Annotated in this window: 52 protein-coding genes (2 of these 52 running past the window's edge); 22 read left to right on the forward strand and 30 right to left on the reverse strand. The window is 61.3% G+C overall.

Going from position 1 to position 56881, the window contains the following annotated elements; genetic code table 11:
• From R6G97_RS01835 to R6G97_RS01845, 3 genes are all read right to left on the reverse strand, one after another.
• Positions 1-879, reverse strand: the 5' end (the start) of a protein-coding gene (locus tag R6G97_RS01835) for an ABC transporter permease subunit (protein ID WP_070572176.1). Its footprint begins 1410 nt before the window's first position; 879 of the gene's 2289 nt are visible here — the first part of the coding sequence; it begins with the start codon at positions 877-879; the stop codon falls past the left edge of the window.
• A 139-nt stretch (positions 880-1018) separates the two neighbouring features.
• A complete protein-coding gene (locus R6G97_RS01840) occupies positions 1019-2017 on the reverse strand; it encodes a phosphate ABC transporter substrate-binding protein PstS (protein ID WP_317847732.1) in 999 nt (332 codons plus the stop codon).
• Between the two features lie 198 nt (positions 2018-2215).
• Positions 2216-3505, reverse strand: coding sequence for an MFS transporter (locus tag R6G97_RS01845; protein WP_090344181.1), 1290 nt, complete (start codon positions 3503-3505; stop codon positions 2216-2218).
• 360 nt (positions 3506-3865) lie between these two features.
• Between R6G97_RS01845 and R6G97_RS01850 the strand changes: the two genes are divergently transcribed.
• The gene (locus tag R6G97_RS01850; RefSeq protein WP_003253317.1) at positions 3866-4264 is read left to right on the forward strand and encodes an acyl-CoA thioesterase; all 399 of its coding nucleotides are present in this window, start codon (positions 3866-3868) and stop codon (positions 4262-4264) included.
• A gap of 72 nt (positions 4265-4336) precedes the next feature.
• On the forward strand, positions 4337-5233 hold the full coding sequence (locus tag R6G97_RS01855) for a D-hexose-6-phosphate mutarotase (RefSeq protein ID WP_102081156.1): 897 nt from the start codon (positions 4337-4339) through the stop codon (positions 5231-5233).
• Between the two features lie 60 nt (positions 5234-5293).
• Here R6G97_RS01855 and R6G97_RS01860 read toward each other — a convergent pair whose 3' ends face one another.
• The 5 genes from R6G97_RS01860 to R6G97_RS01880 all read right to left on the reverse strand — a co-directional run bounded on the left by R6G97_RS01860 (position 5294) and on the right by R6G97_RS01880 (position 8915).
• Positions 5294-5827, reverse strand: coding sequence for a DUF3299 domain-containing protein (locus R6G97_RS01860; RefSeq protein WP_167358079.1), 534 nt, complete (start codon positions 5825-5827; stop codon positions 5294-5296).
• 45 nt (positions 5828-5872) lie between these two features.
• On the reverse strand, positions 5873-6121 hold the full coding sequence (locus R6G97_RS01865) for a GlsB/YeaQ/YmgE family stress response membrane protein (RefSeq protein WP_043209941.1): 249 nt from the start codon (positions 6119-6121) through the stop codon (positions 5873-5875).
• 96 nt (positions 6122-6217) lie between these two features.
• Positions 6218-7300, reverse strand: a complete 1083-nt coding sequence (locus R6G97_RS01870) for a 5-(carboxyamino)imidazole ribonucleotide synthase (protein WP_070572184.1) — start codon at positions 7298-7300, stop codon at positions 6218-6220.
• A 10-nt stretch (positions 7301-7310) separates the two neighbouring features.
• Entirely contained in the window at positions 7311-7802 is a 492-nt protein-coding gene (gene purE, locus R6G97_RS01875) for a 5-(carboxyamino)imidazole ribonucleotide mutase (RefSeq protein WP_043209945.1), read from the reverse strand.
• Between the two features lie 171 nt (positions 7803-7973).
• Positions 7974-8915: a LysR substrate-binding domain-containing protein gene (locus R6G97_RS01880; protein ID WP_090344176.1), complete on the reverse strand. Its 942-nt coding sequence runs from the start codon at positions 8913-8915 to the stop codon at positions 7974-7976.
• A 180-nt stretch (positions 8916-9095) separates the two neighbouring features.
• Between R6G97_RS01880 and aspA the strand changes: the two genes are divergently transcribed.
• The 4 genes from aspA to R6G97_RS01900 all read left to right on the forward strand — a co-directional run bounded on the left by aspA (position 9096) and on the right by R6G97_RS01900 (position 14073).
• Entirely contained in the window at positions 9096-10520 is a 1425-nt protein-coding gene (aspA, locus tag R6G97_RS01885; protein WP_043209948.1) for an aspartate ammonia-lyase, read from the forward strand.
• Between the two features lie 196 nt (positions 10521-10716).
• Positions 10717-11709: an AraC family transcriptional regulator gene (locus R6G97_RS01890; protein WP_102081157.1), complete on the forward strand. Its 993-nt coding sequence runs from the start codon at positions 10717-10719 to the stop codon at positions 11707-11709.
• 217 nt (positions 11710-11926) lie between these two features.
• Complete coding sequence (locus tag R6G97_RS01895) at positions 11927-12970, forward strand: histone deacetylase family protein (RefSeq protein ID WP_090344171.1); 1044 nt, start codon at positions 11927-11929, stop codon at positions 12968-12970.
• Positions 12970-14073: a polyamine ABC transporter substrate-binding protein gene (locus R6G97_RS01900; RefSeq protein ID WP_182816785.1), complete on the forward strand. Its 1104-nt coding sequence runs from the start codon at positions 12970-12972 to the stop codon at positions 14071-14073. The genes R6G97_RS01895 and R6G97_RS01900 overlap by 1 nt, the downstream gene beginning before the upstream one ends.
• Positions 14074-14153: 80 nt before the next feature.
• On the opposite strand, the gene pdxR is transcribed toward R6G97_RS01900, so the two are convergent.
• Positions 14154-15692 (reverse strand): MocR-like pyridoxine biosynthesis transcription factor PdxR, encoded by a 1539-nt coding sequence (gene pdxR, locus R6G97_RS01905; RefSeq protein WP_317847733.1) that lies wholly within the window; start codon positions 15690-15692, stop codon positions 14154-14156.
• 89 nt (positions 15693-15781) lie between these two features.
• Here pdxR and R6G97_RS01910 point away from each other — a divergent pair, with 89 nt between their 5' ends.
• The 3 genes from R6G97_RS01910 to R6G97_RS01920 are packed head-to-tail and all read left to right on the forward strand — an operon-like array spanning position 15782 to position 17545.
• Positions 15782-16411: an FMN-binding negative transcriptional regulator gene (locus R6G97_RS01910; RefSeq protein ID WP_090344165.1), complete on the forward strand. Its 630-nt coding sequence runs from the start codon at positions 15782-15784 to the stop codon at positions 16409-16411.
• Between the two features lie 11 nt (positions 16412-16422).
• Entirely contained in the window at positions 16423-16869 is a 447-nt protein-coding gene (locus tag R6G97_RS01915) for a GNAT family N-acetyltransferase (RefSeq protein WP_182816792.1), read from the forward strand.
• Positions 16870-16873: 4 nt separating this feature from the next.
• Complete coding sequence (locus R6G97_RS01920; protein ID WP_043209965.1) at positions 16874-17545, forward strand: GNAT family N-acetyltransferase; 672 nt, start codon at positions 16874-16876, stop codon at positions 17543-17545.
• A 147-nt stretch (positions 17546-17692) separates the two neighbouring features.
• Here the strand turns inward: R6G97_RS01920 and oadA are convergent, their stop codons facing one another.
• Positions 17693-19501: a sodium-extruding oxaloacetate decarboxylase subunit alpha gene (gene oadA / locus R6G97_RS01925; protein WP_043209967.1), complete on the reverse strand. Its 1809-nt coding sequence runs from the start codon at positions 19499-19501 to the stop codon at positions 17693-17695.
• An 11-nt stretch (positions 19502-19512) separates the two neighbouring features.
• Entirely contained in the window at positions 19513-20928 is a 1416-nt protein-coding gene (locus R6G97_RS01930) for an acetyl-CoA carboxylase biotin carboxylase subunit (RefSeq protein ID WP_070093419.1), read from the reverse strand.
• A 189-nt stretch (positions 20929-21117) separates the two neighbouring features.
• Here R6G97_RS01930 and R6G97_RS01935 point away from each other — a divergent pair, with 189 nt between their 5' ends.
• A complete protein-coding gene (locus R6G97_RS01935) occupies positions 21118-22080 on the forward strand; it encodes a LysR family transcriptional regulator (protein WP_043209969.1) in 963 nt (320 codons plus the stop codon).
• On the opposite strand, the gene R6G97_RS01940 is transcribed toward R6G97_RS01935, so the two are convergent.
• Both R6G97_RS01940 and hexR read right to left on the reverse strand, forming a co-directional pair.
• Positions 22022-22240: a PA3496 family putative envelope integrity protein gene (locus tag R6G97_RS01940; protein ID WP_080642090.1), complete on the reverse strand. Its 219-nt coding sequence runs from the start codon at positions 22238-22240 to the stop codon at positions 22022-22024. The genes R6G97_RS01935 and R6G97_RS01940 overlap by 59 nt on opposite strands.
• A gap of 127 nt (positions 22241-22367) precedes the next feature.
• On the reverse strand, positions 22368-23234 hold the full coding sequence (hexR, locus tag R6G97_RS01945) for a transcriptional regulator HexR (RefSeq protein WP_043209971.1): 867 nt from the start codon (positions 23232-23234) through the stop codon (positions 22368-22370).
• A gap of 104 nt (positions 23235-23338) precedes the next feature.
• Between hexR and zwf the strand changes: the two genes are divergently transcribed.
• Complete coding sequence (gene zwf / locus R6G97_RS01950; protein WP_043209973.1) at positions 23339-24781, forward strand: glucose-6-phosphate dehydrogenase; 1443 nt, start codon at positions 23339-23341, stop codon at positions 24779-24781.
• Between the two features lie 6 nt (positions 24782-24787).
• Here the strand turns inward: zwf and R6G97_RS01955 are convergent, their stop codons facing one another.
• Positions 24788-27664, reverse strand: coding sequence for a putative bifunctional diguanylate cyclase/phosphodiesterase (locus R6G97_RS01955; RefSeq protein WP_317847734.1), 2877 nt, complete (start codon positions 27662-27664; stop codon positions 24788-24790).
• Between the two features lie 239 nt (positions 27665-27903).
• Here R6G97_RS01955 and uvrD point away from each other — a divergent pair, with 239 nt between their 5' ends.
• The 3 genes from uvrD to R6G97_RS01970 all read left to right on the forward strand — a co-directional run bounded on the left by uvrD (position 27904) and on the right by R6G97_RS01970 (position 31684).
• Positions 27904-30087, forward strand: coding sequence for a DNA helicase II (gene uvrD / locus R6G97_RS01960; RefSeq protein ID WP_043209978.1), 2184 nt, complete (start codon positions 27904-27906; stop codon positions 30085-30087).
• Between the two features lie 228 nt (positions 30088-30315).
• Complete coding sequence (locus R6G97_RS01965; RefSeq protein ID WP_090344154.1) at positions 30316-31164, forward strand: Tim44 domain-containing protein; 849 nt, start codon at positions 30316-30318, stop codon at positions 31162-31164.
• 112 nt (positions 31165-31276) lie between these two features.
• Positions 31277-31684, forward strand: a complete 408-nt coding sequence (locus R6G97_RS01970; protein WP_043209983.1) for an SMI1/KNR4 family protein — start codon at positions 31277-31279, stop codon at positions 31682-31684.
• 172 nt (positions 31685-31856) lie between these two features.
• Here the strand turns inward: R6G97_RS01970 and R6G97_RS01975 are convergent, their stop codons facing one another.
• Positions 31857-33617 carry a cation:proton antiporter gene (locus tag R6G97_RS01975; protein WP_043209985.1) on the reverse strand — a complete coding sequence of 587 codons (1761 nt, stop codon included), beginning with the start codon at positions 33615-33617 and terminating at the stop codon, positions 31857-31859.
• Between the two features lie 324 nt (positions 33618-33941).
• On the opposite strand from R6G97_RS01975, the gene R6G97_RS01980 reads away from it, so the two are divergent.
• Positions 33942-34427: an acyl-CoA thioesterase gene (locus R6G97_RS01980; protein WP_317847735.1), complete on the forward strand. Its 486-nt coding sequence runs from the start codon at positions 33942-33944 to the stop codon at positions 34425-34427.
• Positions 34428-34471: 44 nt separating this feature from the next.
• Here the strand turns inward: R6G97_RS01980 and pdxY are convergent, their stop codons facing one another.
• Positions 34472-35344, reverse strand: a complete 873-nt coding sequence (pdxY, locus tag R6G97_RS01985; RefSeq protein WP_070572228.1) for a pyridoxal kinase PdxY — start codon at positions 35342-35344, stop codon at positions 34472-34474.
• A gap of 119 nt (positions 35345-35463) precedes the next feature.
• On the opposite strand from pdxY, the gene R6G97_RS01990 reads away from it, so the two are divergent.
• Entirely contained in the window at positions 35464-35856 is a 393-nt protein-coding gene (locus R6G97_RS01990) for a DUF3301 domain-containing protein (protein WP_043209992.1), read from the forward strand.
• Here R6G97_RS01990 and R6G97_RS01995 read toward each other — a convergent pair whose 3' ends face one another.
• On the reverse strand, positions 35857-36831 hold the full coding sequence (locus R6G97_RS01995; RefSeq protein ID WP_182942035.1) for a CobW family GTP-binding protein: 975 nt from the start codon (positions 36829-36831) through the stop codon (positions 35857-35859).
• A 77-nt stretch (positions 36832-36908) separates the two neighbouring features.
• Complete coding sequence (gene zigA / locus R6G97_RS02000; RefSeq protein WP_043209996.1) at positions 36909-38114, reverse strand: zinc metallochaperone GTPase ZigA; 1206 nt, start codon at positions 38112-38114, stop codon at positions 36909-36911.
• A 112-nt stretch (positions 38115-38226) separates the two neighbouring features.
• Between zigA and folE2 the strand changes: the two genes are divergently transcribed.
• Positions 38227-39114, forward strand: coding sequence for a GTP cyclohydrolase FolE2 (gene folE2, locus R6G97_RS02005; RefSeq protein ID WP_317848184.1), 888 nt, complete (start codon positions 38227-38229; stop codon positions 39112-39114).
• A 4-nt stretch (positions 39115-39118) separates the two neighbouring features.
• Here folE2 and R6G97_RS02010 read toward each other — a convergent pair whose 3' ends face one another.
• On the reverse strand, positions 39119-39646 hold the full coding sequence (locus R6G97_RS02010) for a DUF3617 domain-containing protein (RefSeq protein WP_043209997.1): 528 nt from the start codon (positions 39644-39646) through the stop codon (positions 39119-39121).
• A gap of 126 nt (positions 39647-39772) precedes the next feature.
• Between R6G97_RS02010 and cls the strand changes: the two genes are divergently transcribed.
• Positions 39773-41212 (forward strand): cardiolipin synthase, encoded by a 1440-nt coding sequence (gene cls, locus R6G97_RS02015; RefSeq protein ID WP_317847736.1) that lies wholly within the window; start codon positions 39773-39775, stop codon positions 41210-41212.
• A gap of 1 nt (position 41213) precedes the next feature.
• Here the strand turns inward: cls and cfaB are convergent, their stop codons facing one another.
• The gene (gene cfaB, locus R6G97_RS02020; RefSeq protein ID WP_043210002.1) at positions 41214-42398 is read right to left on the reverse strand and encodes a C17 cyclopropane fatty acid synthase CfaB; all 1185 of its coding nucleotides are present in this window, start codon (positions 42396-42398) and stop codon (positions 41214-41216) included.
• Positions 42399-42608: 210 nt separating this feature from the next.
• Here cfaB and lpdA point away from each other — a divergent pair, with 210 nt between their 5' ends.
• A complete protein-coding gene (gene lpdA, locus R6G97_RS02025; RefSeq protein ID WP_043210005.1) occupies positions 42609-44009 on the forward strand; it encodes a dihydrolipoyl dehydrogenase in 1401 nt (466 codons plus the stop codon).
• A 73-nt stretch (positions 44010-44082) separates the two neighbouring features.
• On the opposite strand, the gene R6G97_RS02030 is transcribed toward lpdA, so the two are convergent.
• From R6G97_RS02030 to R6G97_RS02040, 3 genes are all read right to left on the reverse strand, one after another.
• Positions 44083-45306, reverse strand: a complete 1224-nt coding sequence (locus R6G97_RS02030) for an amidohydrolase family protein (protein ID WP_182816802.1) — start codon at positions 45304-45306, stop codon at positions 44083-44085.
• Between the two features lie 66 nt (positions 45307-45372).
• Positions 45373-45843, reverse strand: a complete 471-nt coding sequence (cynS, locus tag R6G97_RS02035; protein ID WP_043210009.1) for a cyanase — start codon at positions 45841-45843, stop codon at positions 45373-45375.
• 32 nt (positions 45844-45875) lie between these two features.
• Positions 45876-46535 (reverse strand): carbonic anhydrase, encoded by a 660-nt coding sequence (locus R6G97_RS02040; RefSeq protein ID WP_043210011.1) that lies wholly within the window; start codon positions 46533-46535, stop codon positions 45876-45878.
• 111 nt (positions 46536-46646) lie between these two features.
• Here R6G97_RS02040 and cynR point away from each other — a divergent pair, with 111 nt between their 5' ends.
• The 3 genes from cynR to R6G97_RS02055 all read left to right on the forward strand — a co-directional run bounded on the left by cynR (position 46647) and on the right by R6G97_RS02055 (position 49480).
• Positions 46647-47543 (forward strand): transcriptional regulator CynR, encoded by an 897-nt coding sequence (gene cynR / locus R6G97_RS02045; protein WP_043210014.1) that lies wholly within the window; start codon positions 46647-46649, stop codon positions 47541-47543.
• A gap of 240 nt (positions 47544-47783) precedes the next feature.
• Complete coding sequence (locus R6G97_RS02050; RefSeq protein ID WP_102081168.1) at positions 47784-48671, forward strand: LysR substrate-binding domain-containing protein; 888 nt, start codon at positions 47784-47786, stop codon at positions 48669-48671.
• 104 nt (positions 48672-48775) lie between these two features.
• Positions 48776-49480 (forward strand): SDR family oxidoreductase, encoded by a 705-nt coding sequence (locus R6G97_RS02055; RefSeq protein WP_317847737.1) that lies wholly within the window; start codon positions 48776-48778, stop codon positions 49478-49480.
• Between the two features lie 217 nt (positions 49481-49697).
• On the opposite strand, the gene glmS is transcribed toward R6G97_RS02055, so the two are convergent.
• The 7 genes from glmS to atpA form a co-directional block, all read right to left on the reverse strand.
• The gene (gene glmS / locus R6G97_RS02060) at positions 49698-51533 is read right to left on the reverse strand and encodes a glutamine--fructose-6-phosphate transaminase (isomerizing) (protein WP_317847738.1); all 1836 of its coding nucleotides are present in this window, start codon (positions 51531-51533) and stop codon (positions 49698-49700) included.
• A 2-nt stretch (positions 51534-51535) separates the two neighbouring features.
• On the reverse strand, positions 51536-52312 hold the full coding sequence (locus R6G97_RS02065) for a DeoR/GlpR family DNA-binding transcription regulator (protein ID WP_317847739.1): 777 nt from the start codon (positions 52310-52312) through the stop codon (positions 51536-51538).
• Between the two features lie 207 nt (positions 52313-52519).
• Positions 52520-53887 (reverse strand): bifunctional UDP-N-acetylglucosamine diphosphorylase/glucosamine-1-phosphate N-acetyltransferase GlmU, encoded by a 1368-nt coding sequence (gene glmU / locus R6G97_RS02070; RefSeq protein WP_317847740.1) that lies wholly within the window; start codon positions 53885-53887, stop codon positions 52520-52522.
• Positions 53888-53999: 112 nt separating this feature from the next.
• Entirely contained in the window at positions 54000-54425 is a 426-nt protein-coding gene (locus R6G97_RS02075; RefSeq protein ID WP_043214185.1) for a F0F1 ATP synthase subunit epsilon, read from the reverse strand.
• Between the two features lie 44 nt (positions 54426-54469).
• Positions 54470-55846 (reverse strand): F0F1 ATP synthase subunit beta, encoded by a 1377-nt coding sequence (gene atpD / locus R6G97_RS02080; RefSeq protein WP_023383132.1) that lies wholly within the window; start codon positions 55844-55846, stop codon positions 54470-54472.
• 27 nt (positions 55847-55873) lie between these two features.
• Positions 55874-56734, reverse strand: a complete 861-nt coding sequence (atpG, locus tag R6G97_RS02085) for a F0F1 ATP synthase subunit gamma (protein WP_023383133.1) — start codon at positions 56732-56734, stop codon at positions 55874-55876.
• Between the two features lie 48 nt (positions 56735-56782).
• Positions 56783-56881 carry the 3' portion of a F0F1 ATP synthase subunit alpha gene (atpA, locus tag R6G97_RS02090; RefSeq protein WP_043214188.1) on the reverse strand. It continues 1446 nt past the right edge of the window, so the window shows 99 of its 1545 coding nt (coding positions 1447-1545); its start codon lies off the right edge, out of view; its stop codon occupies positions 56783-56785.

A 56881-nucleotide genomic window follows, 5' to 3' on the forward strand; every position in this document is an offset into this window, starting at 1 on the left:
ATCCTCAGACAGTTTGTAGCGACCATTGAGGCTCTTGTCGCGCAGGCTGAAGACGTCGGCGATGGCACGACCGTTGACCACGTACAACCATTGCTGACGCGGATCGACGAAGATGGCCTTCACCGGCTCGGTCATCTGCGGCAGCTCGATGCGGTTCTGCTCGGTGGTGACTTCGCCGGTCATCATGTTTTCCTGACGGGTCAGCTCGGTCACGTGCAGTTGCGAACCGGTAGAGCCAGCCAGCAGCAGGGTATCGCCGTTGACGTTGACACTCACGTGCTCCAGCGCGCGGCCCTGTGGGTCGAGCACGAACGGCGCCTGACCATAGGGGTAGTCGATACCCGCATCGATGGTCTTCTTGTTGTCCGGATAGGTGATCTTGTAGGTGTGGTGGAACACCAGCGCCTGGCCGTTGGACAGACCAAGCACCACCAGCGGGCTGCCCGGCTGGTCGGCGCTGATGGACGTCACTTGAGTGCCTGCCGGCAACGGCAGGTCGACATGCTCGACTTCGCTGCCGGTCTTGGTATCGAAGAACAGCGCCTGGCCCTTATCGGAAACGCGCATGCCCACGAGGTTCTGCTCCTCGAGGGCGATCATCAGCGGCTTGCCGGCATCCTGTTGCAGCCACGTCGGCTCCAGCGCTTTCTTGCTGGTCAGCTCGGCGCCCTGGAACAGCGGCAGGACCACGTAGGCCAGGTAGAAGAAGATCAGGGTGATGGCTGCCAGCACGGCAAGCCCGCCAACCAGTACATACCAGCGGGTCAGGCGATCCTTCAGCGCACGCAGGCGGCGCTTGCGTTGCAGCTCGGGCGTATTGAAGTCAATCCGCACGGGGGGAGAATTTTGGGTCATGGTGGAGTTGGCCAGATCATTCATGCGCACACCCTAGCGGTCCCGTATGACAAAAACATGACAATGCAGTGACGCAAAAAAGCCCGCCGCTCAGGAATCCTGGCTTCGGACGAGGAATTCGTGGAGGAGGCCGGCGTTCGGCGCCGGCCCCTTCCTCAGTTACTTACTTCTTTGCAACGTTACCGGCGTGGGACAAACCCAGGTCAGCCAGGGTCTTGTCGACCACTTTGGCCGGCAGCGGGATGTAGCCGTCCTTCACCACGACCTGCTGGCCCGCCTGGGACAGGACCAGTTTCACGAACTCAGCTTCCAACGGGGCCAGAGGCTTGTTCGGGGCCTTGTTGACGTAGACGTACAGGAAGCGCGACAGCGGGTAGGTACCGTTCAGGGCGTTGGCTTCGTTGTCCTCGACGAAGGCGCCGCCTTCTTTCTTGGCCAGAGGCACGGTCTTGACGCTGGCGGTCTTGTAGCCGATGCCCGAGTAGCCGATGCCGTTCAGCGAGCTGCTGATCGACTGCACGACCGAAGCCGAGCCTGGCTGCTCGTTGACGTTAGGCTTGAAGTCGCCTTTGCACAGCGCTTTTTCCTTGAAGTAGCCGTAGGTGCCGGATACCGAGTTGCGGCCGAACAGCTGGATCGGCTTGTTGGCCAGATCGCCGGTCACGCCCACATCACCCCACGTCTTGACGTCGGCTTTGCCGCCACACAGACGGGTCGAGGAGAAGATGGCATCGACCTGAGCCATGGTCAGGCCCTTGATCGGGTTGTCCTTGTGGACGAAGACTGCCAGGGCGTCGACGGCGACCGGAATGGCGGTCGGCTTGTAGCCGTACTTCTGCTCGAAGGCCTGCAGCTCGACGTCCTTCATCTTGCGGCTCATCGGGCCGAGGTTGGCGGTGCCTTCAGTCAGCGCGGGTGGCGCAGTGGAGGAGCCGGCAGCCTGGATCTGGATGTTTACGTTCGGGTATTCCTTCTTGTAGGCCTCGGCCCACAGAGTCATGAGGTTCGCCAGGGTATCGGAACCGACGCTGGAGAGGTTGCCCGATACGCCAGTGGTCTTGGTGTAGGTCGGGATTGCAGGATCGACGGCGGCAACCGCATTGGCGGTAGCGACGCCAGCGGCGGCGAACGTGAGGGCCGCCATCAAACGCTTCAGTTTCATGCCTAACTCCTAGCAGGAATATTTGGGGTGTGAGATGGATCGGGCCCAAGTATCTGCAGGCCGCATGAACACTCTATGACTTGAATGTGACAATTGGATGAAAGGCCATCACGGTCGCCCGGGATGGCCTTTACAGGATGTTGCGGCACTGCAGGATAAACATCGCCATGCCGTCTTCGCGGATACGACCGCCCTCGGTCAGCGCTTGGTCGCGAGCAGGTAGACACCCACCAGCAGACCCACGGCGCACAGGCAAGACACGTAATAGGCAGGTGCCATGGGGCTGAACTTGAGCAGCGCGGTGACCACCATTGGCGTCAGGCCGCCGAAGATGGCGTAGGCCAGGTTGTAGGAGAACGAGAGCCCACTGAAACGCACCACCGGCGGGAAGGCCTTGACCATCACATAAGGCACCGCACCGACGATGCCGACGAACAGACCGGTCAACGCGTACAGCGGGAACAGTAGGTCCGGTCGCGTCGGCAGGCTGTGGTAGAAGGCCCAGGACGATGCCAGCAGCGCCAGGCTGCCGACGATGAACACACGCCCGGCGCCGAAACGATCGGCCAGGCTGCCGGCACCCACACAGCCAATGCTGAGCAGGACGATAGCCAGACTGTTGGCCTTCAGCGAGTCGGTGGGGCTGATGTGATAGAGGCTTTGCAGCAGCGCCGGGGTCATGAGGATCACCACCACAATGCCCGCCGACAACAGCCAGGTCAGCAGCATCGACAAAATGATCGCACCACGATGATCACGCAGCACCGCACGCAGCGGCAGCTCTTCGGCCAGGGCCTTTCGCTGCTGCATCTCGGCAAATACCGGCGTCTCGTGCAGCCAGCGGCGTAGGTACACCGCGAACAGGCCGAACACGCCCCCGAGCAGGAACGGAATGCGCCAGGCGTAGTCCGCCACTTCGTCGGCGCTGTAGACCGTATTGATCAAGGTTGCCACGAGCGAGCCGAGCAGAATGCCTGACGTCAGGCCCGCCGTGAGCGTGCCGCAGGCATAACCGGTATTGCGCGCCGGCACATGCTCGGAGACGAACACCCAGGCGCCCGGAACCTCGCCACCGATGGCCGCACCTTGCACGACACGCATCAAGAGCAGCAGGACCGGGGCCCACAGGCCGATCTGCGCGTAGGTTGGCAGCAGGCCCATGACCAGGGTCGGCAAGGCCATCATGAAGATGCTCAGCGTGAACATCTTCTTGCGACCGAGCAGGTCGCCGAAGTGGGCCATGATGATGCCGCCCAAAGGCCGCGCCAGGTAGCCGGCCGCGAAGATGCCGAAGGTCTGCATCAGACGCAGCCACTCGGGCATGTCGGCGGGGAAGAACAACTTGCCGACTACCGTGGCAAAGAACACGAAGATGATGAAGTCGTAGAATTCCAGTGCTCCACCAAGGGCGGACAGTGAAAGGGTCTTGTAGTCACTGCGGGTCAGCGGCCGCGAGGGCTGCTCGATACTGCTCGGCACGGAGGTCATGGGTTGTTCTCTTATTGGTCTGCAGGCCGTTTGTCATGCGGCTTCTGGGTCAGTGACCCGCGAAGATAACAAATTGCCGCACCCGCCTCATAGCGGTACAAAATCCATACAGATATTCACGAATGCGCGGTCGTCGCTGGCTGTGCAGGTCTATATACTGACCGCTCGTAGGAAAAGGTTGAGCAACACGTGGGATGCTGTGCGAAAACGCCGGTCAATGTTGCAGGCGGTTTCGCAGAGTCTCCCTTTGGCCGCCCATCGAAGCGAAATCAGCGTAGTATGTTTCAAGCTGAATCGTTTTCCCGGCGACCGTCATTTGCGCCAACCAACGAAAGCGTCACGGGTCCGAGGCCCCACCGCATGATTGAGCTCGAACAAGAAGATCCTATCCCACAGGGCGATCTTGCCCTTCAGATCACTGCCCTACCCCGTGAAACCAACGGTTTCGGCGATATCTTCGGCGGCTGGCTGGTCGCCCAGATGGACCTGGCCGGCACCGCCATGGCCAGCCGCGTCGCCGGTGGCCGCGTTGCCACCGTGGCGATCGACCGCATGGCTTTCCTGGTCCCGGTGGCCGTGGGCGCGCAGCTTTCCTTTTACACCCAGACCCTGGAAATCGGCCGTAGCTCCATCCAGATGATGGTGGAAGTGTGGAGCGACGACCCGCTTTCCAGCGAATGGCGCAAGGTCACCGAAGCTGTGTTCGTTTTCGTCGCCATCGACGGCAGTGGCCGTACCCGTTCCGTCCCTCGTCGCTGAGCCAGGGGCGCGGTAAACTCGTTGCAAGGCATGAGGTCCAAGGCCTGATATGCATCACGACGAGACGAGCGCATGGCTACTTTCCAGGTCGAAACGGAACAACACGGCGAACTCAACTGCTGGCGCATCACCAGCAATCATGCCGAACTGCTGATCGCCCAACAGGGCGCCCAGGTCTTGAGCTACCAACGACTGGGTGAGCCCCCATTGCTGTGGTTGAGCGACCAAGCCATCTTCCGCCAGGGCAAGTCCGTGCGCGCCGGAGTGCCGGTGTGCTGGCCCTGGTTCGGCAATCTGCAGCGCAACCCCCAGGCCGTGCAGGCCATGTACCAAGGCGAACAGGCACCTGCCCATGGGTTGGCGCGCACCCGTGACTGGCAGCTGCTGGGCATCGAGGAGGCCGCAGAAGGCCTTCGCATCGAGTTCAGCCTACCGGAAGCGCTGGGCGACCTGCCAGGCTGGCCTCATGAGGTCGAGCTCAAGCTGCTGATCGAAATGGGCACGCAATTGAAGCTGACCTTGAGCAGCTTCAACCAGGGTAATGACAACGTCACCATCAGCCAGGCCCTGCACAGCTACTTTGCGGTCAGCGATGTACGACAGGCTCGGGTCGAGGGCGTGGAGAACCTTGGTTACATCGAAACCCTGGCCGACTGGGAACTGCGCCAGCAGCACAGCGCCCTGGGCTTTGCCGGCGAGACCGACCGCATCTACCTGCAGACACCTGATCTGCTGAAGATCGTCGACCCGCAATGGAACCGCCGCATCACTTTGCACGCTACGGGCTCACGCTCGGCGGTGATCTGGAACCCATGGACCGATCGCGCCCGGGAGCTGGCGGACATGGCCGATGATGGCTGGCAGCGAATGCTGTGCATCGAAACAGCGAATGTGTGGGACGATGTGGTAAACCTGGCCCCAGGGGCGAGTCATTCGCTGAGCGTTACGATCACCAGCGAAGCACTCTGACCAGACCCGCTCCCATTGGGTTCTCACATAACCTGTGGGAGCGGCTCGGAAAAGATCGAATCAGAGGTCGGCGTCCTCTACCACCCTCACCTTCCCTGCCTCCAGCGCATAGGCCGCATCGGCCAGGTCGTTGCTGACCTTCTCCACCTTCAAGGTGCCACTGACCCACAGCGGCGTGTAGATGTCGTCGATTTTCATGCCTTTGGGATAACGCACCAGCACCAGCTGGTTGGGTGGCGGCGGCGGCACGTGGATACAGGCGCCGGGATACGGCACGAGGAAGAACAAGGTGCTGTTGCCCTTGGCGTCGCTTTCCAGCGGTACCGGATAACCGCCCAGGCGGATCTGTTTGCCATTCATGGCGGCCACCGTCTTGGTGGAGTACATCACCGCCGGCAGACCCTTGGCCTGCTTGAGCCCACCCTTTTCGGTGAAGGTGCCCATGGCTTCAGGAGAGTCGTGGTCGATTTCAGGCATCTGCTCGAGCGCCTTCTGGTCCGACTTTGGCATCAGCTCCAGCCAGTCGGTTTCGGGCAGCTCGGCATGGGCCAGTGCACTGGCCAGCAGTAGGGGAACAAGGAAAAACGCACGCATGAAAATGCTCGGCAACTCAGTCAATTGCCGAGCATTCTAAACCAGTCACCCGCGTTTCTTGATGAATCCGTAGATCACCAGAAGGATGATGGCACCCACCAGGGCGCCAAAGAAACCTGCGGCCTGCCCCGCCTGGTAGATACCCAGCGCCTGCCCGCCATAAGTCGCGGCCAGGGACCCGGCGATACCGAGAAGAATGGTCATGATCCAGCCCATGCTGTCGTCCCCTGGTTTCAGAAAACGGGCCAGCAGGCCGACGATCAGGCCGATGAAAATGGTTCCAATGATACCCATGGCAATCCCTCTGCTTTGAAGATGGAACAAGCCAAAGCCTAGACAGCACTTTGGCTTGTTGCCATTTCAGAGGGCCTGCGCAGGGCAGAGGTTCAATCAGCCGGCAATCAACGCTTCGACTTCGGCGATCTTGGCCTTGAGAGTGGCCATGTCGGCGCAGCGCAGGGTGGCGTGACCAACCTTGCGGCCGGCCTTGAAGGCTTTGCCGTAGTGGTGCAGGTGGCAGTCGTCGATGGCCACGACCTTATCCACAGCCGGCACTTCACCGATGAAGTTGAGCATGGCGCTCTCGCCGACCTTGGCGGTCGAGCCCAGCGGCAGGCCGGCCACGGCGCGCAGATGGTTCTCGAACTGGCTGCACTCGGCCCCTTCGATGGTCCAGTGCCCGGAGTTGTGGACCCGCGGGGCGATTTCGTTGGCCTTCAGGCCACCGTCGACCTCGAAGAACTCGAAAGCCATCACACCCACGTAGTCCAGCTTCTGCAGCACGCGACCCACGTAGTCTTCGGCCAGCGCCTGCAGCGGATGCGCATCGCTTGCGACCGACAGGCGCAGGATGCCGCTCTCATGGGTGTTATGCACCAGCGGGTAGAAGCGGGTTTCGCCATCGCGGCCACGCACGGCCACCAGCGACACCTCACCGGTGAACGGCACGAAGCCTTCGAGCAGGCATGGGACGCTGCCCAGCTCGGCGAAGGTGCCGACCACATCCTCGGCACTGCGCAGGACCTTCTGGCCCTTGCCGTCATAGCCCAGGGTCCGGGTCTTGAGGACTGCCGGCAGGCCGATGCTGGCCACCGCCGCGTCCAGGTCTTCCTGGGACAGGATGTCGGCGAACGCCGGCGTCGGGATGCCCAGATCGCGGAACATGCTCTTTTCGAACAGACGGTCACGGGCGATGCGCAGGGCTTCGGCACTTGGATAGACCGGAACGAACTGCGAGAGGAAGGCCACGGTTTCGGCCGGAACGCTTTCGAACTCGAACGTCACCAGGTCGACTTCGTCAGCCAGCTGACGCAGGTGATCCTGATCGCCGTAGTCGGCGCGCAGGTGCTCACCCAAGGCAGCCGCGCAGGCGTCCGGGGCCGGGTCGAGGAAAGCGAAGTTCATGCCCAGCGGAGTACCCGCCAGGGCCAGCATGCGGCCGAGCTGGCCACCACCGATTACACCGATCTTCATGTTGATAGCCTCAGGCCTGGCGCGGGTCCGGATTGTCCAGGACGGTTTCGGTCTGCTCCGTGCGGAACTGCTTGAGTGCCGCGTGATACTGCGGGTACTTGGCACCCAGGATGCTCGCCGAGAGCAGCGCCGCGTTGATGGCACCGGCCTTGCCGATGGCCAGGGTGGCGACAGGTACGCCTGCGGGCATCTGCACGATCGACAGCAGCGAGTCGACACCCGAGAGCATCGAGGACTGCACCGGCACGCCCAGCACCGGCAGGTGGGTCTTGGCGGCGCACATGCCCGGCAGGTGGGCAGCACCGCCAGCACCGGCGATGATCACCTCGATGCCGCGGCCTTCGGCCTCTTCGGCATACTGGAACAGCAGATCCGGCGTACGGTGGGCGGAAACCACCTTCACCTCGTAGGGAATGCCGAGTTTTTCCAGCATATCGGCGGTGTGGCTAAGGGTGGACCAATCGGACTTGGAGCCCATGATCACGCCAACCAGTGCACTCATCGTCGAGCCTCTTCGCTTGTGCGCCCTTGGGCGCGTCAAAAAACAACAAGCCACGCGGGACGACCGGCGTGGCTTGTTTGCTGATCATGGCCGGATCGTTCCGGCCTGGGGGCCGCGAAGTATAACGTAACGCGAGGCCATCCAGGCACCCCCGGCGACCAACTGTCGGCCTTATTTTTCGGGGCTTTGGCTGACTTTCGGGTCAACAGATGCGGTCGTCGTGCCACCCTCCAGCTTGCGCCAGAGCAGACGCACGTTGGCCTTGCGGACCAAGGCGCAGCGATAGAGGCGAATTTCCAACGGCACGTGCCATTGGCTGCCTCCACAGATCGCCAGTTCGCCACGCTCCAGCTCGCCGCGCATCGACAGCCGCGGCACCCAGGCGATACCCATACCCTCAAGGGCCATGCTCTTGAGACTGTCGGCCATGGCGGTTTCATAGACAGTGGTATAGCGCAGGTTGCGCTGACGCAGCAGCAAGTTGACCGATCGACCGAGGAAAGCCCCAGCGCTGTAAGCCAGCAGAGGCACGCTGCTCTCGCCTTCAAGGTCGAACAACGGCTTGCCGTCGGCGCCCACGGCGCATACCGGCAGCATCTCGGTAGTGCCCATGTGCAGCGAGGGGAAGATTTCGGCATCCATCTGCAAGGCCGCATCCGGGTCATAGAACGCCAGCATCAGGTCGCAACCACCTTCACGCAACGCATGCACGGCATCGCCCACGTTGGTGGCCACCAGACGGGTGGCGATGTTCAGGCCGTCGTTGCGCAACTGGGCCACCCAGCGTGGGAAGAAGCCCGATGCCAGCGAGTGTGCGGCAGCCACTTGGACCACTTCACCCTGGCCGCCTTCGAGATGATGCAAATGGCGCAGAACTTCGCTCAATTGGTCGACAACCGTGCGCGCCGTGACGAGAAACAACTGCCCGGCCTCGGTCAGCTCGATCGGTGTGCGGGAACGATTCACCAAGGTCAGCCCCAGCGCCGCTTCCAGGCTGCGGATACGCCGACTGAAGGCCGGCTGGGTGACGAAACGACGCTCCGCCGCCTGGGAAAAACTACGGGTGGCGGCCAGGGCGCTGAAGTCTTCCAGCCACTTGCTTTCGAGGTTCATGAAGCGGTCTCCCAGCGCGCACCAAAATGGAACACGCTCGTTTGTCAATTGGCGTCACATGAATCGGTATGCCGTTTGTGCATAGGTTAGCGTGCAACAGCATTGGCCGCAAAATCCGGGCAGGCCTAGGATTGGCGGCATTCCGGCAGGTGCCGGGTTTAAATCGAGATGATATCCGTCATGTCCTCCGCTGCATCGTTCCGCGTCGAAAAAGACCTGCTTGGTACCCTTGAAGTCCCTGCCGATGCCTACTACGGCATCCAGACTCTGCGCGCTGCCAACAACTTCCACCTCTCCGGTGTTCCGCTGTCGCACTACCCGAAGCTGGTCGTGGCCCTGGCCATGGTCAAGCAGGCCGCTGCCGACGCCAACCGTGAGCTGGGCCACCTGAGCGATGCCAAGCACGCTGCCATCAGCGAGGCCTGCGCCCGTCTGATCCGCGGCGAGTTCCACGACCAGTTCGTTGTGGACATGATCCAAGGTGGTGCAGGTACCTCCACCAACATGAACGCCAACGAAGTCATCGCCAACGTCGCGCTGGAGGTCATGGGCCACCAGAAGGGTGAGTACCAGTACCTGCACCCGAACAACGACGTGAACATGGCGCAGTCGACCAACGACGCCTACCCGACCGCGATCCGCCTGGGTCTGCTGCTGGGTCATGACGCCCTGCTGGCCAGCCTCGACAGCCTGATCCAGGCGTTCGCGGCCAAAGGCAAGGAATTCGACCACGTACTGAAGATGGGCCGTACCCAGCTGCAGGACGCCGTGCCGATGACCCTTGGCCAGGAATTCCGCGCCTTCGCCACCACCATGACCGAAGACCTGCAGCGCCTGCGCTCGCTGGCTCCGGAGCTGCTGACCGAAATCAACCTGGGCGGTACCGCCATCGGCACCGGCATCAACGCCGACCCTGGCTACCAGGCCCTGGCCGTGCAGCGCCTGGCGACCATCAGCGGCCAGCCGCTGGTCCCGGCTGCCGACCTGATCGAAGCCACCTCCGACATGGGCGCCTTCGTGCTGTTCTCCGGCATGCTCAAGCGCACCGCGGTCAAGCTGTCGAAAATCTGTAACGACCTGCGCCTGCTGTCCAGCGGCCCGCGCACCGGCATCAACGAGATCAACCTGCCGGCACGCCAGCCAGGCAGCTCGATCATGCCAGGCAAGGTCAACCCGGTTATTCCGGAAGCCGTCAACCAGGTGGCCTTCGCCATCATGGGCAACGACCTGGCCCTGACCGTCGCCGCCGAAGGTGGCCAGCTGCAGCTGAACGTCATGGAACCGCTGATCGCCTACAAGATCTTCGACTCCATCCGCCTGCTCCAGCGCGCCATGGACATGCTGCGCGAGCACTGCATCGTCGGCATCACCGCCAACGAACAGCGCTGCCGTGAACTGGTCGAGCACTCGATCGGCCTGGTCACTGCCCTGAACCCGTACATCGGCTACGAAAACGCCACCCGTATCGCCCGCGTCGCCCTGGAAACCGGCCGCGGTGTTCTGGAACTGGTGCGCGAAGAGAAGCTGCTGGACGACGCGATGCTCGACGACATCCTGCGTCCGGAAAACATGATCGCTCCACGTCTGGTTCCGCTGAAGGCGTAACCAGACCGCTGTAAAACGTCTCACCAGGTCGAGGGACTAGACACCTCTCAACCTTTCAAGGGCCCGAGCGCACGCTACGGGCCCTTTTTTTATGCGCGCGGCCACCAAGGCCGTAGTGGACTGCAAAGCAGCGCCACATGGCCGTCCGGCACACAACTTGCTCCATAATGCTTCCCAGCCCCACGGGATACCGAGCATGCTGCACAGCCACCTGACCACCCTCAACGCAGTTTCGCTGATTCTCAAGGTCTTCCAGGAAGAAGGCTGCGATGCCGAGCGCCTGCTTTGCGGCAGCGGCATTGGCGCGGCGGATCTGGGCCATGCCGATGCCCGCATCACCACCCAGCAAGAACTGCAGGTATGCGCCAATGCCGTAGCCCTGCGCGAGGAGATCGGCCTGGAGCTGGGGCGGCGCATGCACGTGTCATGCTACGGGATGCTCGGTTACGCCCTGCTCTCCAGTGCCACTTTGGGTGACGCCCTGCGCTTGGCGCTGCGCTATCCCGCACTGCTGGGCACAGCCTTTCACTTGCGCCTGGAGGACGACGGCCAGCGGATCTGGTTCAGCGCCAGCGATTACCAAGACAGCCCTGCCCTGGCGGCCTTCAATGCCGAATTCTGCCTGGTGTCGCTGAAAGTCATCTGTGACGACCTGCTGGGGCGCCCACTGCCGCTGCTCGCGGCGCGCTTCGAGCATCCACGGCCGGGTTACCACGCGCTCTATGCCGATGCATTCCCGTGCCCCCTGGGCTTCGAGGCCAACGACAATGCCTTTGCCTTCGAACGCCGCTGGCTGGACATGCCCCTGCCCCTGGCCGACCCCATCACCCACAAGGCCATGGCCGAGCGTTGCCGCCAGCTGAACCTTGAGTTCACCGGGCGCCAGGCGTGGCTGGGGCGCATCCGCCAGCTGCTGATCAAGCAACTCGATGCCGCCCCCGGACTCGAAGGTCTGGCGCGCCAGATGAACTGCTCCTCGCGCACCTTGCGCCGGCACCTGCAAGCCCTGGGCTGCAGCTATCAGCAATTGCTCGACGAGCTGCGCTTCGAGCGGGCCAAGCAGTTGCTGGCCGAGGACCAGATGCCAATCTACCGCATCGCCGAGACGCTCGGCTTCAGCGAGACCGCGAGCTTTCGCCATGCCTTCCAGCGCTGGAGCGGCGTTGCACCGAGTCATTTTCGCGGCTGATCGGTGCCGGGCTTTTCGCGGGTAAACCCGCTCCTAAGGTATTTGTGCTGAATTCAAAATCAGCGGGAGGCCTGCGGGAGCGGATTTACCCGCGAACATTCCCCCACACCGGACACTGTCTTTGGCCACATCGATCCCCTTTTGGCCGTTTGCAACGTTCTCCCGCCACTCGCCGACTCACACAATGAGGCCACGCCAGTAAACCCGGAGAATAAAAATGCTGACGATCTATTCTGATGATCACCGCCTGCACCACGGCCGCTGCGAGCTGATCGACGGCAAGCTGATGCCCTGCTTCGAGATGCCTTCGCGCGCTGACCACGTCCTGGAGCAAGTCAAGAAGCGCAACCTGGGTCCGGTCGAAGGGCCACGTGATTTCGGCCGCGCGCCCTTGCTGCGGGTGCATGGCGCCGACTACCTGGACTTCTTCGAAGGGGCCTGGGCGCGCTGGTCACAGCTGGGCCAGGAAGGAGACCTGCTGCCCTTCACCTGGCCAGCCCGCACCCTGCGTAAGGTCAAACCGACTGGCCTGCATGGTGAGCTTGGCTACTACAGCTTCGATGCCGGCGCGCCGATCACCGCCGGTACCTGGCAAGCCGCCTACAGTGCAGCCCAGGTTGCCCTCACTGCCCAGGCCGCGATCCAGCAAGGCGCCCATTCGGCATTCGCCCTGTGCCGTCCACCAGGGCACCATGCCGCGGCCGAAGTGATGGGGGGCTACTGCTACCTCAACAACGCCGCCATCGCAGCCCAGGCCTTCCTTGACCAAGGCCACCGCAAGGTCGCCATCCTCGATGTCGACTACCACCACGGCAATGGCACCCAGGACATCTTCTACCAGCGCGGCGATGTGTTCTTCGCCTCGATCCACGGCGACCCGCAGGACGAGTTTCCGTTCTTCCTCGGCTATGCCGACGAAACCGGCGAAGGTGCAGGCGAAGGCTGCAATATCAATTACCCGCTGCCCGCCGGCAGTGACTGGGCCGCCTGGAGCGCTGCCCTGGAGGACGCCTGCCAGCGTATCGCCGCCTACGCGCCGGACGTGGTGGTGGTGTCCCTGGGCGTGGATACCTTCAAGGACGATCCGATCTCGCAGTTCAAGCTGGACAGCCCAGACTACCTGGAGATGGGCAAGCGTATCGGCCAGCTCGGCAAGCCGACCTTGTTCGTGATGGAAGGTGGCTACGCTGTGGAAGAAATCGGTATCAACGCAGTCAACGTGCTGGAAGGCTTCCAGCATGCCCAGCCAGGAGCCCGGTAATGGTCCGACTCAAGCGTCTGCTCGCCCCGTTCATCGCTGCCACCCTGTTCACCGGAGCCCTTCAGGCCCAGGCCGAACAGCGCACCCTGCGCGTGTACAACTGGTTCGACTACATCACGCCGCAGACCTTGACGGACTTCCAGAAGGACAGCGGCGTCAAGCTGATCTACGACATCTTCGACACCAACGAAGCCCTGGAAGCCAAGCTGCTCACCGGCAACTCCGGCTACGACGTGGTGGTGCCGTCCAACGTGTTCCTCGCCAAGCAGATCGAAGCCGGTGTGTTCCAGCCTCTGGACCGATCCAAGCTCCCCAACTGGCAGCACCTGGATCCGGCGCTGATGAAGCTGATCGAGGCCAACGATCCGGGCAACAAGTTCGCCGTGCCGTACATGTATGGCACCGTGCTGATCGGCTTCAACCCGGACAAGGTCAAGGCGGTGCTCGGCGACAAGGCGCCCGTGGACAGTTGGGATCTGATCTTCAAGGAAGAGAACATCGCCAAGCTCAAGCAGTGCGGCGTCGCCCTGCTCGATTCACCGTCGGAGATCCTGCCCTTGGCGCTGCAATACCTGGGGCTGCCACCGAACAGCGAGAAGCCGGCCGACTACAAGAAAGCCGAAGAGCTGATGCTGAAGATCCGCCCGCACATCACCTACTTCCATTCCTCGAAGTACATGGCTGACATCGCCAACGGCGATATCTGCGTGGCGGTGGGGTATTCGGGTAGCTTCTCCCAGGCCGCCAACCGCGCGCGCGACGCCAAGAATGGCGTGGTGGTGGACATGCGCCTGCCCAAGGAAGGTGCACCGATCTGGTTCGACATGCTGGCGATTCCCAAGAATGCCGCCAATCCTGAGGATGCACACAGGTTCATCAACTACCTGTTGCGCCCAGAAGTGATCGCGCCGATCAGTGACTTCGTTGGCTACCCCAACCCCAACAAGGACGCCACCGACAAAGTCAGCCCGGCGATCCGCAACAACCCCAACCTGTACCCGACCGCCGAAGCGATGGCCAAGCTGTATACCCTCAAGCCACTGCCACGCGAGGCCGAACGGGCGCGCACCCGGGCCTGGACACGCATCAAGTCCGGGACTTGAGTTTGATGCTTCGCGGTTGAACCCGCTCCCACAGACACAGCGCTGCCTGTAAGTACAGCGCTGTGTCTGTGAGAACGGGTTCACCCGCGAACAGGTCGCCACGCCCTGCGCAATCGCATCACTGCATCCGCAATCTGCGCTTCAGGCACCGCCGCGAACCCCAGCACCAATCCGGCGCGCTTATCCACAGGGACATTGCCGTCCTCAAGCCAGTAACTGCTCAGCGGGTTGACTTCCACCCCCACCGCCTCTGCCAGGGCCACTAATGTTTGCTCACGGGCAAGGTTATCCACAGCCACCTTCACATGCAGCCCAGCCGCCACTTCCGGCATGGCACCCAGCCCTGGCACATCTTCCGGCCACCCGGCTTTCAGCACGTTTCTACGCGCCAGCGCTGCCTTGCGCATGCGCCGGATATGCCGTTGAAAGTGCCCCTGGGCCATGAATTGCGCCATTACGCACTGGGTGCCGACCTCCGAATGGCGCACCGCCAACGCCCGCCCCTGACTGAATGCCTCCACCAACGGTCGAGGCAGCACCAGATAGCCCAGGCGCAGGGCCGGGAAGGCGATCTTGCCGAACGTGCCTACGTACAGCACCCGTCCCTGCCGGTCCAAGGAGGCCAAGGGCGCCAGTGGCGCACCGCTGTAGCGATACTCCCCGTCGTAGTCGTCCTCGATGATCCAGCCATCCTGACGCTGGGCCCAATCCAGCAATGACAGGCGCCGGGCCAGGCTCATGGTGACGCCAGTGGGGTACTGGTGCGCCGGGGTCACATAGGCCATCCGGCAATCGGGAAGTTGCGCCAGCTGCGCGCAATCCAGCCCTTCATCGTCCACTGGCACACCCCTGACTTTCGCCCCCGCCAACGCAAAAGTGTGGCCGGCCGCCCGGTACCCTGGGTTTTCCACAGCCACTCCATCGCCCGGCTGCAACAGCAACTGTGCACAAAGGCTGATGGCCTGCTGGGCACCGCTGGTGATCACAATTTGTTCAGCGCCACACGACAACCCACGTGAGCGTCGCAGGTAGGCGGCGATGAGTTCGCGCAGTTGCGGTTCACCCGCCGGATCGCCATAGCCGAGCGATGAAGGATCGGGATTTCGCCAGAAACCCGCTTGCAGCCTGGCCCAGACCTCAAAGGGAAACAAATCGAACGCCGGCACACCGACGCGAAAAGCCCTCGGCGCACCAGCCTTGGGTGGTGGAAGATGGTTGTTTTTAAGCCGCTGCAAAGGCTCGCTGGAGCGCCCTGAACTGGATAAATCTTCAGTATCAGAAGGCAACAATGTGGATAACTCTGTTGATAACCCCTGGGATAACCCTGTGGATAGCTGTGTGGATAGTTTGGGCAGCTGACTCACATAAGTCCCATCGCCAACCCGACTTTCAATGTAACCCTCGGCATAAAGCTGGTCGTAGGCCCGCACCACGCTGTTGCGCGAGAGCGATAACATCGCCGCTAGGTCGCGGGTGGCGGGCAAACGCGTGCCACTGCCCAGGCGTCCATCCAGCACCCGCGCCCGCAATGCCTGGTACAGCTGCTGACTGAGCCCGCGCCGGCGGTCAAGCACGATACCCGTGGGGTCGAAGGGCAGCGCGAGAGGACATTCGTTCATGGCATTGGACCTATGAAAACAGGCTGTATTGGCTCTTACAGAGTACCAATAGCCTGCCTAGGATGAAGCCATTGGACAAGGAATCTCGCATGTACAACGCCAAGCCCCACCAAGAACATGACCTCGCGCGCCTGCACCAGCAAATGTGCGACACCCGCCTCGCCGTTCTGGTCAGCCACGGCGAAAACGGCTTGCTCGCGACCCATCTACCCGTGCTGCTCGATACAGCTCAAGGCGAGTACGGCACTGTCTATGCTCACCTGGCCCGGGCCAACCCTCAATGGCGGGACTTGGAGCAAGGCGGCGAAGCGTTGCTGGTTTTCCCAGGCGCAGATGCCTATGTCAGCCCGAGCTACTACCCGAGCAAGACCGAAAACCCCAGGGTCGTGCCCACCTGGAATTACCTGGCCGTGCACGCCTATGGCGCGGTGCAGGTAATTCACGACGCCCCTCGCCTGCTGGCGATCGTCAGCCGCCTGAGCGATCGGCACGAACAAGACCGCGCCAAACCCTGGAAGGTGAGCGACGCACCCAGCGATTACATCGATGGCATGCTGCGCGCCATCGTCGGCCTGCGCATGCCCATTGCCCGTCTGCAAGGCGCGCGCAAGCTCAGCCAGAACCGCTCGGCGCAAGACATCGCCGGCGTACGTGACGGTCTGGCCAGCAGTTCCGATTACCTGGACAACCAACTCGCAGCGCACATGCGCCCACTCTGAAGGAAAAGACCATGCCCAGCGTTACCCTGCGCCCAGTGAGCGCCAACGACCATGCCGCCTGGCTCGCCCTCTGGCATGCCTATCTGCGCTTCTACGAAACCGAATTGGCCGATGAGGTCAGCGCCAGCACCTGGCAGCGTTTGCTCGATGAGAACGAGCCCACCCACTCGGCGTTGGCCTGGGTCGATGGCAAAGCCGTGGGGATGGTCAATTGGATCTATCACCGCTCCAACTGGAGCATCGAGAATTCGTGCTACCTGCAAGACCTGTACGTCAACGCCGACCAGCGCGGCCTGGGCATTGGTCGCCAGCTGATCGAGCATGTCTACGCGACCGCCAAGGCAGCCGGCTGCATCAAGGTGCACTGGCTCACCCACGAGACCAACTCCACCGCCATCAGCCTGTACGAACAAGTCGCAGAGCGGCCGGGCTTCATTCAATTTCGCAAAGGCTTGTAGGCCCATGACAGACGCACTGAACTGGAAGCCCGCGGCAACGCCCAACGCCGAGCCCCTCGAAGGACGCTTCGTCCGCCTGGAAAAACTCGACCCGGCCCGCCACGGCAACGACCTTTGGGACGTGTTGCAGGGCCCTGGCTCGGACCCAGTGCTGTGGGACTACCTGCCCTATGGGCCTTTCAATGAGCGCGCCAGCTTCGACCGCTGGCTCGAAGGCAACGCCGCCAGTCGCGACCCGCTGTTCTACAGCGTCATCGACCGCGCCACCGGCCAGGCCCAGGGCATCCTGAGCTACATGTCGATCGTCCCCGAACAGGGCCGCTTCGAGATCGGCCACATCGCCTTCGGCGCCGCCATGCAGCGCACCCCTCGCGGCACCGAGGCCGTCTACTTGCTGAGCCAGCTCGGCTTTGCCTTGGGCAACCGGCGCCTGGAGTGGAAGTGCAACAACGCCAATGCCCGCTCCAAACGCGCCGCCGAGCGCTTCGGCTTTGTCTTCGAAGGGGTGTTCCGCAAGCACATGGTGGTCAAGGATCACAACCGGGACACGGCCTGGTACTCGATCACCGATGATGAGTGGCCAAGCGTGGCGGCAGGCTTCGAGCGCTGGTTGAGCGAAGAGAACCAGCAGCCCGAGGGGCAAGTGAAGACCTTGGAAGCCTGCCGTAAAGGCTGAGAGTGCCGGCGGTACACCCACTCCCACGGGGATGCGTTATCCCTCTGGGAACGGGCCTGCTGGTGAAAGAGACCGACAAATTCAGCACAAAAAAAGGGGAGCATATCGCTCCCCATGAGGTAAACCGCTTGCTGTCGAAGGCTTGGATCAGCCTTCGATCTCGATCAGGATCTCGCCCGGCGTGACGCGATCACCCTTGGCCACGTGGATGGCAGTGACCTTGCCGGCAATCGGGGCCTGGACTTCGGTCTCCATCTTCATCGCTTCGGTGATCAGCACCGGTTGGCCGGCCTTGACGGTGTCACCTTCCTTGACCAACACATCGACGATGTTGCCCGGCATGGTGGTGCTCACGTGACCTGGGCCAGTGGCCTGCTTGCGCTTGCTGCCACCGCCGCTGACGAACTCGTTGAGCGGCTCGAATACCACCTCTTCCGGCATGCCATCGATGGACAGATAGAAGTGACGCTTGCCTTCGGCCTTGACGCCCACACCGGTGATATCGACGCGGTAAGTCTCGCCGTGCACGTCGATGACGAACTCGGTCGGTACACCTTCGCCGCCCGAGCCTGCCACGGCACCGGCTTCCGGAATCGGCAGCAGGGCTTCTGGAGTCAGGGTGCCGGCTTCACGCTCCTCGAGGAACTTGCGACCGATGTCCGGGAACATCGCGTAGGTCAGCACGTCTTCCTCGCAGCGAGCCAGGTTGCCGATATCGGCACGCAGCTTGGCCATCTCCGGCTTGAGCAGGTCGGCCGGGCGCACGTCGATCACTTCTTCGCTGCCGATCGCCTGGCGACGCAGTTGTTCGTTGACCACACCCGGCGCCTTGCCATAGCCGCCTTGCAGGTAAAGCTTCACCTCGTTGGTGATGGTCTTGTAGCGCTCGCCGGCCAGCACGTTGAAGAAGGCCTGGGTGCCGACGATCTGCGAGGTCGGGGTCACCAGCGGCGGGTAGCCGAGGTCTTCACGTACGCGTGGGATCTCCGCCAGCACTTCGTTCATGCGGCTCAGGGCGCCTTGCTCCTTGAGCTGGTTGGCCAGGTTGGAAATCATGCCGCCTGGCACCTGGTTGACCTGCACGCGGGTGTCCACGGCGGTGAACTCGCTCTCGAACTGGTGGTACTTCTTGCGCACGGCATAGAAGTACAGACCGATTTCCTGCAGCAGTTCCAGATCCAGGCCGGTATCGAACTCGGTGCCCTTGAGCGCGGCGACCATCGACTCTGTCCCTGGGTGGCTGGTGCCCCAGGCGAAGCTGGAGATCGCGGTATCGATGTGGTCGGCACCGTTTTCCACGGCCTTGAGTTGGCACATGGCGGCCAGGCCAGCGGTATCGTGGGAGTGGATGAACACCGGCAGCGATTGTTCAGCTTTGAGCGCCTTGACCAGCTCGCCGGTGGCGAATGGGGTCAGCAGGCCGGCCATGTCCTTGATCGCGACCGAGTCGCAGCCCATGGCTTCCATCTGCTTGGCCTGGGCGACGAAGGCGTCGATGGTGTGCACGGGGCTGGTGGTGTAGGCGATGGTGCCCTGGGCGTGCTTGCCGGCAGCCTTGACCGCTTCGATGGCCACACGCAGGTTACGCACGTCGTTCATGGCGTCGAAGATACGGAACACGTCAATACCATTGACCGCGGCCTTGGCGACGAAGGCCTTGACCACGTCGTCGCTGTAGTGGCGGTAGCCCAGCAGGTTCTGGCCACGCAACAGCATCTGCAGGCGGGTGTTAGGCAGGGCGGCGCGCAGCTTGCGCAGACGCTCCCACGGGTCTTCCTTGAGGAAGCGCACGCAGGCGTCGAAGGTCGCGCCACCCCAGACTTCCAGAGACCAGTAGCCCACCTTGTCGAGCTTGTCGCAGATCGGCAGCATGTCTTCGGTGCGCATGCGGGTGGCCAGCAGGGACTGGTGAGCGTCGCGCAGGATTGTGTCGGTGACAAAGATTTTCTTGGACATTATTCGGTTCCTCACAGGCCTGCGTGTGCAGCAATGGCGGCGGCGATGGCCAGGGCCAGCTCTTCGGGTTTGCGCTTGATCGAGTAATTAGTCAGTTCCGGGTGGCTTTCCACGAAGCTGGTGTTGAACTGGCCGCTACGGAATTCCGGATTGCGCAGGATCTCCTGGTAATACGCGGCGGTGGTCTTCACGCCCTGCACACGCATGTCGTCCAGGGCCCGCAGGCCACGGTCCATGGCTTCTTCCCAGGTCAATGCCCAAACCACCAGTTTCAGGCACATGGAGTCATAGAACGGCGGAATGGTGTAGCCGGTGTAGATTGCGGTGTCGGTACGCACACCTGGGCCACCGGGCGCGTAATAACGGGTGATCTTGCCGAAGCTGGGCAGGAAGTTGTTCTTCGGGTCTTCGGCGTTGATGCGAAACTGCAACGCGTAGCCGCGGTGCTGGATGTCTTCCTGCTTGACCGACAGCGGCAGGCCCGAGGCGATGCGGATTTGCTCGCGCACGATGTCGATGCCGGTGATTTCTTCGGTGATGGTGTGTTCCACCTGCACGCGAGTGTTCATTTCCATGAAGTACACCTCGCCATCGGCGAGCAGGAACTCCACAGTACCGGCGTTCTCGTAGTTCACGGCCTTGGCCGCGCGGACCGCCAGGTCGCCGATGTAGGCGCGCTGTTCCGGGGTCAGCTGAGGGCTGGGGGCGATCTCGATGAGCTTCTGGTTGCGGCGCTGGATCGAGCAGTCGCGCTCGAACAGGTGCACCACGTTGCCGAAGCTGTCACCCAGGATCTGCGCCTCGATGTGCTTGGGGTTGACGATGCATTTTTCCAGGAACACTTCCGCCGAGCCGAAGGCCTTGGTGGCCTCGGAGATCACGCGGGGGAAAGCTTGCTCGAGCTCTTCGCGGCTGTTGCAGCGACGGATACCACGACCGCCACCACCCGAGGTGGCCTTGAGCATGACCGGGTAACCGATGCGATCACCTTCGGCCAGGGCTTCGTGGATGTCGGCGACGTTGCCTTCGGTACCGGGCGTTACCGGTACACCGGCCTGGATCATGGTGCGGCGCGCTTCAGTCTTGTCGCCCATGCGGCGAATGACGTCGGCGGCAGGGCCGATGAACTTGATGCCACGCTCTGCGCAGATTTCCGCGAGCTCGGCGTTTTCCGACAGGAAGCCGTAACCTGGATGCAAGGCATCACAGCCGGTTTCCACGGCCAGGTTGACCAGCTTGCGCGGGTTCAAATAGCCGGCCAGGGGCTCGGCACCGATGCTGTAGGCCTCGTCGGCGCGCTTGACGTGCAAGGCATGACGGTCGGCGTCGGAATAGATCGCCACAGAGCGAATGCCCATCTCGGCGCACGCACGCACGATCCGAACTGCAATTTCACCCCGGTTGGCGATCAGGATTTTTTTTATCACTGGAGTCTTCCCAAAGCCGATGGAACACACGAGCCGGATTCCCCGGTCGGCGCGTGGCCAGAGGTTGCTGACCAGTCGCAAACCAACCCTATCGCTGTAGGTTGATAAACAAAAATCAATATTTGTTAGGGTCGACATAAGCAAAAGCTTATAGTGCCGTAACAAGGTTTTGCGGGAGCCTGTGGAAAAATGCGTAAGTCCTTGATGCGTATGACATTGCGTCAGTTGCAAATCTTTAACGAGGTATGCGATCTGCGTTCCTACAGCCGGGCGGCGGAAGAAATGGCATTGACGCAACCCGCCGTAAGTCTACAGATCCGCCAGCTCGAGGAGCTGATTGGCCAGCCGCTGTTCGAGTACGTGGGCAAGAAGCTCTACCTGACCGAAGCGGCCGAGGCCCTGCAGCGCGCCAGCCGGGACATCTTCGGTCGCCTGGAAAACCTCGACATGCAGCTCTCGGACATGCAGGGCTCACTGCAGGGCCAACTGAAACTTGCGATCGAATCCAGCGCCAAGTACTTCGTGCCCCACTTGTTCGCCGCGTTCAAGCAACGCCATCCAGAGGTCAACCTGACCCTGACGGTGGTCAATCGGGCACAGGCGATCCGCCGGCTTTCGGACAACCGCGACGACCTGATCATCATGTCGATGGTGCCCCAGGACATGGGGCTTGAGTTCATGCCGTTCCTGAACAACCCGATCGTGGCCGTGGCACCGCCGGACCATCCGCTGTGCAAGCTGGAGAAGCTGCGCCTGCAGGATCTCGAGCCTCATACCTTGCTGATTCGCGAGCAGGGTTCGGGCACCCGCAAGGCCTGCGAGGAATACTTCAAGGACAAACGCGTGCACTTCACTCAGACGCTGGAAGTCGCCTCGGCCGATGCCCAACGCGAGTGCGTGATCGCAGGCCTCGGCATCGCGCTGCTCACCCGCCATGCGCTGAACTTGGAGTTGGCCACCGGGGTGCTGAAAGAACTGCCGGTAGAGGAGTTGCCGCTGTATCGCAGTTGGTGCGTGGTGCAGTCCAAGGCCAAGCGGCAATCACCGGTGGCCTTGGCCTTTCTTGCATTCATACGTAATGAACGGGCGAAAATCAGCGGGCTTGTGGAGCGATTTTCGGGGAAGATGCCGCCGATACCTGCCAAACCGTGATGTCTCGCAGGTCGGGGTAGTCGGTAATGTCGCGCAGCAACTGACGCTGGTCGCAGTAGCTTTCGATCGCACGGCGGAACTCCATGCGGCGCTGGTCCTTTTCCTGCTGCTTGCGAGCTTTGGCGGTGGGTTGGAACGAACCGTCATGATCACGTGCCATTGCCTGTCTCCCAGTTAGGATGCGGGGAGCTTCAGGTTGGCCTTGCAGGTTTACGGTTTGGCTGTGGATTGGTGACAAAACCGTGAAATTTGCTTTGCCTGTTCTGGCCCCTGCATCGGCAGCAGGCTCAGTCGTCGGTCGCCTTGATCGACTTGGGCGACAGTCGCAGGCTACGCAAACTGCGTTTCACGCTCTTGAGGTGATTCACCAGGCTCGGTCCGCGGGCCATGGCCACGCCCATGGCCAGTACGTCGATCACTACAAGGTGAGCGATGCGCGAAGTCAGCGGGGTGTAGATCTCGGTGTCTTCGTGCACGTCGATGGCCAGGTTGACAGTGGACAATTCGGCCAACGGCGTCTGGCTCGGGCAAAGGGTGATCAGGTTGGCGCCGCTTTCACGCACCAGATTGGCGGTGATCAACAGATCCTTGGATCGACCCGACTGGGAAATGCACACCGCTACATCGCCAGGTTTGAGGGTCACCGCCGACATGGCTTGCATGTGCGGGTCGGAGTACGCCGCAGCGCTGAGCAATAGGCGGAAGAACTTGTGCTGGGCATCGGCGGCCACCGCGCCGGAGGCACCGAAACCATAGAACTCCACGCGCTGGGCCTGGGCCATGGCGGTCACCGCCTGCTGCAGAGCCTGGGGATTGAGGTGCTCACGCACTTCCATCAGGGTGTGCAGGGTGGTATCGAAGATCTTCAGGCTATAGTCGGCGACCGAGTCATCTTCATGGATTGCGAACTGGCCGAAACTGGCGCCTGCAGCCAGGCTCTGGGCCAGCTTGAGCTTGAGATCCTGGAAGCCCGAACAGCCGATCGCGCGGCAAAAACGCACGATGGTCGGCTCGCTGATGCCCACGCTGTGGGCAAGGTCGGCCATCGAACTGTGCATGACGGCAGCCGGATCTAGCAGCACATGGTCGGCCACTTTCAGTTCCGATTTGCGCAGCAAATGGCGCGATTGGGCGATATGTTGCAACAGATTCACAGGCTGGACTCGGTTATGATCGGCTGGCCGGGATGTAGCTTTCTTGTAGTTATACTACATGACCAGCGACCCGCCCAGCTAAACCAATGTGGAGAGTGGTGGTTTTGACTATTCCTTGCGACATCCTGGTCTTCGGCGGTACGGGCGATCTGGCCCTGCACAAACTACTGCCGGCGCTCTACCACCTGTACCGCGAGGCCCGCCTGCACAATGCCGTGAGGATCATCGCCCTGGCGCGGCGCAACCTGCCCCGGGATGAATACCTCAAGCTCGCCGAACGCAATTGCAGGGCGCAGATCGCCCGGCAGGATTTCGACGAAGAGGTCTGGCGACGTTTTTGCGCACGTCTGGACTACTTCGCCATGGATGCCTCGCAAAGCGCTGATTTCGTTCGCCTGGCACGCTACCTGGGCGAGCCTGGCGGCTTGGCGCGCATCTACTACCTGGCGACCGCACCCAACCTGTTCGTGCCCATCGCCAACCATTTGCGCATCGCAGGCCTTGCCGACAGCGAGGCGCGTATCGTGCTGGAAAAACCCATCGGCCACTCCCTTGAGTCAGCCACGGCCATCAACGAAGCGATCGGCGCGGTGTTCGACGAGTCCCAGGTGTTTCGCATCGATCACTACTTGGGCAAGGAGACCGTGCAGAACCTCATGGCGCTACGTTTTGCCAACGCCCTGCTGGAACCGGTCTGGCGCAATGGCCAGGTCGACCACGTGCAGATCAGCGTCTGCGAGACATTGGGCGTGGAGAACCGCGGCGCCTACTACGACCGCGCAGGCGCAACCCGTGACATGCTGCAGAACCACCTGCTTCAGCTTCTGTGCCTGGTGGCCATGGAGCCGCCGGCGCAGTTCGAAGCCGAAGCGGTGCGTGACGAGAAAGTGAAGATCCTGCGTGCCCTCAAGCCGATCACCGGTCAGGATGTGCAGGACAAGACCGTGCGCGGGCAATACGGCGCCGGCCGGATCGGCGGCCAGGAAGTGCCGGCCTACTACTTCGAAAAGGACGTGGACAATGACAGCGACACCGAGACCTTCGTCGCGGTCCAGGCGCACATCGATAACTGGCGCTGGGCTGGCGTGCCCTTCTACTTGCGTACCGGCAAACGCATGGCACGACGCTCCTCGCAGATCGTCATCCAGTTCAAACCGGTGCCCCATGAGCTATTCAGTGGCGGGCAGGTCAACCAGTTGCTGATCCAGCTGCAACCCGATGAACGCATCAGCCTGCGCATGATGACCAAGAGCCCGGGCAAAGGCATGCGTCTGGAGCCGGTGGAGCTGGACCTGAACCTGGCTCAAGTGTTCGGTCAGACCCGTCGCTGGGAAGCCTACGAGCGGCTGCTGCTGGATGTGCTCGCGGGCGATTCGACCTTGTTCATGCGTCGCGATGAGGTCGAAGCCGCCTGGGCCTGGATCGATCCGATCCTGCAAGGCTGGGAAGAGCACTTCCAGGCGCCTCGCCCCTACCCTGCCGGCAGCAACGGCCCGGAGCAGGCCAACAGCCTGCTGGCCCATCAGGGCCGGCATTGGCACAGCTGAAATCGATCAGCTCATCAGGATGCTCGGGGATTTATCCAGCAAAGCCTTGAACGCCTGGGCATCCAGCGGCCTGCTGATCAGATACCCCTGCGCCTCGTCGCACCCGTGATCATGCAGGAAGGCAAGCTGCTCCTGGGTTTCCACCCCTTCAGCCACGACCTTCAAGCCCAGACTCTTGGCCATGGCGATGATCGCGCGGATGATCGCCGCATCCTGGCTGCCCTCCTGCAGACCGCGAATGAACGCCTGGTCGATCTTCACGTAGTCCACCGGGAAGCGCTTGAGATAGCTCAGCGAGGAGTAGCCGGTACCGAAGTCGTCGATCGCCAACTTGACCCCCAGCTGGTGCAGTTGCTGGAACGTCGAGATGATGTGCTCGACGCTATCCAGCAATTGGCTCTCGGTCAGTTCCAGCTCCAGCAACTGCGGCGCAAGGCCCGTTTCCGCCAGCACCTGACGCACCAGGCTGACGATCTTGCCTTGGCGTAGTTGATAGCCGGAGAGGTTCACCGAAACCCGCACGCTCATGCCCTGACGCCGCCATTCAAAAGCCTGCCAGCACGCTTCGCGCAGCACGAACTCGCCCATCGGCCCGATCAGTCCGGTTTCTTCGGCAAGGCCGATGAAGTCGCCCGGCGGCACCATGCCCCACTGCGGATGCTGCCAGCGCACCAACGCTTCGGCGGCGAGCAGGCGGCCGCTGCGCAGGCAAAGCTTGGGTTGGTAGTAGACCAGCAATTGGCCTTCGTCGATGGCTTTGCGCAAGTGGTTTTCCAGCTGCAGGCGCTCCAGGGTGCTGGCGCGCAGGCTTTCGGTATAGAACTGGAAGTTGTCGCCGCCCAGATGCTTGGCATGCTGCTTGGCCATGTCCGCCTGGCTGAGCAATGCGTTGAGGTCGAAACTGGGGTCCGACAACACACTGATGCCGACCGAGGCACTGATCACCAGCTCATGCCCACCCAGACGTTGCGGGACGCGCAGCTTGTCGAGCAGGCGGGTCGTCACTCGCACCAGGCTGGAAAGGTTGCTGTAGCCATCGAACAGCACGACGAACTCATCGCCAGACAAGCGCGCGACAGTGTCTGCTTCAGGTACCGCATTGGCGATGCGCAGGGCCATTTTCTTCAACAGCTGGTCGGCCAGTTCGTGGCCCAAGCTTTCGTTGAGCAGCTTGAAGCGGTCCAAGTCGATGTGCAGCAACGCCAGGCTGCGCCCGTTCACCCGAACCCGTTGCCCGGCCTCATGCAAACGCAGGCGGAACAGGGCGCGGTTGGCCAGCCCGGTGAGGTCGTCGTAGTGGGCCAGGTAGCGCAGGCGCTCCTCCGACTCCCGTCGGGCCGACAGGTCGGTGAAAAAGCCTACGATATTGCTGATGTTGCCCCGCGCGTCACGCACGCCATTGAGCTGCAACCACTGGGGGTACAGTTCGCCGTTGCGTCGCGCCTCGACCAGCTCGCCCTGCCAGCGCCCCTGCTGCTCCAGCGCCTGGCCGATCGCCTGGCTGTGACGCCGGGCGTCCCGGCTGCAGGGCAACTCCAGGGCATTGCGCTGCAATAGCTCTTCCCGGTCGAAGCCAGTGATTTGGCAAAAGGCCTGGTTGACGGCCAGCAGTTGGAAGCCCGCATCCAGGATCGCGATCCCTTCACTGGCCGCTTCGAACACCGTGGCCGCCAGACGCTGCTGTTCTTCCTGCTCCTTTTGCGCGGTGATGTCACGCCGTGTGCCGAGCATGCGCAGGACTCGGCCGTCGGCGGCGTGTTCCACGGCACGGCCTCGGTCTTCGATCCAGCGCCAATTCCCCTGGGTATGCCGGATGCGGTATTCGACCCGGTAGTCCTCGGAACGGCCTTTGAGGTGTTCGACCAATGTCCTGCGCAGCAACGGCAGATCGTCCGGGTGCAGGCGCGGCTTTAGGTCGGCGCGGACCGAGCGGACCTGCTCCGGGTCCAGGCCGAACAAGGCGTACAGCTGCGTGTGATGCACTTCGTCGGTGAGCAGGTTCCAATCCCACAACCCCAACTCGCTGGCCTGAAGCGCCAGGGCCAGGCGCTGCTCGCTCTTGCCCAGGGCCTGGTTGGCCAGGTCCAGCTCATGGCTGCGTTGAAGCACTCGCTGCTCGAGCCCAGCCTGGGCCTGGCGCAGTTGGTCTTCGGCATGACGACGCTGCCGCACCTCGACGAGCAACGCCTGGTTCAGTTGCTCACCACGGTGCTGGGCGCTCTGCAGGTGTTCGATCAGCGCCTGGTTCTGGAAACGGCGCAACAGGCTGCGCTCGAGCAAGCGGTTAACCTGCCAGGCCACCACCATCAGCGCCCCCAGCAGGATCAGGCCGAGCCAGCCCCAGCCGCGCTGCGCACCGGCATCGAAGTAGAACAGGAACACAATGGGCGGCAACAGGCAGGGCAAGGCGAAACTGAGAAACGCCGGCAGGCTCACGGCATAGGCGACACTGGCCGACAACGCCGCCGCCCCCAACAGTCCGAACACCCAGGCCTGCTGCACGAAATCGTCCACCGGCACCAAGGCGATCGCCGCACAGGCCAAGGTCAGGCCGCTGAAGGCCGAGCCGGACAGGAACATGTGCTGCCAGGACGCCTTGGCTTGACGCGCTGGCGTGGCCGCATCGAAGGCCGCGACCTGGATCACCCGCAGGGCCACCAGCGCCAACAGCCAGGCCAGCCATACACTGACCAGCAGATAGCGCTCAGGGCTCCACAACAGCCAGGCGCACAGCAGGCCGTTGATCAGCATCAGCAGGGTGGGCAGCAATGAGCCCTGATAGAGAAGACGGGTACGCTCGATGCAGAGCTGGGTCGCAAATTGCCTGCGCACACTCCTTGCCGTCTCCGGCGATGCTCCGATCGCCGCGAAATCCTGGGTCATAGGGTCGTGTTCTTGTTGTGTTCTTGTATTGGCAGACCGCAAAAGTGCAGCGAGCATACACAAGCCATGGCCTGGGCCAAACTGCTCTACGTCATGTTTTCAAAAATACCGGCGGCCGTTTACTCAGACCGCTCAAGAACAGGCCTCTGCCCAGGCCGCCGATGAACGGCCTGGCACCGCCTGCAAGATTTCTCCGGGGGCCGTTTGCCCTGCCCCCTGTGCGGCCCTAGAATGGCCGGATGCGCAATGATGACCTCTCCCTCCTGCTGAACTCCCTCAACGATGCCCAACGCCAGGCCGTAGCGGCCCCGCTGGGGCGTCAATTGGTGCTGGCCGGTGCTGGCTCGGGCAAGACCCGCGTGCTGGTGCACCGTATCGCCTGGCTGATCCAGGTCGAACAGGCCTCCCCCCACTCTATCCTGTCGGTGACCTTCACCAACAAGGCGGCGGCCGAAATGCGCCAGCGGATCGAGCAACTGCTGGGCATCAATCCGGCCGGCATGTGGGTGGGGACCTTCCACGGCCTGGCGCACCGCCTGCTGCGCGCTCACTGGCAGGAAGCTCGGCTGGTGCAGAATTTCCAGATTCTGGACAGCGATGATCAGCAGCGCCTGATCAAGCGGGTGATCCGCGAGCTCGGCCTCGACGAGCAGCGCTGGCCCGCCCGCCAAGCCCAATGGTTCATCAACGGCCAGAAGGACGAAGGTCTGCGTCCACAGCATATCCAGGCCGGTGGCGATCTATTCCTGGGCACCATGCGCAGCATCTACGAGGCCTACGAACAGGCCTGCGAACGCGCTGGGGTCATCGACTTTTCCGAATTGCTGCTTCGCGCCCTGGACCTGTGGCGCGACCACCCTGGACTGCTCGAACACTACCAGCGGCGCTTCCGCCACCTGCTGGTGGACGAGTTCCAAGATACCAACGCCGTGCAGTACGCCTGGCTGCGCCTGCTTGCCGCAGGCGGCAGCAGCCTCATGGCGGTGGGGGACGACGACCAGTCGATCTACGGCTGGCGCGGCGCCAAGATCGAGAACATCCACCAGTACACCGCTGACTTCCCCGACGCCGAGCTGATTCGCCTTGAGCAGAACTACCGCTCCACCGGCGGTATCCTCAAGGCGGCCAACGCCCTGATCGCCAACAACAGCGGGCGCCTGGGCAAAGAGCTGTGGACCGACATGGGCGAAGGCGAGCCGCTGACCCTCTATGCCGCCTACAACGAGCATGACGAAGCGCGCTATGTGGTGGAGACCATCGAGAGCTTCATCAAGCAGGGCAATGCCCGCAGCGACGTTGCCATCCTGTACCGCTCCAACGCCCAGTCGCGGGTGCTCGAAGAAGCCTTGCTGCGCGAACGCATTCCCTATCGGATCTACGGTGGCCAACGCTTCTTCGAGCGCGCCGAGATCAAGAACGCCATGGCCTACCTGCGCCTGCTCGAAGGCCGCGGCAACGACGCCGCGCTAGAGCGGGTAATCAACGTTCCACCGCGCGGCATCGGCGAAAAGACCGTCGAGGCGATCCGCGAACATGCCCGGCACAGCCAGTTGTCGATGTGGGAGGCCATGTGCCAGTTGTTGGCGGCCAAGGCCCTCAAAGGCCGCGCCGCCAGTGCCTTGGGCGCGTTCATCGAATTGATCGAAAACCTCGCAGCCAAGGTCCTGGAAATGCCCTTGCACCTGATGACCCAGACTGTCATCGAGCAGTCCGGCCTGATCCTCTATCACCAGGAAGAAAAAGGCGAAAAGGGCCAGGCTCGGGTAGAAAACCTTGAGGAACTTGTCAGCGCGGCGCGCAACTTCGAGACCAGCGAGGACGACGCCGACCTATCGCCGCTCTCCGCCTTCCTCGGCCACGCCTCCCTGGAGGCCGGCGATGCCCAAGCCGACGAGCACGAGGACAGCATCCAGCTGATGACGCTGCACAGCGCTAAGGGATTAGAGTTCCCCTATGTGTTCCTGGTCGGCATGGAAGAAGGCCTGTTCCCCCACAAGATGAGCCTGGAAGAACCCGGCCGTCTGGAAGAAGAACGCCGACTGGCCTATGTGGGCATCACCCGGGCCATGCGCCAGCTGATCATGACCTACGCCGAAACCCGCCGTCTGTATGGAAGCGAGACCTATAACAAAGTGTCACGTTTCGTACGGGAAATTCCGGCAGGCCTGGTTCAAGAGGTGCGCTTGTCCAACTCGGTCAGCCGTCCCTTCGGTGGCAGCCAGAGCCAAGCGAGCAGCCTGTTCGCCAATGCCAGCATCCCACAGACCGCGTTCAACCTTGGCCAGCGCGTGCAACACGCAGTGTTTGGCGAAGGCGTGATCCTCAACTTCGAAGGCTCTGGTGCCCAGGCACGGGTGCAGGTCAACTTCGCCGAGGGCAGCAAGTGGTTGATGCTGGGGTATGCCAAGCTGGAAGCGATTTGAGGCCCGCTGGCACTGACCCCGTGCGAGTAGGGCCTACCGCAGGCTTCGCCAGCTCCCCTGGTTCAATGCTGCCGCCTCCTACAGATCTTGACGAATGGTCCTATCCAGCAATCAGTCTTGCCTCAGACCATTCAGGCAAAAGCTGGAAACATTATGGCGCTGGTCATGTCTCCTACAACATGTGCAACATGACGCGCGTGCAATCCACCCACAGGGGATATCCCATCTATGCAACGTTTTCTTAGCATCGTACTGGCGCTGTGCGTCGGCCTGACGCTGAGCCTGGATGCCAACGCCAAGCGTTTCGGCGGCGGCAAGAGCTCGGGCTCCGCGCCTATCCACCAGACCCGCCAGGCTGCGCCAACCACACCTGCCGCCGCGCCAACCGCTCCTGGCCGTGCACCGGCCGCCGCCAGCGGTGCTTCGCGCTGGCTGGGCCCACTGGCCGGTATCGCCGCCGGTGGTCTGCTGGCCTCCATGTTCATGGGCGACGGCTTCCAGGGCATGCAGATCTTCGACTTCCTGATCATGGGCCTGATTGCCTTCCTGGTGTTCCGCTTTATCGCCGCCCGCCGCCGCCAGCAGCAGCCGCAGATGGCCGGTGCCGGCCATGCGCCCTACCAGCGTGAAACCCATGCCCAGCCAGCCCAACCGTCGGTCTTCGGTGGCGCTTCGGCCGCTGCTGGCGCACCGGTCATCAACGCTCCGGCCTGGTTCAACGAGCAAAGCTTCCTGTCCGCTGCCCGCACGCACTTCATGTCGCTGCAGCAGCACTGGGATGCCAACGAAATGGACAAGATCGCCGAATTCGTCACCCCGCAGATGCTCGAGTTCCTCAAGCGCGAGCGTGCCGACCTGGGTGATGGCTTCCAGTCCACCTACATCGACAACCTCGATGTGCAGCTCGAAGGTGTCGACGATCGTGCCGACAAGACTGTCGCCACCCTGACCTTCCATGGTGTATCGAAGACCTCGCGCTTCGACCAGGGTGAAGCATTCAGCGAAAGCTGGCACATGGAGCGCGCCCAGGGCGAAAACCAGCCTTGGCTGCTCGCCGGTATCCGCCAGAACGGCTGATCTACCGCGTTGCACTCAAAACCCCGGGCTTGCCCGGGGTTTTTGCTTTTGGCACAGCGGGCTACTAGGGTATAAACCGCAGCGTTGTCATCAAGGCCAGAGGATGTAAGCCGTGGAAGAAGTGATCGATCAGCTCCGTGAAGCCAATGAACCCGTGCCGGTGCCACTGGAATTGCCGGACGAGGACCTGTTGGTAGAAATCGAGGAAGAGTTGCTGATCAACATGCCGTTCGGCCTGCGTGAGTTCCTGCTGACGGTCAGCGACGTGGTGTACGGCAGCCTGGAGCCGGTGACCGTCACCGATCCCCAGTCCCACACCTACCTGCCAGACGTTGCCGCCAACGCCTGGGATGCTGGCGTGCCACGCGACCTGGTCCCGCTGTGCCAGGATGGGGACAACTACTACTGTGTCGAGGAAGACGGCACCGTGGTGCTGTGGGACGCCGAGGAAGAAGCGATCAGCGAAGACAACTGGGAAACCGTCTGGCACTGGGTCCGGGACGTCTGGCTGGAAAGCTGAACCGTACTTCCCGCAAAGCTCGTGCACCTCGGTGCGATGTAATTTCTTGCGCCAGGAGATGGCTCATAGCCACCACCCAACGTAGAATCGCCAGGCGTTCTGCGCCTGGCGGCGGCGTTACCGTTCCATCCCCTCGGACTGCGACGTCGCCTTGCGCAGAGAGCGCAAACGCTCAGTGAGTTTGATCCCGGTTGTTTTCCAGCGTTTCCAGCAAGGCGATTTGCATGCGGGTATGCACCCGGATGAACCATCGCCACAGCAAGGCCACCACCACCGCTGCCACGATTGCGATGACCAGCAGCAACTCGTTGGTCGGCAGGATGCTCGCCGAAAGCGCCGACAGCAGCAGGAAGATCACCAGCAGCGACAGCAACGGAATCACCTCGGCAATTACCCGACGGACACGTTGAGTGTGCCGTCCGGCCATCTCCGGCTTCACGCTCATCTCCGCCAACAGCATCGATAGCGCCTTGAGCTTGCGATAGGCGGCAATCAGGAAAGGCAGCGACAACAACAAGGCGGCCCCCCAGATCAGCGCCTTCTGCTGGCTGACATCGCTGACCCATTCGCTCAACCAGTTGCCAATGCGCGCGGCAAAGTAACCACCGCTAAAGAAAATCGCGATGACCAGCGCCAGGTTGACGCCCACCTGCATCAGGATACGCCGGATCATCGCCGCGACCATCGCACCCTCGCCGTGGGGCTGAATGCTGCGCAGCCACTCCCCGTATAACGACAGCACCCGCGCCAGGCGTCCGGGCACCACCTTGCCAAGCTTGAGCGAGAGCGGATCGGCAGCGCGAATCAGATAAGGCGTGAGCAAAGTGGTGATGGCCGACACGGCCACAGCCACCGGATAAAGAAAATCGCTGGTGACCTGCAAGGTCATGCCCAAGGCAGCGATGATGAAGGAAAACTCGCCAATCTGTGAAAGCCCCATGCCAACACGCAGCGAAGTGCGTCCATCATTGCCGGCGATGAATGCCCCCATGCCGCACGACAGCATTTTGCCCAGCACCACCGCCAGGGTGATCACTGCGATCGGCCAGGCGTAGTCGAGCAACACGCGCGGGTCGATCATCAGGCCGATGGCAACGAAGAAGATGGCGCTGAACAGGTCGCGTACGGGCTCGATCAGACGCTCGATCTTCAGCAACTGCCGGGATTCGGCCATGATCGCGCCGATCAGGAACGCGCCCAGGACCATGCTGTATTCGAGCTTGACCACCAACAGACAAAAACCGAAGCACAGCCCCAGTACAGTGATCAGGAGCATCTCGTTGCTTTCGAACCTCGCCACATAGGCCAACAGCCTTGGCACCAGCAGGATGCCGATCACCAGTGCAACGATCATGAACAGCGACAATTTGCCGACCGTGGAAAACACTTCGCCGGAACTGACCGTGCCGCTGACGGCGATACCCGACAACAGGGCGATGATCCCGATGCCAAGGATATCCTCGACGATCAGCACGCCGAAGATCAGCTGGGCAAAGCGCTCGTTCTTCATCTTCAGGTCATTGAGCGCCTTGACGATGATGGTGGTCGAAGAGATCGCCAGGATCGCCCCCAGGAACAGCGAGTCCATGGTGCTCCAGCCGAACCAGCGGCCGATCTCGAAACCGATCCAGATCATCAGGACGATTTCCAGGAAGGCGGCGATGAACGCAGTGGCGCCGACCTTGAACAGCTTGCGCAGGCTGAATTCCAGGCCCAGGCAGAACATCAGGAAGATCACCCCCAGCTCAGCCAGGGTCTTGATGGTGTCCTCATCGTGGATCAGGCCAAAGGGTGGTGTGTGAGGCCCAATGATGAAGCCTGCGACGATGTAGCCCAGCACCACCGGCTGCTTGAAACGGTGGAAGAGAATGGTAACCACCCCGGCGACCAGCATGATCACGGCCAAATCCTGGATGAAACTGATGGCATGCATGGCGAGGTACTCCTTTTCTCGTTGCTCGGGCAGACCGCTCCTCTGCCAAGGCAAACCCAAGCGAGCAGCACGTACATACTGTGTTCAAAGCAGGAAAGCCCATGTTGCATGGGCTCGCTCAGGTTAACATCGCGCCTTCGCATGAATAGCCGATGCAATATGTAGAAACAGATCGGCGATTTTGCTGCCAGAGATGGCATGATCCGCGTGACGGAAGCACGTCAGGCGACGTCCCGTACCAGGATGGGGAAACCCTATGAGGGGGAAACAGAAGTGTCCGCAGATACCAGCCCCGTTTCAGCGCAACCAACCCGTGAGCACACTATGGAACCTGGAAACGCCCAGCTGACGATGACCGTCCTGATGACCCCGGACATGGCCAACTTTTCCGGCAACGTCCATGGCGGCACCCTGCTCAAGTACCTCGACGAGGTGGCCTATTCCTGCGCCAGCCGCTATGCCGGCACCTATGTGGTCACCCTGTCGGTGGACCAGGTGATTTTCCGAGAGCCTGTACATGTCGGCGAACTGGTGACCTTCCTCGCCTCGGTCAACTACACCGGCAATACGTCCATGGAAGTGGGCATCAAGGTCGTGACCGAAAACATCCGCGAGCGCTCCGTGCGGCACTCCAACAGCTGTTTCTTCACCATGGTTGCGGTCGACGACAATCGCCGTCCGGTGCAGGTCCCGCCACGCCAGCCCCAGAGCAGCGAAGAGAAGCGGCGTTTCCTGCAGGGCCAGCAGCGTCGACAGATCCGCCAGGAACTGGAACAGCGCTACCAGAACCTCAAGACCGATTCGATCTAGACGTCAAGCAACCGGCAGGGCTGCACAGCGGCCCTGTCATGGGCCTAGATCGCCAACCGCTGCGCCTCGAAGCGCACACGCGGATGGGCGATGCGGTCTTGGGCCCTGATCGGTTGCAGCTCGTAGCTCGCGCAGGCCTGGGTCTCCAGCAGCACTTCATGCACGGCCGCAGCGGTGAACTCGAACGCCTGGACCCAGCTGTCCCCGAGCAACACGCGGGCCAAGAACAGGCCGGAGGTCAAGTCACCCACCCCTACCGGCTGACGTGGGAAGGCCAGCAATGGTCGGCGCAGATGCCAGCTGTGTTCTCGGGTCACCAGCAGCATTTCAAAGGCGTCCTCGGCGCGCCCCGGATAGGACAGATGCTTGACCAGTACCACCTGGGGACCGCGCTCAAGCAGGCCGCGCGCCATGGCCACGCAATCATCCAGGGACTCGGCCCGACGACCACAGAAGCTGTCCAGTTCAAGCTGGTTGGGGCACAGGATATCCGCCACTGAGGCGGCTTCCTCCAAGAGAAACTCACTGACTTCGACCGGCACGATGCAGCCTTTTTCCGCATGCCCCATGACCGGATCGCACAAGTACAACGCCTTGGGGTTCACCGCCTTGATCCGCTGGACACCCGCCAGGATCGCCCGGCCCTGCTCGGCGCTGCCCAGGTAACCGGAAAGCACCGCGTCGCAATGGCCCAGCTCGCCGATGTTGGAAATGCCTTCCACCAGCGCAGGAATTTGCGCCGGAGCGAGCACTTCACCGGCCCACTGTCCATACTGGGTATGGTTGGAGAACTGCACGGTGTTCAGCGGCCAGACATTGACCCCGACCCGCTGCATGGGAAACACCGCAGCGCTGTTTCCGGCGTGGCCGAAGACCACGTGGGACTGGATAGCAAGCAGATGCGGTGTACGTTTCATGTGGGAAATTCCAAAGCTGTTTCAGTAGATGTGCGCCGCGCAGTATGAACCCGTTTGCCACCTGTACGACAGGCCAGGGACACAGTTAAGCTGGATCTACCGTTTTGGAGCATATGCAAATGTTGACCCTGGAGAACCTCTTCGTCCTGATGGTACTGGCGACCGCCGGTGCCTGGTTGTGGCACAACCATGGGCTGCGCGAAAAGGCCCTTGAACGGGTCAAGCAGCATTGCACCAAGCTTGACCTTCAACTGCTCGACGATAACGTCGCCCTCAAGCGCATCGCCTTCGTGCGCGATGCCAATGGCCGCAAGCGCCTGGCGCGTGTCTATGGGTTCGAGTTCACCGTGACCGGCGAGCAACGCCACCCTGGGACAGTGACGCAGTTCGGTGCCCACACCCTGCAGATCGAACTGGCGCCCTATCCATTTGAAATCAAGGTTCCGCCGAAGGCAGACAACGTCATCGAGATGCAGCAGTGGCGCCAGGAACATAACCGCTGGCGCAACTGATCAGGTCTCCAGGCGGCAAGCGACCAAGGCTTCCTGGAGGGTGTCCAGCAGCTGCGGCTGATCGAAGATCAACTCCAGACGTGAATCCTTGCGCCATTCGCTCGGCTGCCAAGCCAGTGCCTCGCCTTCCAGGCCATTGAAGGACTGCCAGCCGGCGTCGCTGTGGATAACACCTTTTGCGCGGCGCCACGGCCAGCTTTCAAGCATTGCGAGCAAACGCGTCGCGTCGAAACGCTGCGAGGGGTGCCAGCGCCAGCCAACACTCCAGCCACCCTCGCCTTGCTGGGCGAGACAGATTGGCTGGCGAGGATCTGTCCACAGGGCGCCAGCAGGGTTCGAAGGGGTCTCCCTGGGTAGTTTGTCCACAGCCTCGAGAGGGCTCGTTGTGCCAGACGTGACGGGCAAAAGGTCCACCGACAATCGCCCATGATCGGTCCAAAGCCTTGGCAACTCGGGGAACTGTGCAGTTATCAACAGGCGCTGGGTTTCATCCAAAGCCCCAGCCTTGTTGAAAACCAGCAATGCAGCCTCGGGCAAGGCTTGCCGTTGCGCGTCAGGCAGCGGTTCACCACGGGCCAGAGCCTGGGCGTCCAGCACCATCACCAACGGCTGTACGGCCAGTACACCCACCCAGGGCGCCTGACCCAACTGGGCCAGCAAAGACTGAGGATGGCCCAGACCGGACGGCTCGATGAACACCCGATCAGGCCGAGCCTTGCGCAACAAGCGGCCCAAGCCGACCTGGAACGGCATGCCATTGACGCAGCACAGGCAGCCGCCGGCCACCTCGCCAATAGCGATGCCATTCTCGTCCCGACTCAGCAGCGCCGCATCCAGGCCAATCTGCCCAAACTCGTTGACCAATACGGCCCAGCGCTCCCCTGACGGGCGCTGAGCCAACAGCTGATGTATCAGGCTGGTCTTGCCGGCGCCCAATGGGCCTGCGATCACGTGGGTCGGGATGTTCTGGAGCATGGGCCATACCTTGGAAATAGCCTCCAACTATGCGCCCTCGTTGCTACCAGTCAAGCCGCCAAAAGTTATCCACACCCTCACGCTGCTTCGTCATACCAAGGCCCGAACGGATCGGGAAGACGCAGCCATGCCATCTCCCCTTGCGCCCATTCCTCGTCGGTCAGCAGACATGCATCCAGTTCTGTGGATAGCTGTGCGAAGTCGATATTCTGACCAATGAACACCAATTCCTGCCGGCAATCGCCACATTCTTGCGTCCACTGCTTGAGGATCGCCTGGGTGCTCTCGGAGTCCTGCGGCCATTGCTCCTGCGGTACAAAGCGCCACCAGCGACCGGCGAACCCATGGCGCATCATGCCGCCTGCCTGGGACCAGCTGCCCGCCTCCTGGAACTTGCTGGCCAGCCAGAAGAACCCCTTCGAACGTAGCAACCTGCCGTTGCTCCAGGGCTTGTGGATAAAATCGTGGAAGCGTTGCGGATGCAACGGGCGACGGGCCTGCCACGTCCCTGCGGCGATCCCGTACTCTTGCGTTTCCGGCACGTGCTCGCCACGCATCTCCTGCAACCAGCCAGGTGCTTGGGCCGCTTGCTCGAAGTCAAAAAGGCCAGTATCGAGAATACGTGCCAGCGGCACCTGGCCCATGACCATCGGCACGATCTGCGCCCGTGCGTTGAGGCTGCGCAGGATGGCCGTGAGTTCGTCTCGCTCATGCTGGCTGACCAAGTCGATCTTGCTCAGCAGCAGTATGTCGGCGAACTCCACCTGTTCGATCAACAGATCGCTGATAGATCGCTCGTCGTTTTCACCCAAAGATTCACCGCGGCTGGCCAGGCTGTCGGCTGCCTGGTAGTCACGCAGAAAATTGAGCGCATCGACCACCGTGACCATGGTGTCCAGGCGTGCCATGTCCGACAGGCTTCGACCCTGTTCGTCACGGAAGGTGAACGTCTCGGCGACCGGCAACGGTTCGGAAATGCCGGTGGACTCGATCAGCAGGTAATCGAAACGACCCTCGCTCGCCAGCCGCGCGACCTCCTCGAGCAAATCTTCCCTCAGCGTGCAGCAGATGCAGCCGTTGCTCATCTCCACCAGCTTTTCTTCCGCCCGGTTCAGGCTGACATTGCGCTGCACCTCGCTCGCATCGATGTTGATATCGCTCATGTCGTTGACGATCACGGCGACGCGCAGGTCTTCGCGATTGCGCAGCACATGGTTGAGCAAAGTGCTTTTGCCAGCTCCCAAAAAGCCGGAAAGCACAGTTACAGGTAAACGGTTAGGCATTGGTCGTACCTCGACAGGCAAGCGCATTCGAAACGATGCATTGCGCATTGTTATAATATAACAATAGAATTTCGCCAAGCCGCGTTTGTCGATCCTTGCCAGAGAACCCATGATGACCAGCCTGACGCTTCCCGACGTCGCCACACAGTCCCTCCCCGAGGCCGTCCCCCTGGAGTGGGTTGGTATGTGTGGAATCGCCGTGCCGTTGCAAATTGAAGGACGCACCCTCAATGCCCAAGCCGACGCGGGCGTCAATCTCGAAGACGGCGCCGCCCGAGGCATTCACATGTCGCGGCTCTACTTGGCGTTGGAAGCCCTGGAAAACACCGAGCTCAGTCCGCTGCTACTCCGTCGGCTGCTGGCGAGTTTCCTCGATACCCACGTCGGGCTCTCTTCAAAGGCGCAGGTGAGTTTGCGCTTCGAGCATTTGCTGAAAAGACCTGCCTTGGTCAGCCCCTTGGCTGGCTGGAAAAGCTATCCCGTCTCCTTGGATGCTACGACGGACAATGAAATGTTCCACGTGGAACTCTCGGTGCTAATTCCTTACTCCTCCACCTGCCCCTGCTCCGCAGCGCTCGCCCGACAGCTGATTCAGCAGCAGTTCCTCAAGGACTTTCCAGAGCAGGTACCCGATCAATCGACCTTACTGGAATGGCTCGGCAGCAATCAGGGCATCGTCGCCACGCCCCATAGTCAGCGCAGCGAGGCCCAGGTTCGAGTACGACTGCGAGAGAACCTGCAGCACTTGCCGCTCTCCGAGTTGATCGACACGCTGGAGCGTGCCTTGGGTACGGCGGTACAAACAGCGGTAAAGCGCGCAGACGAACAGGCGTTCGCCTTGGCCAATGGACAGAACCTGATGTTCTGTGAGGATGCCGCCAGGCGTTTGCACCAGGCGCTGAGGCAAGTGCGGTGGGTAGAGGGGTTCAGCCTGCGGGTGGAACATGCAGAGAGTCTGCATGCCCACGACGCAGTGGCGATCAGTCGCTATCGGTTTTGAAGCCTCAACTGCGAGGTTTCACCGAACCGCAGTCGTTACCCAGCCAGACCGCCTTGGTGTTCATGCTGCCCTGTTGCTGAACGCCTGAAGCGTTGAACGTGCCACTGACCTGGGTATGAAACTCCCGGTCACTGAGGAAGGTCGCCTGCCCGGTGCCTTGGGCACGAGGGCAACTGAACTGGAATTTCCATACATTGCCTGTACGGTCGGTGATCTTCTGCGTACAGCCGGACTGAGGGTCCTGCAGCGGAATGTCATTCGTCCGGACCTGCTCTGGTGTCAGGCAGGAGCGCACGCCCTTACCACCCACGGTGATGCCCTGCTTGGCCAGCATGCCTTCCATCATGGCGCGTTGCTCAGGTGGCAGGTTCTTCAATTGCCCGAGCATGAATTCCATGTCCGGTAATGGCTTGCCATCGACCTGCATATTGCTGGTGGTCAGCTCCCACAAGCCCGGTTGCAACATCTGCGCATGTACCAGTGGTGCGCTCAGGCCCAAGGCCAGCGCCAGCAGTGGCAGACGAATCTTCATGGATCAATGCTCCTCGATAGTACGGCCTCTGCCGATTGAGCCTTAGACGTCATTTCCGCTTCCGGGTTGCAAGGCGGGACAGGAACATGCTCTGTTATCGTCAGGCTCTCAGCAAGCAGGATGCATATGGATTTCCACAGCCCCTATTTCTTCGGCTATGTGCTTGGCCTGATTCATCTGCTAGGCATCATCGCCGCGCTGCATGCGGTGTTCACCGTGCGCACCGCCCAGGGTGCCATCGCTTGGGCGATGTCCTTGTTCTTCATCCCTTACTTCACGCTGATTCCCTACCTGGTGTTTGGGGCCCGCTCCTTCTATGCCTACATCCAAGCCAGACGCCAGGCCAATCAGGAAATGCACGTCGCCATGGCCAATCTCAACTGGCGGCCTTGGGTTGAGGAAGCGCTGACAGCCCGGGAGTCGGAAAGCTATGCCGCCCTGCGGGCAATGCCGAAACTCGGGCGCATGCCGTGCCTGGCCAACAACGAAGTGAAACTGCTGATCAATGGCCAGGCCACCTTCGATGCCATCTTCGCAGCCATTGCCGAAGCCCGGCAGGCCGTGCTGGTGCAGTTCTTCATCATCCATGACGACGACATCGGCAAGAAACTGCAGCAACTGTTGCTGCGCAAGGCGGCAGAAGGTGTGCAGGTATTCGTGCTGTATGACCGGGTGGGGAGCCATGCATTGCCGGCCAGCTATAGCCAGACCCTGCGGGAGGGAGGCGTGAAGATCCACGCCTTTGCCACACGCCGTGGGTGGTTCAACCGCTTCCAGGTGAACTTCCGCAACCACCGCAAGATCGTCGTCGTCGATGGCCTGCTGGGGTTCCTCGGCGGGCATAACGTAGGGGACGAGTACCTCGGCGGCCACCCTCGCCTGTCGCCTTGGCGTGATACCCACGTTCAGGTCAGCGGCCCAGTGCTTGCCTGCTTGCAGGAGTCCTTCGCCGAAGACTGGTATTGGGCCGCTCGCCAGTTGCCGCCGTTGATCCTGCCCGACACCTATCCGGATAACGGTGTGCTCTGCCAGGCATTGGCCAGCGGTCCGGCAGACCCGCAGGAAACCTGCGCGCTGTTCTTCCTTGAAGCCATCCACTCGGCTACTCAGCGCGTGTGGATCACTAGCCCGTACTTCATTCCAGATGAGGCGATCTTCGCCGCCCTGCGCTTAGCGGTGTTGCGCGGCGTGGATGTGCGTATCCTCATTCCTTCACGGCCGGATCACCGCATTGTCTACGCAGCGTCCAGTCTGTTCGCCTTCGAAGCGGTGCGGGCCGGAGTGAGGATGTTCCGTTATCAGCCAGGGTTCCTGCACCAGAAGGTGGTGCTGGTCGATGAAGAGGTGAGTGCGATCGGCAGTGCCAACCTAGACAACCGTTCGTTCCGTCTGAACTTCGAGATTACCTTGCTGACCGTCGACCGTGCCTTTGCCGACCAGGTCGAGTCGATGCTGCTCGATGACTTTGCCCAAGCCCGGGAGATCACTGCCGAAGACAGCCGCGATACGCATCGCCTGCAACAACTTGGGATGCGTATCGCCCGGCTGATTTCTCCGATCCTGTGAGTCAGCGGTAGAGGTCCTCGCGGGTCCAGGGCAGGTCATGGTGCCCATCGGCGTAGGGCTTCACCGCCAGGATCTGGTGCAGGTTGATCCAGCCCTTGGAGAAGGCATAGGCGCATCCGGCCAGGTACAGGCGCCAGATGCGCAGAGTCTTCTCTGGCACCAGGGTGGCGGCTTTATGCAGTTGGTTCTCGAGGTTTTCGCTCCAGTGATTGAGCGTCTTGGCGTAGTGCAGGCGCAGGCTTTCCACGTCCACCACTTCCAGTCCGGCCTCACAGATGTTGGCCGTGATCATCGAGAGGTGCGGCAGTTCGCCGTGGGGGAAGACATAGCGGTCGATGAACTCGCCCGCGCCTCGCCCGACTGGCCGGCCATCCACGTGTTTGGCCGTGATGCCATGGTTCATCACCAGACCGCCTTCACGCACGGCGCCGAACAGCTTCTGGCAATACAGCGCCAGGTTGGCGTGGCCGACGTGTTCGAACATACCGACACTCACCACCTTGTCGAAGCGTCCGTCCTGAGGCAGGTCGCGATAGTCCAGGATTTGCAGGTCGACCTGATCGCTCAGCCCCTCCTTCTTGACCCGATCACGACCTAGCTTGAGCTGCTCCTTGCTCAGGGTGATGCCGAACACCTTGGCGCCATACTCACGCGCGGCGAAACGCGCCAGCCCACCCCAGCCGCAACCCACATCCAGCAAGTAGTCCCCAGCCTGCAGGCGCAACTTGCGGCACAGGTGATCGAACTTGTTCTGCTGGGCTTCGTCGAGGGTGTTGTCCGGTTCGCGGAAGTACGCGCAGGAGTAGGCCATGTCCTGGTCGAGCCACAGCTGGTAGAACTCATTGGACAGGTCATAGTGGTAGGAAATGGCTTCGGCGTCGGTAGCTTTGTCATGCGCGATACGCTCTGGCGATACTTCTTCCTCGTCTTGGAGCAGAGCTTCGCTGAGCTCGTCGCAGACGCGGATGACTTCCCCGATATCGCCTTCCAGTTCCAGCTTGCCTTCGACGAAGGCGACACCCAGTTCGTCCAAGCTCGGGTGGGTCAGCTGACTGATCAGCTGAGGCTCCTTGACCAAGATGGTGACCTGTGGGCTTGGCCCTAGGTCGAACTGGTTGCCATCCCACAGCTTCAGACGCAAAGGCAAGTGCAGGCTCTGCAACGCAGGTGGAAGTTGCGCAAGCATGAATTTCCCTCCCTTCATGTGTACCGGACGCCTCATCTCATATTTGGGACGTCACCGGGGCAAGGGTAGTTCATTCACCGGAAGTTTCCGTTTATCAAGACCATGGTCTAGAGCTATTCAGTACGAATTGCTCTCAAGATTGTATACAACCCTGATTTCGCAGACTAATCTTGTGGCCCTCTGCGCTTCTTCACTCCTGGAGTAAAACCCATGAAATCCTATGATGTGGTGATCATCGGCGGTGGCCCCGGCGGCTACAACGCAGCGATCCGCGCCGGCCAGCTGGGCATGAGCGTCGCCTGCGTAGAAGGCCGCTCGACCCTCGGCGGTACCTGCCTTAACGTTGGCTGCATGCCATCGAAAGCCTTGCTTCACGCCTCGGAGCTCTACGAGGCCGCCAGCGGCGAGGAATTCGCCCATCTGGGTATCGAGGTCAAGCCAACGCTGAACCTGGCCCAGATGATGAAGCAGAAGGACGAAAGCGTGACCGGCCTGACCAAGGGCATCGAGTACCTGTTCCGCAAGAACAAGGTCGACTGGGTCAAAGGCTGGGGCCGTCTTGACGGCGTGGGCAAGGTGATCGTGAAGGCCGAGGACGGCAGCGAAACCACCCTGCAAGCCAAGGACATCGTCATCGCCACGGGCTCCGAGCCGACTCCGCTGCCAGGCGTGACCATCGACAATAAACGCATCATCGACTCCACCGGCGCCTTGTCCTTGCCCCAGGTACCCAAGCATCTGGTGGTGATCGGCGCAGGCGTGATCGGCCTGGAGCTGGGCTCGGTCTGGCGTCGACTGGGCGCCGAGGTGACGGTCATCGAGTACCTCGACCGCATCTGCCCTGGCACCGACGAAGAGACCGCCAAGACCCTGCAGAAGGCCTTGGCCAAACAAGGCATGACCTTCAAGCTCGGCAGCAAGGTGACCCAGGCCACGCCATCCGCCGACAGCGTCAGCCTGACCCTCGAACCCGCCGCTGGCGGCGCAGCCGAAACCCTGCAAGCCGACTACGTGCTGGTGGCCATCGGCCGTCGTCCATACACCCAGGGCTTGAACCTGGAAAGTGCAGGCCTTGTCACCGACAAGCGCGGCATGCTGGCCAACGATCACCATCGCTCCTCGGTACCCGGCATCTGGGTGATCGGCGATGTCACCTCCGGCCCGATGCTCGCGCACAAGGCCGAAGACGAAGCGGTGTCGTGCATCGAGCGTATCGCCGGCAAGGCCCATGAGGTCAACTACAACCTGATCCCAGGTGTCATCTACACCCGTCCGGAGCTGGCCAGCGTCGGCAAGACCGAAGAGCAGCTCAAGGCCGAAGGCCGCGCCTACAAGGTGGGCAAGTTCCCCTTCACCGCCAACAGCCGCGCCAAGATCAACCACGAGACCGAAGGCTTCGCCAAGGTCATCGCCGACGCCAATACCGATGAAGTGCTCGGCGTGCATCTGGTCGGTCCAAGCGTGAGCGAAATGATCGGCGAGTTCTGCGTAGCCATGGAGTTCTCGGCCTCGGCTGAAGACATCGCCCTCACCTGCCACCCGCACCCGACCCGCTCCGAGGCCTTGCGTCAGGCAGCGATGAATGTCGATGGCATGGCGATGCAGATCTGACGACACGCACAGCGCATCGAGAAAAAACCGAGCACGGGGCGAACATTACGGTTCGCCCCTTCTTCTAGGATGCTCAAAAAGCGACAGAACGGCGGTACTCAGAGGTCGCGACGACCTGGCCGCGCTTGAGCACCATCAGGCGCGCCGGCAGATCGAGAATCACATCACGGACCGACTGCGTGTCGATCAGTACCAGGTCGGCATCATTCCCCACCGCCAGGCCGTGGTTCTTCAATCCCAGCGCTTTGGCTGGGCTTGTGGTGAGCATCGCAAGCACGGTCGCCTGATCATCCGCGCCCCCCAGATGGCAGGCCGAAAGGGCAAGCTGTGCGATGTTCAACAGATCACCCGTACCATAAGGCGTGAATGCATTGCGGATGTTGTTGGTCGCCAGGCAGACATTCACGCCTGCGTCGCGCAATGCCCTTACCGGCGTCAGAGCGCGACGCACATTATGACTGTCACCGCGGGCGCCCAGGTGCAGGTCGGTCGCTGGCAGGCACATGACACTGATACCCGCCTGACGCAGCAGATCGATAATCGCAGCCTGTCTATCCGGGGGAACCGCTCCCAGGCTGGTCAGGTGTCCTACGCAGACACGACCTTGATACCCCTGCTCGATGGTCTTTCGCGCGAGGTACTCGATGGTCATGTTCTCGGCGTCATCGGCGAAGTCCTGGTGCAAGTCGATATCTTTGTCGTACTGCTTGGCCAGCTCGAACACGAAGTCGATGTGCTCCAGCGGCGAAACATCGTTATACGGAATTCCCCCGACGACATCGGCCCCCTTCTCCATGGCCTGGACCATCATTTCCTTCATCCCAGGCAGCTTCAAGATCCCTTCCTGGGGGAAGGCGACCACCTGGATATCAATGACGTCACGGAATCGCTCGCGCAGTTCCAGCACCACATCCAACCCCGTGAAACCTTGTGAAGGGTCGAATTCGGCATGCGCACGCACATGGGTGCTGCCCGCCTGCACCAATGCACGCAGTACCTGGGTCGAACGCTCCAGAATATCTTCGCGAGTCAGGGTAGGCTTGAGCTCGGCGGTGACAGCGATCGCTTCCTGCAAGGTGCCAGAGCGATTGGCCTTGCGATGCATCACGTTGGCTTTTTCAAGGTGCAGGTGCCCTTCGACGAACCCAGGAATCAGCACATTGCCGTTGCCCTGCACTTCCTGCGTCGCCTGGACGGCAATGGTCGGTGCAATCTGGACGATCTTGCCGTCCAGCACCGCCACATCCGTCAGTGGCAGACTGTCGTCGATGCGTACATTTCGAAAGATCAAATCCATGCGTGTCATTCCTCGTTCAAAGGCCCGGCCACCCTGCGGCAGCCGGGTCATTGACCTGTGACCGAATCAGAAAGGCTTGGTCGGCAGGTACTTGCCGTCCAGGGTGATCACCGCGCGGGAGCCACCTTCTGGATCGTCGACCTTCTTCACGTCCAGCTTGAAGTTGATGGCGCTGATGATGCCGTCGCCGAACTTCTCATGGACCAGTGCCTTCAGGGTGGTGCCGTACACCTGCAGCATCTCGTAGAAGCGATAGATGGTCGGGTCAGTGGGGACACGGTTTTCGATGCTGCCACGCAGCGGGATGGTCTGCAGCAGCGCCACGGCATCAGCGTCGAGGCCCAGCTTGTCACCGACAACCTGTGCAGCTTCCGCAGGCAGTGGGTGCTGACCCAGCAGCGCGGCGGTGACGAACGCTTCGGACAGGCCGGTACCGTCAGTGATCTGAGCGAAGGACAGATCCTTGCGAGCCTTGGACAACAGGATGACTTCGGTCAGGGCTACGCGGGCATTCTGGCTGACTTGGGACTGGATCATGGTGATATCTCCGTTTGGGGGATGAAAGGGGTTCACACAGCGCGCTGAAGCTGATGGGCGACAGCACGGACATTAGGGTTGCTGGCCAGGGGCACGAACTGGCCGGTACGGCCATCGAAGGCGTCGATGCAGCCGCTCTCGATGTCGTAGATCCAGCCATGCAGCGCGACACGGCCCTCCTCGAGGGCCAGGCGTACGGATGGGTGCGTCTGGATGTTGGCCAACTGGGCAATCACGTTCTCGCGCACCATGGCCTCGACCTTCGCCTGCGGGTCCTTGTGGTTACGCGCCTCGTTCACCACCCGGGCGGAGTCGGCATAGCGCAGCCAACCGGCCACGGCAGGCATGTGGTCCAGGCATTTGCAGGTAGCGATGGCCGTCATGGCGCCACAATCGGAGTGGCCGCAGATCACGATGTCCGATACCTGCAACGCGGCGACGGCATATTCCACCGAAGCCGACACACCACCCGGCTCAGGGCCATAAGAAGGCACGATGTTGCCGGCGTTGCGGATGACGAACAGATCACCTGGCTCGCGCTGGGTAACCAGCTCCGGTACCAGCCGGCTGTCCGAGCAAGAGATGAACAACGCCCGCGGGCTTTGCTGGGTCGCCAGGTTCTTGAACAGGCCCACGCGCTCGGGGAAGGCGTCTCGCTGGAATTTCAGGAAACCGTCGATGATGTCTTTCATGGCTGACTCCTCAGGTCGCGATGCGATGAGGCAAAGGTTACGCAGCCCATTTCATAAGGTAAAAGTCTCATTTATGATGCACTGCATCAGATATTCTTATGAGAACGACCCATGCTGGCACGGCATATCCAGTACTTCTTGGCCGTCGCGCAACACCAGAGCTTCACGCGGGCCGCGACAGCCCTGCACGTCTCCCAGCCGGCCCTGTCCCAGCAGGTCCGGCAATTGGAGGAAAGCCTTGGTGCGCAGTTGTTCGATCGCTCAGGCCGCACGACGCGGCTGACCGATGCCGGGGAGGTCTATCTGCGTTATGCGCAACGGGCGCATCAGGAATTGCAGGAGGGCAAGCGCGCCATTCATGACGTGGGCGACTTGAGCCGAGGCTCGCTGCGAGTGGCCGTCACCCCGACCTTCACCACCTATCTGGTAGGCCCGCTCGTCGAGGCATTCCACGGCCGCTATCCGAACATCACCTTGAACGTGCGTGAAATCGCCCAGGAGTACATGGAAGAACTCCTGCTATCCGATGAGCTGGACGTCGGAATCGCGTTCGAAGAAGTGCACGCCCAAGACATCGACGCCTATCCGCTGCTGGTCGAAACCCTCGCCTTGGTGGTCGGCGCAAAGCATCCGCTGGCCGGGCAACACGCCATTGGACCAGAAGCCTTGAACGCCGAATCGCTGATCCTGCTCAGCAGCGAGTTCGCCACCCGCGAGCAGATCGACCGATACTGCCGCCAGCATGACATCCGCCCGCGTGTGCAAATGGAGGCCAATGCCATCAGCGCGGTCATCGAAGTGGTGCGCCGAACCACGCTGTCCACCCTGCTGCCCGCGACCATCGCCCTCGCCCACGACGAGCTGGTCGCCATCGAGCTGGACCCGCTGCGACTCCAGCGCACCGCAGTGCTCATGCAGCGCAAGGGCGCGTATCAGAGCGCGGCGGCACGTGCGTTCATTGAAGTGGCCACCGAGGTCGCTGGCCACTTGGAGAAGCGCCCGGGCTAGAGAAGCGACCCTTCGCGAGCTGGCTGCTCGGTACATCGTCGCCCCACACATGCGGGAACATGATTCAGTCGCCAAAGGGTCGGTAGCATCGGTCCCATGGGGCGAAGACGGCTGATGCATCAAGGCCCTGCTGCTTGGTGACAGGTTCCTTTCCGTACGGCTTAGACGTAGCCTCTGACACTGGAATGACGCGTTCCCCGCAAGACAGGAGATCACTTGAGTGTCAGTAGAAAAATTATCATGAACAGACATTCCTCCTTGCCGCCTCTTAACGCGCTCAGGGTCTTCGAGGTGGTTACCCGCCATTTGAACTTCCGGCTGGCCGCCGAGGAGTTGGGAGTGACGCAGGCTGCTGTGGCGCAGCAAATTCGAGGGCTTGAGGCGATGCTCGAGTTGAAGCTGTTCGAGCGACTGCCCCGGGGCTTGCGTATGACGGATCCGGGTAGGACCTACAGCATTGCCATTCGTGAGGCCTTCGCCTTGATCAGCACAGCCACTGAGGCGCTCAAACCAGATGATCTGGATCTGACGGTGAGTGTCACGCCTACGTTTGCAGCGAAGTGGCTGATACCGAGACTGTCTTCGTTCTCAGCTGTGCACCCTCAGATCAATTTGCAGGTATTGGCCACTGACCGAATTTCGCAATTCCGACCTGATGGAGCGGACCTCGCTGTCCGTTACGGGCGAACGCCTTTCGAGAACATGCTCAATGCCAAACTTCTCTTGCCTGAACGTATCGTTGCGGTAGGTAGTCCGGCATTAATTGAAAAACTCGGTAGTCCAGAGCGCGTAGAGAAACTCCAGGAATACACACTGCTGCATGACGCACACAATTTTTGGCCAGCGTTCATTGAACAGGCCTTCCAAAGTTCCTTGCCCCTGCCCTTCAGAAATATACGGTTCAATCAGACGGTATTAGCTATCGAGGCAGCAGCAGCAGGACAAGGGTTGGCCTTGGCTAGCTACTACTTTGTCAAAGCCGATATAGAAGCAGGCAGATTAGCGCTGGCGACGACTCATCAGATGAGTTTGGAGAAAGCCTACTACTTGGTCTGGCCACGAAACGCCCATCAGCCGGCGGCCCTTGAAACGGTGCGGGAATGGCTCATGGAGCAAGCCAGACTATAAAAAATCTACTGCATCGAAGAAGCGTTGATGTCTCTCTGCTGAGTGCTGGGCGGTGCTAGTCTCAATTCACCAACAACCCATCCACGCCTCACTCAGGAGGATGTATGTCAGTAGAAAAAGTAGCAATCGTCACTGCTGGCGGCAGCGGCATGGGAGCAGCAGCAGCACGTCGACTGGCTGGCGATGGCTTCAAGGTCGGTATCCTGTCGTCCTCGGGCAAAGGGGAAGCGCTGGCGCAGGAACTGGGCGGTATTGGGGTAACCGGCAGTAACCAGTCGAACGAAGACCTGCAACGCCTGGTCGACGCCGTCATTCAAAAATGGGGTCGTATTGACGTATTGGTAAACAGCGCCGGCCACGGCCCCCGTGCGCCGATCCTCGAGATCAGCGACGAGGACTGGCATAAGGGTATGGAAACATACCTGCTCAATGTGATTCGTCCTACGCGCCTGGTGACACCGTACATGCAGCGTCAGAACGGCGGTGCGATCATCAATATTTCTACTGCCTGGGCGTTCGAACCGAGCGAACTCTTCCCTACTTCGGCAGTATTCCGTGCCGGCTTGGCGTCGTTTAGTAAAATCTTTGCTGACAAGTATGCTGCCGACAACATTCGTATCAACAATGTGCTGCCTGGTTGGATCGACAGCCTCCCTGCAACGGAAGAGCGCCGTGAAGGTGTGCCGCTCAAGCGCTATGGCACCAGCGAGGAAATCGCCGCCACTATCGCCTTCCTTGCGAGCGAAGGGGCCGCCTACATTACCGGCCAGAACATCAAGGTCGACGGCGGGGTTACCCGCAGCGTTTGATTGCCTCAGGGTCGCGTGCATTACCCGCCCCTTTTCCTTCGCACCTTGAATGTGGATCTTCGTGAGCGCAGCGCGGCTGTGTAACGGCTGCTCGTTTATCTTGAATTCCGAGCCAACGGTTTGGCCCAGAAACGGAAAGCCCCCGTAGATACGGGGGCTTATGCATTGTGTAGAACTTATTCCATACAGTCAGACGCTGAGAAACACATGGCAAGTCTTACTCCACCGTCACCGACTTGGCCAGGTTACGCGGCTGGTCGACGTCAGTGCCTTTGAGCACCGCCACGTAGTACGACAGCAACTGCAGCGGGATGGTGTAGACGATCGGCGCCAGCGCATCGATGACGTGGGGCACTTTGATCACGTGGGTGCCTTCGCCGTTGCTCATGCCGGCATTCTCGTCGGCGAATACGACCAACTGTCCGCCGCGGGCGCGGACTTCCTGCAGGTTGGACTTGAGCTTTTCCAGCAGCTCGTTGTTCGGTGCGACGGTCACCACCGGCATGTCGTTGTCTACCAGAGCCAATGGGCCGTGCTTGAGTTCACCGGCCGGGTAGGACTCAGCGTGGATGTAAGAGATCTCCTTGAGCTTGAGCGCTCCTTCCATGGCCACGGGGTACTGGGCGCCACGGCCCAGGAACAGGGTGTGGTGCTTGTCGGCGAACAGCTCGGCGGTCTTTTCGACGATGCTGTCCATCGCCAGTGCTTCACCCAGGCGCGTGGGCAGGCGGCGCAGCTCTTCCACCAGCTCGGCCTCGAGGCCTGCCGGCAAGGTGCCGCGCACTTGGCCCAGGGCCAGGGTCAGCAGCATCAACGACACCAGCTGGGTAGTGAAGGCCTTGGTGGACGCCACGCCGATTTCCGGGCCGGCCAGGGTCAGCAGGGTCAGGTCCGACTCGCGCACCAGCGAGCTGATGCCCACGTTGCAGATCGCCAGGCTGCCGAGGAAGCCCAGCTCCTTGGCGTTACGCAGGGCGGCCAAGGTATCGGCGGTTTCACCGGACTGGGAGATGGAGACGAACAAGGTGTCCGGCTGCACCACTACCTTGCGGTAGCGGAACTCGCTGGCGACTTCGACCTGGCACGGGATGCCGGCCAGCTCTTCGAGCCAGTAACGGGCGACCATGCCGGCGTGGTAGCTGGTACCGCAGGCGACGATCTGGACATTGCGCACCTTGGCGAACAGCTCGGCGGCTTGCGGGCCGAAGGCCTGGACCATGACGTGGTCCTTGCCCAGGCGACCTTCCAGCGTGCGCTGGACGACGCTCGGCTGCTCGTGGATCTCCTTGAGCATGAAGTGGCGGTAGGCGCCTTTGTCCGCGGCTTCGGCCCCTTCGTGGTACTGCACGGTCTCACGCTGGACCTTGTGGCCGGCCTGGTCCCAGATGCTCACCTGGTCGCGGCGGATCTCGGCGATGTCGCCTTCTTCCAGGTACATGAAGCGGTCAGTGACCTGGCGCAGCGCCAGTTGGTCGGAGGCCAGGAAGTTTTCACCCAGGCCCAGGCCAATGACCAGCGGGCTGCCACTGCGGGCGGCGACCAAGCGATCTGGCTGATGCTTGCTGATCAGCGCCAGGCCGTAGGCACCGTGCAGGCGTTGGACGGCGGCCTTGAGGGCGTCGGTAATGTCGGGGACGGATTTCAGGATGTGGTGAATCAGGTGCACGATGACTTCTGTATCGGTTTCCGAGGCGAAGACATAGCCCAGGCCCTTAAGTTCTTCACGCAGGGCTTCATGGTTCTCGATGATGCCATTGTGAACGACCGCCACATCATCGCCGGAGAAGTGCGGGTGGGCGTTGTGTTCGGTCGGCGCACCGTGGGTAGCCCAACGGGTGTGGGCGATGCCCAGCTGGCCTGCCAAGGGGTCGGCGGCAACAGCGGCTTCCAGCTCACTGACCTTGCCGATGCGACGGCGGCGCTCGAGAACGCCTTGGGCAGTCAGAACCGCCAGGCCGGCGCTGTCGTACCCGCGGTACTCCAGGCGCTTGAGGCCTTCGATGAGGATGGCAGTGATATTACGCTCGGCTACGGCACCGACGATTCCACACATGGTTATTGCTCCTGGCTGATCGCGGCGCAGATCAGATTGATGCCGCGGGCTTGAATCTGTTCGCGTGCCTCCAGCGGCAGGCGATCATCTGTAATAAGGGTGTTGACGCTGCCCCAGGGCAGCTCGAGGTTGGGGATCTTGCGCCCGACCTTGTCCGACTCGACCATCACGATCACTTCCCGGGCGACCTCCGCCATGACCCGGCTCAGGCCCAGCAGTTCATTGAAGGTCGTCGTGCCACGGGCGAGGTCGATGCCATCGGCACCGATGAACAGCTGGTCAAAATCGTAGGAACGCAGGACCTGCTCGGCGACCTGGCCTTGAAAGGACTCGGAATGGGGATCCCAGGTACCGCCGGTCATCAGCAACACCGGTTCGTGCTCCAGTTCGCTGATGGCGCGGGCCACGTTCAGGGAGTTGGTCATCACCACCAGGCCGGGCTGGCGCCCCAACTGCGGGATCATGGCGGCGGTCGTGCTGCCGCTATCGATGATGATGCGCGCGTGTTCACGAATCCGTGCTACAGCCGCCTTGGCAATCGCCTGCTTGTAGCTCGATACAGGCTGTACGGTCTCGACGAGCATTTCCTGTGGCACAGGGATGGCACCGCCATAGCGGCGCAGCAGAAGGCCATTGGATTCCAGCGCTGCTAAGTCCTTGCGAATGGTGACTTCGGAGGTTTCGAAACGCTTGGCCAACGCGTCCACGCTCACTTCGCCCTGTTCGTTGAGCAAAGCCAGAATGTTGTGGCGACGCTGAGGGGTATTTCGTTTCGACATTGGCGGCTTAAGTTTCGTTTCGAAAGATAATGGTTGCAATCAAAACCTAAGGACAATCATTCGTCAAGCACTGCCTGCCGCATTTTGTCGGCTCAGTTACGCCGCTCAGTCGGGAGCGCCTTGTAGGTTGCGATTGGTTTTCCACAGATAGAAAAAAAGCCGGCTTATTCACATAAGCCGGCCTGTGCATAACTGACTGTGGATAAATCAACTCTTCTTGATTTTCTCAGGACGCTTCCAGCCATCGATATTGCGCTGGCGGGCACGGGCCACGGCCAACTGCTTGGTTTCGACCGTCTGGGTAATGGTCGAGCCGGCTGCGGTGGTTGCGCCGGACTGAATTTCCACCGGGGCTACCAGAGAGTTGTTGGAACCGATGAACACATCCTCGCCCATTACCGTCTTGAACTTGTTGGCGCCATCGTAGTTGCAGGTGATGGTGCCTGCGCCGATATTGGTACGCGCTCCGATCTGCGCATCGCCCAAATAAGTCAGGTGACCGGCCTTGGCGCCTTCACCCAGGTGGGCGTTCTTGAGCTCGACAAAGTTACCCACATGGGCCTTGGCGTCCAGCACACTGCCCGGACGCAGGCGAGCGAAGGGACCGGCATCGCTGCCCTCACCCATCACGGCCCCCTCGATATGACTGTTGGCCTTGATGATCGCGCCCTTGCGCAGGGTGCTGTCCTTGATCACGCAGTTGGGGCCGATCTGCACTTCGTCTTCGATGACCACCTTGCCTTCGAGGATCACGTTGATGTCGATCAGCACATCGCGACCGACGGTCACCTCGCCTCGCACATCGAAGCGCGACGGGTCACGCAGGGTCACGCCCTGGGCCATCAAACGACGGCCTTCGCGCAACTGATAATGACGCTCGAGCTCCGACAGCTGACGCCGGTCGTTGGCGCCTTGCACTTCCATCGGGTCATGAGGCTGCTCGGTGGCCACCACCAAGCCATCAGCCACGGCCATCGCGATCACATCGGTGAGGTAGTACTCGCCTTGAGCGTTGTTGTTGGACAAACGGCTCATCCAGTCGGCCAGGCGTGCCGCCGGCATGGCCAGGATGCCGGTGTTACCTTCCTTGATCGTTTTCTGCGCATCGCTGGCATCCTTGTGCTCCACGATGGCCATCACCTGGCCTTGGGCATCACGAACGATGCGGCCATAACCAGTCGGGTCCTCCAGATCGACGGTCAGCAGGCCCAGCTGGTTGGCGCTGACCTTGGCCAGCAGGCGCTGCAGGGTTTCGACCTCGATCAACGGCACATCGCCATAAAGCACCAGTACGGTGTCAGCAGTGATCGCTGGCAGAGCCTGGGCAACAGCGTGGCCGGTACCCAGCTGTTTGTCCTGCATCACGAAGTTCAGGTCGTCGGCGGCCAGACGCTCACGCACCAACTCCGCGCCATGGCCAATAACCACGTGAATGCCCGTGGGCTTGAGCTGTCGGGCGCTGTGGATAACATGGCCCAGCATGGAGTTGCCAGCAACCGGATGCAGAACCTTGGGCAGCGCCGAACGCATGCGGGTGCCTTGGCCTGCGGCGAGAATAACGATATCGAGAGACATTGACTGGCTACCAATCCTGGGCGGTCAGTGACATGACCGGTATATGAAGGACAAAAAGAAAAAGGGTAGCCGATGGCTACCCTTTTTCTCAATCTGCATGAAGCCTGCGGTATCAGCCGCCGAACTTCTTGCGGATCTGCTGGACGGTACGCAGCTGAGCTGCGGCCTCGGCCAGACGTGCGGATGCGGCACTGTAGTCGAAATCCGCGCCTTTCTCATGCAGGGCCTTCTCAGCAGCCTTGACGGCATCCTGAGCGGAGGCTTCGTCCAGGTCGGCGGCACGTTGCACGGTATCGGCGAGTACCTTGACCATGTTCGGCTGCACTTCCAGGAAACCACCGGAGATGTAGAACACCTCGCGATCGCCACCCTGCTTGGTCAGCGTGATCGGACCTGGTTTCAGATTGGTGATCAGCGGCGCGTGGCCTGGAGCGATACCCAGATCGCCCAGGTTGCCGTGCGCAACCACCATCTCGACCAGACCGGAGAAGATTTCTCCTTCCGCGCTGACGATATCGCAATGGACTGTCATAGCCATCTGCTTGCCTCAACCTGATTAGCGCCCCTTTCGGGGCGCCGGGATTACAGTTTCTTGGCTTTCTCGATCGCTTCGTCGATGCTGCCGACCATGTAGAACGCTTGTTCTGGCAGGTGGTCGTAGTCACCTTTGAGGATGCCGCTGAAGCCAGCGATGGTGTCTTTCAGGGAAACGTACTTGCCTGGCGAACCGGTGAAGACTTCGGCCACGAAGAACGGCTGCGACAGGAAGCGCTGGATCTTACGAGCGCGGGCAACCAGTTGCTTGTCGGCTTCGGACAGTTCGTCCATACCCAGGATCGCGATGATGTCCTTCAGCTCTTTGTAGCGCTGCAGAACATACTGAACCTGACGGGCAGTTTCGTAGTGCTCGTTGCCGATCACGTTCGGGTCCAGCTGGCGCGAAGTCGAGTCCAGTGGGTCGACCGCTGGGTAGATACCCAGAGAGGCGATGTCACGGGACAGAACGACGGTGGCGTCCAAGTGGGCGAAGGTGGTGGCTGGCGACGGGTCGGTCAGGTCGTCCGCAGGTACGTATACGGCCTGGATCGAGGTGATCGAACCTTCTTTGGTCGAAGTGATACGTTCTTGCAGAACGCCCATCTCTTCGGCCAGGGTCGGCTGGTAACCTACTGCCGAAGGCATACGGCCCAGCAGTGCGGATACTTCGGTACCGGCCAGGGTGTAACGATAGATGTTGTCGACGAACAGCAGAACGTCGTTACCTTCGTCACGGAACTTCTCAGCCATGGTCAGACCGGTCAGCGCTACGCGCAGACGGTTTCCTGGTGGCTCGTTCATCTGACCGTAGACCAGTGCTACTTTGTCGAGAACGTTGGAGTCCTTCATCTCGTGGTAGAAGTCGTTACCCTCACGAGTACGCTCACCCACACCGGCGAACACGGAGTAACCGCTGTGCTCGATGGCGATGTTACGGATCAGTTCCATCATGTTGACGGTCTTGCCGACACCGGCACCACCGAACAGACCCACCTTACCACCCTTGGCGAACGGGCAGACCAGGTCGATTACCTTGATGCCGGTTTCCAGCAGGTCGTTGCCGCCTGCCTGGTCAGCGAACGAAGGTGCCTTCTGGTGGATACCACGGCGCTCTTCCTCGCCGATCGGGCCAGCTTCGTCGATCGGGTTGCCCAGAACGTCCATGATACGGCCCAGGGTGGCCTTACCGACTGGAACAGAGATGGCAGCACCGGTGTCGACGACATCCAGACCGCGCTTCAGGCCTTCGGTGGAGCCCATCGCAATGGTACGAACCACGCCGTCGCCCAGCTGCTGCTGAACTTCGAGGGTGGTTTCCGCGCCTTGTACTTTCAGCGCGTTGTAAACACTCGGCACGACGTCACGTGGGAATTCCACGTCGATGACGGCGCCGATGATTTGAACGATACGTCCGCTACTCATAGCTGGATCCTCTGAATATTTGAACCGTTAAACCGCGGCAGCGCCGCCGACGATTTCCGAGATCTCCTGGGTGATCGCAGCCTGACGCGCCTTGTTGTAGATCAGCTGGAGTTCGCTGATCAAATCACCGGCGTTGTCTGTGGCGTTCTTCATGGCGATCATCCGGGCCGCTTGTTCAGCAGCGTTGTTCTCGACCACCGCCTGGTACACCTGCGACTCCACGTAACGCACCATCAAGCCGTCCAGCAGCTCTTTTGCGTCGGGTTCGTACAGGTAGTCCCAGTGATGCTTGAGATCCTGATCCGGGGTTGCCACCAACGGTACCAATTGCTCGACCGTCGGTTTTTGGGTCATGGTGTTGATGAACTTGTTCGAAACCACCGAGAGGCGATCGATACGGCCGTCCAGGTAGGCGTCCAGCATCACTTTGACGGAGCCGATCAGATCGTTGATCGATGGCTCTTCGCCCAGGTGGCTGATCGCGGCTACTACGTTGCCGCCAAAGATGCGGAAGAAAGTCGCACCCTTGCTGCCGATCACGCACAGGTCGATTTCAACGCCCTGTTCGCGGTTCTCGTTCATGTCCTTGACCAGGGCCTTGAACAGGTTGGTGTTCAAGCCACCGCACAGACCACGGTCACTGCTCACCACGATATAACCGGCGCGCTTTACAGGGCGCTCGATCATGAACGGGTGGCGGTATTCCGGGTTGGCGTTGGCCAGATGACCGATCACCTGGCGGATACGCTCCGCGTAAGGACGGCTAGCAGCCATGCGCAGTTGTGCCTTGCGCATCTTGCTGACCGCCACTTTCTCCATGGCGCTGGTAATTTTTTGCGTGCTTTTGATGCTCGCAATCTTACTGCGAATCTCTTTTGCGCCTGCCATGTATCACCTATCAGGTTAGCAAGCGGGGGCCGGAGCCCCCACTGCGGCTTACCAGGTCTGGGTGGCCTTGAACTTCTCGATACCGGCTTTGATGCCAGCGTCGATTTCGTCGTTGAAGTCACCCTTCACGTTGATCTTGGCCATCAG

Origin of the sequence: Pseudomonas sp. HTZ2 (assembly GCF_033173945.1) — a bacterium.
GTDB classification, from domain to species: Bacteria; Pseudomonadota; Gammaproteobacteria; order Pseudomonadales; family Pseudomonadaceae; genus Aquipseudomonas; species Aquipseudomonas guariconensis.

Bases quoted from the DNA above. Each gene is read 5' to 3' on its own strand.
- R6G97_RS01865 (WP_043209941.1), bottom strand. From the start codon at position 6,121: ATGGGTATCATTGGAACCATTTTCATCGGCCTGATCGTCGGCCTGCTG.
- R6G97_RS01910 (WP_090344165.1), top strand. From the start codon at position 15,782: ATGTACAACGCCAAGCCCCACCAAGAACATGACCTCGCGCGCCTGCAC.
- cynS (WP_043210009.1), bottom strand. From the start codon at position 45,843: ATGATCCAGTCCCAAGTCAGCCAGAATGCCCGCGTAGCCCTGACCGAA.
- R6G97_RS01935 (WP_043209969.1), top strand. From the start codon at position 21,118: ATGCGTAAGTCCTTGATGCGTATGACATTGCGTCAGTTGCAAATCTTT.
- R6G97_RS02065 (WP_317847739.1), bottom strand. From the start codon at position 52,312: ATGTCGAAACGAAATACCCCTCAGCGTCGCCACAACATTCTGGCTTTG.
- glmU (WP_317847740.1), bottom strand. From the start codon at position 53,887: ATGTCTCTCGATATCGTTATTCTCGCCGCAGGCCAAGGCACCCGCATG.
- cfaB (WP_043210002.1), bottom strand. From the start codon at position 42,398: ATGCTTGCGCAACTTCCACCTGCGTTGCAGAGCCTGCACTTGCCTTTG.
- R6G97_RS01995 (WP_182942035.1), bottom strand. From the start codon at position 36,831: ATGCTCCAGAACATCCCGACCCACGTGATCGCAGGCCCATTGGGCGCC.
- R6G97_RS01955 (WP_317847734.1), bottom strand. From the start codon at position 27,664: ATGACCCAGGATTTCGCGGCGATCGGAGCATCGCCGGAGACGGCAAGG.
- pdxR (WP_317847733.1), bottom strand. From the start codon at position 15,692: ATGAACGAATGTCCTCTCGCGCTGCCCTTCGACCCCACGGGTATCGTG.
- R6G97_RS01840 (WP_317847732.1), bottom strand. From the start codon at position 2,017: ATGAAACTGAAGCGTTTGATGGCGGCCCTCACGTTCGCCGCCGCTGGC.
- atpG (WP_023383133.1), bottom strand. From the start codon at position 56,734: ATGGCAGGCGCAAAAGAGATTCGCAGTAAGATTGCGAGCATCAAAAGC.
- R6G97_RS01890 (WP_102081157.1), top strand. From the start codon at position 10,717: ATGCTGCACAGCCACCTGACCACCCTCAACGCAGTTTCGCTGATTCTC.
- R6G97_RS01990 (WP_043209992.1), top strand. From the start codon at position 35,464: ATGTTGACCCTGGAGAACCTCTTCGTCCTGATGGTACTGGCGACCGCC.
- zigA (WP_043209996.1), bottom strand. From the start codon at position 38,114: ATGCCTAACCGTTTACCTGTAACTGTGCTTTCCGGCTTTTTGGGAGCT.
- oadA (WP_043209967.1), bottom strand. From the start codon at position 19,501: ATGTCCAAGAAAATCTTTGTCACCGACACAATCCTGCGCGACGCTCAC.
- R6G97_RS01850 (WP_003253317.1), top strand. From the start codon at position 3,866: ATGATTGAGCTCGAACAAGAAGATCCTATCCCACAGGGCGATCTTGCC.
- R6G97_RS01900 (WP_182816785.1), top strand. From the start codon at position 12,970: ATGGTCCGACTCAAGCGTCTGCTCGCCCCGTTCATCGCTGCCACCCTG.
- folE2 (WP_317848184.1), top strand. From the start codon at position 38,227: ATGACCAGCCTGACGCTTCCCGACGTCGCCACACAGTCCCTCCCCGAG.
- atpD (WP_023383132.1), bottom strand. From the start codon at position 55,846: ATGAGTAGCGGACGTATCGTTCAAATCATCGGCGCCGTCATCGACGTG.
- R6G97_RS01975 (WP_043209985.1), bottom strand. From the start codon at position 33,617: ATGCATGCCATCAGTTTCATCCAGGATTTGGCCGTGATCATGCTGGTC.
- aspA (WP_043209948.1), top strand. From the start codon at position 9,096: ATGTCCTCCGCTGCATCGTTCCGCGTCGAAAAAGACCTGCTTGGTACC.
- R6G97_RS01845 (WP_090344181.1), bottom strand. From the start codon at position 3,505: ATGACCTCCGTGCCGAGCAGTATCGAGCAGCCCTCGCGGCCGCTGACC.
- R6G97_RS02075 (WP_043214185.1), bottom strand. From the start codon at position 54,425: ATGGCTATGACAGTCCATTGCGATATCGTCAGCGCGGAAGGAGAAATC.
- cynR (WP_043210014.1), top strand. From the start codon at position 46,647: ATGCTGGCACGGCATATCCAGTACTTCTTGGCCGTCGCGCAACACCAG.
- R6G97_RS01860 (WP_167358079.1), bottom strand. From the start codon at position 5,827: ATGCGTGCGTTTTTCCTTGTTCCCCTACTGCTGGCCAGTGCACTGGCC.
- R6G97_RS02010 (WP_043209997.1), bottom strand. From the start codon at position 39,646: ATGAAGATTCGTCTGCCACTGCTGGCGCTGGCCTTGGGCCTGAGCGCA.
- R6G97_RS01920 (WP_043209965.1), top strand. From the start codon at position 16,874: ATGACAGACGCACTGAACTGGAAGCCCGCGGCAACGCCCAACGCCGAG.
- R6G97_RS01940 (WP_080642090.1), bottom strand. From the start codon at position 22,240: ATGGCACGTGATCATGACGGTTCGTTCCAACCCACCGCCAAAGCTCGC.
- R6G97_RS01895 (WP_090344171.1), top strand. From the start codon at position 11,927: ATGCTGACGATCTATTCTGATGATCACCGCCTGCACCACGGCCGCTGC.
- pdxY (WP_070572228.1), bottom strand. From the start codon at position 35,344: ATGAAACGTACACCGCATCTGCTTGCTATCCAGTCCCACGTGGTCTTC.
- R6G97_RS02030 (WP_182816802.1), bottom strand. From the start codon at position 45,306: ATGGATTTGATCTTTCGAAATGTACGCATCGACGACAGTCTGCCACTG.
- R6G97_RS01870 (WP_070572184.1), bottom strand. From the start codon at position 7,300: ATGAAGATCGGTGTAATCGGTGGTGGCCAGCTCGGCCGCATGCTGGCC.
- R6G97_RS01880 (WP_090344176.1), bottom strand. From the start codon at position 8,915: ATGAACCTCGAAAGCAAGTGGCTGGAAGACTTCAGCGCCCTGGCCGCC.
- lpdA (WP_043210005.1), top strand. From the start codon at position 42,609: ATGAAATCCTATGATGTGGTGATCATCGGCGGTGGCCCCGGCGGCTAC.
- R6G97_RS01980 (WP_317847735.1), top strand. From the start codon at position 33,942: ATGGAACCTGGAAACGCCCAGCTGACGATGACCGTCCTGATGACCCCG.
- R6G97_RS02055 (WP_317847737.1), top strand. From the start codon at position 48,776: ATGTCAGTAGAAAAAGTAGCAATCGTCACTGCTGGCGGCAGCGGCATG.
- R6G97_RS02050 (WP_102081168.1), top strand. From the start codon at position 47,784: ATGAACAGACATTCCTCCTTGCCGCCTCTTAACGCGCTCAGGGTCTTC.
- cls (WP_317847736.1), top strand. From the start codon at position 39,773: ATGGATTTCCACAGCCCCTATTTCTTCGGCTATGTGCTTGGCCTGATT.
- uvrD (WP_043209978.1), top strand. From the start codon at position 27,904: ATGCGCAATGATGACCTCTCCCTCCTGCTGAACTCCCTCAACGATGCC.
- purE (WP_043209945.1), bottom strand. From the start codon at position 7,802: ATGAGTGCACTGGTTGGCGTGATCATGGGCTCCAAGTCCGATTGGTCC.
- R6G97_RS01855 (WP_102081156.1), top strand. From the start codon at position 4,337: ATGGCTACTTTCCAGGTCGAAACGGAACAACACGGCGAACTCAACTGC.
- R6G97_RS01965 (WP_090344154.1), top strand. From the start codon at position 30,316: ATGCAACGTTTTCTTAGCATCGTACTGGCGCTGTGCGTCGGCCTGACG.
- R6G97_RS02040 (WP_043210011.1), bottom strand. From the start codon at position 46,535: ATGAAAGACATCATCGACGGTTTCCTGAAATTCCAGCGAGACGCCTTC.
- R6G97_RS01915 (WP_182816792.1), top strand. From the start codon at position 16,423: ATGCCCAGCGTTACCCTGCGCCCAGTGAGCGCCAACGACCATGCCGCC.
- glmS (WP_317847738.1), bottom strand. From the start codon at position 51,533: ATGTGTGGAATCGTCGGTGCCGTAGCCGAGCGTAATATCACTGCCATC.